Genomic DNA, 45222 nt, shown 5'->3' on the forward strand with positions numbered 1-45222 from the left:
CTCCGCCAGGAGCACATCGGCGTCGAAGCAGGTGGCCTCACCGGTGTGGCAGGCCGCACCCACCTGATCGACCACGAGCAGCACGGTGTCGCCGTCGCAGTCCAGGCGGACCTCATGCACATACTGGGTGTGGCCGGAGGTTTCCCCCTTGACCCAGCGCTGTGCGCGGCTGCGCGAGTAGTAGGTGGCCCGGCGGGTGGTCAGCGTCCGCTGCAGCGCTCCATCGTCCATCCACGCCATCATCAGCACCTCGCCGGTGCCGCGCTGCTGGGCGACGGCGGCGACGAGCCCGTCGGCGTTGCGCTTGAGCCGGGAGGCGATCGCCGGATCCAGCTCGGTGGTGGCTGTTTCCTCCTCGCTCACCGGACCGTGATCCCTTCCGCGCGCATCGCTTCCTTGACCTCGTCGACACGGAGTTGTCCGAAGTGGAACACGCTGGCGGCCAGGACCGCGTCGGCACCGGCATGCACCGCGGGTGCGAAGTGCTCGACCGCACCCGCGCCCCCGCTGGCGATCAACGGGACCTGTACCGCGGCACGTACGGCACGGAGCATCTCCAGATCGAAGCCTGCCTTCGTGCCGTCGGCGTCCATCGAGTTCAACAGGATCTCGCCGACGCCCAGCTCCTCGCCGCGCTGCGCCCACTCCACGGCACAGATACCCGTGCCCTGGCGACCACCGTGCGTGGTGACCTCGAATCCCGAGGGGGTGGGTGTTCCTCCCTCCGGTACCCGGCGGGCATCCACCGACAGCACGACGCACTGCGCACCGAACCGCTGCGAGGACTCGCGGAGCAGTTCGGGACGGGCGATCGCGGCGGTGTTCAGGCTCACCTTGTCCGCGCCCGCGCGCAGCAGCCGGTCGATGTCGTCGGGACTGCGGACACCGCCCCCGACGGTCAGCGGGATGAACACCTGCTCCGCCGTGCGGCGCACCACGTCGTAGGTGGTCTCACGGTCGGCCGAGGAGGCCGTGACGTCGAGGAACGTCAGTTCGTCGGCGCCCTCGGCGTTGTAGACCTCGGCCAGCTCGACGGGATCGCCGGCATCCACCAGGTTGGTGAAGTTGACGCCCTTGACAACTCTGCCCGCGTCCACGTCCAGGCAGGGGATCACACGCACCGCGACGGCCATACCGCCAGCATACGGAGCCGCTGGGAAGGCCCCTCAGCCGCCCGCCGCGACGAGCCCGCGAAGCCGACAGGAATCGGTGCAGAGGCATGGTCCCGAGTTCGACCGCGGAGGCCGACCCTGCGGATGGACACCGACTCCAGCCCGTCGCTGTCGGCGCTGACCGCCGCGGCCGCGAGGCGGTGAGGCGGTGAGGCGGTGAGGCCGTCAGCGAACGGCGGCCAAGGCCTCTTCGAGGGTGAAGTTGCCCGCGTAGAGGGCCTTGCCCACGATCGAACCCTCCACGCCGAGCGGCGCCAGCTTCGACAGCGCGACGAGGTCATCCACAGTGGAGACACCGCCGGAGGCGACGACGGCGGCATCGGTGCGCGAGCACACCTCGCTCAACAGGGCCGTGTTCGGCCCCTGCAGGGTGCCGTCCTTGCTGACGTCGGTGACCACGTAGCGGCGGCACCCGGCGCTGTCCAGTCGCTCCAGGACTTCCCAGAGGTCCCCGCCGTCACGGGTCCAGCCCCGGGCGGCCAGCCGATGCCCCTGCTCGGTGATCCGCACGTCCAGACCGACCGCGACCCGCTCGCCGTGTTCGCCGACGACCCGAGCGGTCCACTCCGGGTCCTCCAGCGCGGCCGTACCGAGATTGACCCGAGCACACCCCGTGTCCAGGGCGGCCTTCAACGAGGCGTCGTCACGGATCCCGCCGGAGAGTTCGACGTTCACATCGAGCTGCTTCACCACGTTCGCGAGCAGCTCCCGGTTGGAACCACGGCCGAAGGCCGCATCCAGATCCACGAGATGGATCCACTCCGCCCCCGCACGTTGCCACGCCAGCGCGGCTTCCGATGGGTCGCCGTACGAGGTTTCGGTTCCGGCCTCGCCTTGCACGAGCCGGACCGCCTGACCGTCGGCCACGTCCACAGCGGGGAGCAGAGTAAAAGTCACGCCCCAACTCTACGACGCGGCGTTTTCAGCGACGGTCCCGGCCGGTTCCGGAGTTCGAGCGCACGGCGGCGACCACGGGCATCCCCACCACGGCAAGCGCGAGCAGGAGCACGATCCACACGGGCACTCCCGCCGAGACCAGGTACGTGGACGAGAAGCCGACGACCATGCCCAGGCACAGCACGAGCGCGACCACCCGCGCGGCACCGCCCGGGCGCATGAGTCCGTACCGCCGGGTGCTCACAGGCCACCCAGCCAGTTCCGCAGCAACCGCGTGCCCGCCTCGCCCGATTTCTCCGGGTGGAACTGGGTCGCCGACAGGGCTCCGTGCTCCACGGCCGCCACGAACGGCTCACCGTGCTCGCCCCAGGTCACCAGTGGTGCACGAGATGTTTCCGAGGATGCTGTCTCCCACTTGCGCACCGCGAAGGAGTGCACGAAGTAGAAACGCGTGTCCGGATCCATATCCGCGAACAGGGTGGTGCCCTCCGGCGGCGAGACCTCGTTCCAGCCCATGTGCGGCAGCACCTCGGCGTGCAGGCGTTCGACGGTCCCGGGCCACTGCCCGACGCCTTCCGCATGAACGCCGTGCTCCACACCACGCTCGAACAGGATCTGCATGCCCACGCAAATCCCGAGTGTCGGGCGCTCGTCGGCCAGGCGCCGATCGACGATCCCGTCGCCACCGGCGGCGCGCAACCCGTCCATGCAGGCCGAGAACGCGCCGACGCCGGGAACGACGAGGCCGTCGGCCTCCAGCGCGGCGCGCCGGTCCGAGGTCACCTCGACATCGGCGCCCGCGCGTTCCAGCGCGCGCTCGGCGGAACGCAGGTTGCCGGATCCGTAGTCCAGTACGACGACTCGTGCCACGCCCTCCAGGCTACCGGTCCCGCACCGGCGGCTGCGTGCGATCGTCGAGCAAGCGGTGTCAGCCGCGTCCTTCCCGGGCACGCAGCCGGCACGCGGATTCCGCTATTCCAGGAACTGCCGCAGGCTCGCGGCGATACCGGTCGGTCCCAGCCCGTGCGCGGCCTCGTGCTGCTCGGCGGTGCCGTAGGCGCGCAGTTCCGCGTCACGGCGAACGCCCAGGGCGTGCACACGATGCGGAAGGTCGGACAGGACGTCGCTGACGACGTGCGTGGAGGTACCGCGCAGGTACGGCTCGACGAGCACGACGTCCGGGCTCGCCGCCGACACCGCGGCACGGAGCCCGGCGGAGTCGAACGGCCGTATCGTCGGCGCGTACAGCACCGTCACATCCAGCGTCGCGGTCGCGGCGAGCACGGGACGCAGCGTCGGCCCCACGGCGACGACGACACCGTGACGTCCGTGCCGCACGGGCCGAAACTTCGGTCCCTCGGCCAGCGGTTCGGCATTGCCGCGATCGGAGAGGCGAATGTAGACGGGCTCGTCGGTGGCCAGCGCCGAGTTCAGCATCGCCGGGACCTCCGCGGGATGGCCCGGTACGTGCACGGTCCAGCCCGGCAGTGTGTCCAGCAGTGCGACATCGCCCGGGGCCATGTGCGTCCGGCCGGCCGCCGGGTAGTCGTAGGAAGCGCCGGTGCTGACCAGGACGGCACCGGCACCCTGATGGGCGAGGTCGAGTTTGATCTGCTCGAAGGGCCGCTCGACCAGGAACGGCGTGATCGTGTGCACCACCGGGCGCATTCCCGCCAGGGCCAGACCTCCCGCCACGCCGATCATCGCCTGCTCACGGATGCCGACGTTGATCACTCGGTCGGGGTGGCGCCGCGCGGCCTCGGTGAACCGGTCGGCGGAGATCTCGGCCAGCACCACGGCCGCTCGCGGGTCGGCATCGAGGGCGGTGCTCATGGTGTCCGTGAAGACCTCGCGCATGCCGGCCGCGGGCATGGTGGTCGTTGCGAGTGCGGTCATGCGAGAACTCCCCTCTCCGTCACGTGTGCGACCACCGCGAGCGGCCGGTCGGTGCGGGTGTCGGTCAGCGCCTTGCGCAGGGCGTCGTGGTCGCGACCGTCGACGGTGCGCTGCCGCCAGCCCTCTCCGGCGAAGCGCTCGCCGATTCCTCCCGGCCAGCCGTGGGTGGAGGAGGAGTTGTCGACGACGACGGTGGTCAGCTGTCCCAGGCCCAGCCGCCCTGCCAGCGCGATGGCCTCGTGGTTGCTGCCTTCCTCCAGTTCGGCGTCGCCGACGAGCACGACGACGCGCGGGTGCGTGTGACCGCGTGCACGCAGGCCGAGGACGGTACCCAGCGCCAGCGGCAGGCCGTGCCCGAGCGATCCGCTGCCGATCTCCACCCCCGGCACCAGCGTCCGGTCGGGATGGAAGCCCAGCGGCGAGTCGAACTCGCCCCAGCCGTGCAGCAGGTCGGGGTCGAAGAACCCCTTGGCGGCGAGCACGGCGTAGTAGGCCATCGGACCGTGGCCTTTGGACAGCAGGAAGCGGTCCCGCTCGGGATCGGCCGTGTTGTGCGGGTTCACGGCCAGTACCCGGTCGTAGAGCACCCACAGCACGTCCAGGGTGGAATGCGCGGCCGGCGAGTGCTTCTCGTCGCCGGCCATGCGGTTCAACAACGCGGGCAGATCGGCGTAGTCCGGTTCCGCGCCGGGTTTCGTGGTCATCGTCATGGCGCTAGCATCGAACTTCGAGTTCGCTTGAAGTCAAGAGAACGGGTCGGAGCGTGTCGAAACTGCCGAAACTGCTCACCATCGGCGAGGTCGCCCACCGCAGTGGAGTGGCACAGACGGCGCTGCGGTTCTACGAGGACCGCGGTCTGATCTCGGCCACCCGGACCAGCGGCAACCAGCGCCGCTACGAACGCGGCGTCCTGCGCAGACTGGCCTTCATCCGCGCCGCCCAGCGCGTCGGGCTCAGCCTGGAGCAGGTCGCCGAGGCGCTGGCGACGCTGCCACAGGATCACGCCCCCACCAAGGCCGACTGGGAACGCCTGTCCCGGCGGTGGCGCGACGAACTCGACGCGCGCATCGACGGGCTGCAGCGACTACGCGATCGACTCACCGGCTGCATCGGATGCGGTTGCCTGTCCCTGCGCACCTGCGCGCTGCACAACACCGACGACCGGATGGCCGAGTTCGGACCGGGGGCTCCCCGCCTGCGCCCCGACGCCGACGGCGGTTTGTAAGGCGGATACACCCGATCACGTGATTTCGCGCCCGCCGAGGTGCGAGCGCCCTCACTACGGGAAATTCTCGCGGCATCGCCGTCACAGCCGCCGCACGGAGGTCGCCACGCGATGCCCACCTACCTCTACCGGTGCCGGGAGTGTGGACCCTTCGACACGAGCAGGCCGCTGGGTACCGCAGCGGCCACCGAACCGTGCCCGGTGTGTGCGGTTCCGGCCCCGCGGCTGTTCACCGCACCCCGGCTGAACCGCGCGGCGGGTCCGCTCACCCGGGCTCATGAGCAGAGCCTGCGCAGTGCCGACGAGCCCGATGTGGTGACAACACCACCTCCGGCGGCCCCGGCTCGCACCACGCACGATCCGCGCCACGCCCGCCTGCCCCGCCCCTGACCGCGCCGAAGGGAAGCATTCCCATGCCCGAGGTCCTGTTCAGCGTCGACCAGTCCCAGAGCTTCACCGAGCAGAACGTGCTCGGACACAACCGATGGCATCCCGATATTCCACCGGCTGCGACGGTGCGCCCGGATTCGGAGTTCCGTCTCGAGTGCCGGGAATGGTTCGACGGGACGATCCACAACGACGACTCCGCCAACGACGTGCGTGACGCCGATCTGTCCCTGGTGCACCAGCTGTCCGGGCCGATCGCCGTCGAGGGCGCCGAGCCCGGTGACCTGCTCGTCGTCGACGTCCTCGACCTCGGACCGGTGCCGCAGGAGAGCGGGCCGGTTGCGGGACAGAGCTGGGGGTATACCGGGATCTTCGCCCGCGACAACGGCGGCGGCTTCCTCACCGACCACTTCCCCAGCGCCTACAAGGCGGTGTGGGACTTCCACGGCCACACCGCGACCTCGCGCCACCTGCCGGGAGTGAGCTTCACCGGGCTCGCCCACCCGGGTTTGATGGGCACCGCGCCGTCGGCGGAGATGCTGAGCCGGTGGAACGACCGGGAAGGCGCGTTGCGCGACACCGACCCGACACGGGTGCCACCCCTGGCGTTGCCGCCGGAACCGAACAACGCCCGTCTGGGCGGGCTGAGCGGGGACGAGTACGACCGGGTCGCAGGCGAGGCCGCCCGCACCGCCCCACCACGGGAGAACGGCGGCAACCAGGACATCAAGAATCTCTCCCGCGGCTCCCGGGTGTTCTATCCGGTGTACGTGCCCGGGGCGAAATTCTCGGTGGGGGACCTGCACTTCAGTCAGGGAGACGGCGAGATCACCTTCTGCGGTGCGATCGAGATGGGCGGGTTCATCGACCTGCACGTCGACGTGATCAAGGGCGGGATGGAGACGTTCGGCGTCTCCGCGCCGGTGTTCATGCCCGGCAGGATCGAGCCGCGCTACACCGAATTCCTCACCTTCGCCGGCCTGTCGGTCACCGAGTCCGGCGAGCAGCGCTACCTCGACACGACCCTGGCCTACCGCCGTGCGTGCCTGCACGCGATCGAGTACCTGACGAAGTTCGGCTACACGCCCGAGCAGGCGTACCTGCTCCTCGGCGCCGCGCCGATCGAGGGCCGCCTGTCCGGTGTGGTCGACATCCCGAACGCCTGCGCCACGCTCTACCTGCCGACGGCGATCTTCGACGACGACATCCGCCCCACCTCGGGCATCCCGCAACGGGTGGACCGCGGCCAGTGCGCGGTGAGCAACTGACTCACCGTCGAATTCACGTCTCGGTGTTCCGGAGGTAGACCATCTCGGGGCGCCCGACTCCACCGTACTGGGGCCGGCGTACGGCCATGCCGGTGTCCACGAGGTACTCCAGGTAGCGCCGTGCGGTCACCCGCGACACACCACTGGCTCGGCCGATCGTCTCCGCCGAGGCCCCGTGCGGACGCTCGCGCATCGCCGAGACGACAGCGGTGAGAGTCTCCTCGCTCATGCCCTTGGGCAGCGAGGAGGGACTCACTGCCCGCAACGCCGAGAAGGCCCGGTCGATTTCGCCTTGACCACTGGCTTCGCGATCGTGACCGAGGTTGGAACGAAACTGTGCGTAGTGCTCCAGCTTGTCTCGCATCGCCGCGAACGTGAACGGTTTGAGCAGGTACTGCACCACTCCGCTCGCCACCGACTCCCGGACGATCCGGAGATCACGAGCCGAGGTCACCGCGATCACGTCCGTACCGCTGCCGACCTTCCGCAGGGCGCGGCTGACTCGGAGGCCGTCCATGTCCGGCAGCCGCAGATCCAACAACACCAGGTCGACCGGTGTCTGCTCCAGGAACCGCAGCGCGGCCTGACCGGTACGCACCCGCCCGGCGGTTTCGAACCCCGCGATGCGCTGCACGTACAGCTCGTGCGCCTCGGCCGCGACCGGGTCGTCCTCGACGATCAGTACCGAGATCACGCTCGCGCTCCCGTGAGGTGGCTTCCGCGGGGCGCGGTCTGCGGCAGGTGCACGGTGAACACGGCGCCGCCGTGTTCACCGACCTCGGCGCGGCCGCCGTAACGGCGGAAGCTCTGCCCCACCAGCGCCAGCCCGAGTCCGCGCCCGTCGTCCCGGGTCGAGAAACCGCGCTCGAAGACCTGCCCCGTGGAAGCGGGATCGAGCCCGGGACCGTTGTCGGCAACCCGGAGCACCAGTTCTCCGGTGTCGGGGTCGGTGCGGGCGGTGACCGTGATGGTCGGCCGCTGCTCGCGCGTGCCCTCCATGACCGCCTCGATCGCGTTGTCCATGAGATTGCCCAGGATGGTCACGAGATCACGGGAGGCGATGTGCTCGATCGCCTCCTCGTCGACCGCCGTGTCCTCGGTGAGCACCACTTCGATTCCGCGCTCGTGCGCCTCCGCGCTCTTGCCGAGCAGCACGGCGGCAAGCACGGGTTCGGTCACCGCCCCCACCACGCGGTCGGTGAGCTGCTGGGCGAGCGCGAGCTCTGCGGTGGCGAACTCCACGGCTTCCCCGGTACGCCCGAGCTCGATCAGCGACACCACCGTGTGCAGCCGTTTCGCGGACTCGTGCGCCTGCGAGCGCAGCGACTCCGAGAACCCGCGCATCGAGTCGAGTTCCCTGGTCAACGCCTGCAGCTCGGTGTGATCGCGCAGGGTGACCACACTCCCGAGGTTCCGCCCGCCGCTGCGGACGGTCGAGACGTTGACCAGCACCACCCTGTCGGCGGTCAGATGCACCTCGTCGCGGACGTCGCGGCCGACGCGGAGAGTGTCGACCAACGACTCCGGCAGTCCGGCCTCGGCGAGCGCCGTGCCCTCGACCTCGGTCGAGTCCACCGACAACAGCGCCGCCGCGCCGTCGTTGCACAGGGTGAGCACTTCCGACGGTGACACGAGCAGGAGTCCTTCCCGTACCGCGTGCAGGATCGCGTCGTGATACTCGTACATCCGGCTCAGCTCGGCGGGCCGGAGCCCGTGGGTGTGCCTGCGCAGCCGGTTGCTGACCCAGTAGGTGCCCACTCCTCCGAGCAGCAGGGCCAGCCCGGCCACGGCGATCAGCACGGTCAGCTGATCACGGAACTCGCGGGTGAGCACCTTGACCTTGATCCCGACGCTGACCAGGGCGCGCACCTCGCCCTCCTCGCCGAACACGGGTGCGACCGCACGCACGGAAGGGCCGAGCGTGCCGGTGTAGGTCTCCGTGAACGTCCTCCCCCGCACGGCCGGTCCGATGTGTCCCCAGAACCGCTCCCCGATCCGGCGCGGCTCGGGGTGGGTGTAGCGGATACCGCGCGGGTCCATGATGGTGATGAAGTCGACGCCGGTGTCGGTCTGCACCTCCTTCGACCAGGGCTGCAGGACCGTGCTCGGCTCGGACAGACGCAGAGCGCGGCGCAGCTGAGGTGTGGCCGCCAGTGTCTCGGCCACCGCGATCACCTCCTGCCGTGCGGCCTGCTGATTGCGCCGCTGCGCGTCGTACCAGGCCAAACCCGCCCCGGCCACGACGACGGTGACCACGATCACAACCTGCAGGGCGAACAACTGCCGCGCCAGGCTCCATCCGCCGGAGCTGCGGCGAAACCGGTTCCGTACCACGGCCCTCCTGTCGAACATGTCGAGTTACCGACCGGTGAACGTAGTGAACACAAACGTGACGGCGCCACCAACCGGCGTTCATAGTCCCCGCGATGCACGGCGTGATCCGAAGCACGGGCAGGTCCGGGGCGATCGGCGGCCCCGCCGCACCGGACCCGTTCACCCGCCGTGACTCGTGGACGACAACGACAAGGAGGTCCGGTTGAGTGACGTACTGATCCTGCTGCACACGGCCATCGCGCTCACTGCCACGGTGCTGCTGATCCTGGTCGCACGGATCGAGCCACTGATCGCTCTGCTGACCGGTTCGATCTATCTGGGTCTGGCCACCGGGCTGGGTTTCCAGGGCACCGTCGAGGCCATCACGAACGGCTTCGGCGACATCATGAGCAGTATCGGACTGTTGATCACGTTCGGTGTCCTGCTGGGTTCGCTGCTGTCGGCCACCGGGGCCTTGCGGAAGCTGACCGAGTCGCTGTTGCGCGTCTTCGGCGCCGAACGCGCTCCCTACGTCTTCAGCACCTCCATGAGCAGCGTGTTCCCGGCCATCTACACGGATGTGCTGCTCGTGTTGACGGCGCCGCTGGGCCGTTCCATCGCGCCTCGCATCCGGCGGGACGGAACCGCCGCGATGGGCGCGGCACTGATCTTGGGATCGGAACTGGGACTGGTACTGGTCATTCCCGGTGCGGGCGCCCTGGCCGTCGCGGGGCTGCTGAACGTACCGCTGGGTTCGATGCTGCTGTTCGGGCTCGTGGTGACCGTGCCGACCGCGCTGATCACGACTTTCCTGTACAAGCAGCTGCTCGAGCGGGGATTGTGGAACCGGAACTCCGACGAGCTGTCTCCACAGGACGCGCCCGCGGACGAACCGGTTGAGGCAGGTGCCGAGTCGGCCAAGCTCCCCTCTCTCGGCGTCTCCCTGCTTCCGCTGCTGGTCGCGATCGCACTCATCGCCGCCGGGGGAATCGCCAAGGTCGCTGGCGTCTCGTCGGGTCCGCTCGCGTTCTTCGGGGATCCGCTCGTCGCACTGTTCCTCGGCGTGGTCGGCGCGTACTTCCTGGCGTGGCGCAGCCTGTCGCGGCAACAGGCCGGAAACACGTTGAGCCGCGGGCTGCGCGAGTGCGGCAGCATCCTGGTCATCACCGGCGTCGGCGGGTCCCTGGGCGCCGTGATCAGCAAGACCGGACTGGAGGACATCCTCGCCGGGTACTTCTCCTCGAACGCGCTGTCGCCGCTGATCCTGGCGTGGATCATCGCAGCCGTGCTGCACGTGTGCATCGGCTCGACCTCGGTGGCCGCCATCACCGCCGCAGGCATCCTGGCGCCGGTACTCGGCAGCATCGACATCTCCCCGCTGCTGGTCGCGCTGGCCGCCGGATCCGGCGCACTGTTCGCCGTGCACGTCAACAGCAACTTCTTCTGGATGTTCCAGCGGCTGCTGAACCTGTCCACCCGGGGCACGCTCAAAACGTGCACCGTGGTGACCATGCTGGCTTCGGTCGTCTCGCTCGGGATGGTGTTGGCCCTGAGCGTGGTTCTGTAGCCACCTGCCACCCGAACCCGGTCAGCCTCGTCACCCGACCATCCGTCGCCGGCCGGCGTGGATCCGTCACAGCCACAGGATCCCGCCGGCCAGTGCCACCACGGCGGCGATCCCGAGCAGGGCGGCGAGGAGCTTGGCGGTCTTCCACGTCACGTAGACGCCGCCGATGAGAAAGCCCGCCAGGGCGAGCAGGAGGATCGGGAGGTAGTCCTGCACAGGATGGCTCCGTGGGATCGTGGGGCGTTACCGTTCGGAACCGGCATTCTCGCTCACGGTTCCTTCGCCTCCGCCTTCCGGAGTGGAATGGTCGCGCTACCGGTCCTGTTCGTCCGTTTCGGCTTGCTGCTGCTGCTCGACTTGCTGCACGCGGTGCACCAGCGGGGAGGTGTCGACCACGATGATCCCCGTCAGCAGCAACGCCAGGCCCCCCGCCGCTCCGGCAAGGTGCCAGACTCCGGTGTTGATCGACTCACCGAAGACGAGCACACCGATGGCGATGGAGATGACCGGGTTCGCGGTGTCCATGACCGGCATGCTCGCCGCGAGCGGACCCGCCTGGTAGGCACTTTGTACGAGCATGAGCCCGACGATGCTGGTCACCGCCATCGCGTAGGGCTGCCATGCGGTGAACGCGGTGACGATGCCCTGCTTGAACAGGGCGACGGTGGCGGCGAGCAGTGCGGACTGGGTCGCCAGCAGCGCGACGGCGGCCAGCGCGAACGTCGAGGCCCGTGCCGGTCCGGACAGTCGGCGCCCGATCAGCAGCGACACTGCCATCAGCACCACGATGGCGCCGAGCATCGCGGCCCACGACGACAGCGGCGGAAGCACATCGCCCCGACTGGGCGAGGCGGCGATGATGCCCAGTATCAGGCCGCCGCCCACGGCGACGATCCCGCTCCATTCCCGCGGCCCCAACCGCAACCGGTGCCTGCGCACCGAAACCGGGACGGCGAACAGCAGTTCGGACACGATCAGCGGCTGTACCAGCGTCAGGGGGCCGAAGGCCAGTGCGATCGCCTTGAACAGGAACGAGCCTGCGGTGGCGGCGATACCTCCGAGCCACACTTTGTCCCGAGCCAGGTCCAGCAGCAGCCGCGGCGACAAGGATTCGCCCTCGGGTGCGGTGCTGGCCTCCCGCTGCTGCAGCACCCCGCCGGCCGCGAAGCACGCACCGGCCGCCAGCGCGGCGATGATACTGATGATCAGCATAAGTCATCCCTTGACGAAGGCGGCCCCGGCGACCGGTACCGCCCCGGTGATTCCGCCTTGGAGCCGTCACCGTTGCGAAAGGGTGATCCGCAACTGCCTTTCCTGCCCGTTCCGGATGATCGTGGCCTGCACCGTGTCGCCGGGATCGTGCTTGCGGAGCACGGAGTAGACGGTGTTGATCGTGTCGATGCGCCGACCGGCGAGACGGACGATGACGTCACCGGAGCGGATGCCCGCTTCGGCGGCGCCGCTGCCCTCGACGACGCGCTGCACGAGCACGCCCCGGGCCTGCTGGAGTCCCAGTTGCTCGGCCAGAGCAGGGGTGACCTCGACCACGGCGACCCCCAGGACAGCGTGCTCCGCACTGCCCGTGCGCAGGATCTGTTCGACCACGTCGACCACCGTTGCCGAGGGGATGGCGAAGCCGATCGAGACCGCACCGGTCTGCCCGGGGGGCAGGTAGAGCTCGTTGATGCCCACGACCTTCGCGTTCTTGCCCACCAGGGCACCGCCCGAGCTGCCGGGCGAGATCGCCGCGTCGGTCTGGATGAGGTTGATCAGTGGCCGCTGGGTCTGCTCTGCCGGGAAGCTGCGGTTGAGCCCGGAGACGATGCCCGCGGTCGAGGACTCCCGGAAACCGAGGGGGCTGCCGATGGCCACGGCGAGCTCGCCGACCTCGGGTGTCTTCGTCTGGAATTCCGCCGCATTCAACCCCGTCCGGTCCACCCTGATCACGGCGAGATCGGTCGGGTAGTCGGCTCCGATCACCCGGCCCTGCGCCTGCTTGCCCGTGGCGAAGACGACGGTGACCCGGTCGAAGACGGGTGCCCGTTGCTGCTTGCTGCGGGCCACGACGTGCCGGTTGGTGACGATGACGCCGTTCGAGCGATAGACCACGCCGCTGCCGACTCCTTTCGAGGTCCGCACGGTGACGACCGAGGGCCGCACCCTGTCGATGATCTCGGGAATGCGGCCGAACACCGGACCACCGAGCGAGGAGCCGGGGGCGGTACTCGGCGTGCCGGGTGCCGATGTGCCGGAATCCGGCGGCGGTGGCGCGGAGTTCGTACAGCTCGCCAGTGCCAGTACGGCGATCAGCAGAAACGCGAGTACCGGGCGCGGCGGCGCCCGCCGCGACATCAGGACATGGTGGGCACGCATGCGCAGCAACTATTCCGTTGCTGTGGGAGTCGAGCAACTTGCGGAGCCGTGCCCGACCACGTCCGCAGTACCTCCGGGAAGCTTCAGGTGTAGTGCTCGGTGAGGTACTTCTCTCCCTCGTCACACAGGAAGGTCACCACGTCGGCCAGCTCCGGGCGGCGCTCGCGCAGGCGCTTGGCGGCAAGCAGGTGCGCTCCGGACGACGGGCCGACGAACAGGCCGTGCTCGGCGCTCAACCGGCGCATTTCGGCGAGCGCGTCCGCGCTGCTCACGGCGATCAGCTCGTCGACGATCCCGCGGTGTCGGGCGAAGATACCGGGGACGAAGCCGTCGGAGACCCCCTCGATGAGATGCTTGTCGATGTCGCCGCACTGCAGCGTGCAGGATTCGTCCGGTTCCATCGCCACGATGTGGCAGGCGGGATTGACCCGCCGGAACGCCTGGCCGACCCCGATGATCGTGCCGCCGGTCCCGACACCGGCGATCACGGCGTCGGGAACCACACCGGACGGGAGCTGCTCCAGCACTTCCGGACCGAGCCAGGTGCGGTTCTCCTCGGCGTTCCAGTCGTTGTCGAACTGCTGCGGGGCGAAGTAGCCGGGGCGCTCGCCGAGCTCGGCGGCCTTGGCCAGGGCCTCGTTGACGTGGAAATCACCGACCGTGAGCACCTCGGCTCCCAGGGCCCGGGAAATGGCCGCGCGTTCGGTGCTCATGTTCTCCGGCATCACCACCAGCATGCGGTAGCCCTTGGCCGCGGCGACCATGCTCATGGCATTGCCGGTGTTGCCGCTGCTGGCCTCGACGATGGTGTCTCCGCTGTGCAGCAGCCCTTCCCGCTCGGCACGCTCGATCATGTACTTCGCGATCCGCGCCTTGATCGACCCCGAGGGGTTGAGGTATTCGAGCTTGACCCAGATGCCCTCCAGCAACATCAGTGGAGTACCGCCGATCGCATCGAGAATCGACCCCTGATCGCGACGCTCGGTGGCTCCGATGCCGGTGGTGGCAGGCAGCGTCCTGACCATCGGCCCCGCTCCTTTCCGCCCGCAACGGGAGAGCTCTCCCGGGACTCCAGCATGCAACCCCATTGTTGCGCATGTCCCATCGTGTTGCTTAATGAGCGACACAATGGAGCCATGGCGGCAAGTCGATAGCGAGTGAACGGAACTTTCGTTACTTCTATGCGAGTGAAAGTTCCGTTCACTCCACAAGCTCGGCCGCGCCGCCCGGCTTTACAAAGCGCCCTTGGTGGAGGGGACGACCCCGGCGAAACGCGGGTCCGGCTCGGTGGCCGCACGCAGCGCTCGGGCGATCGCCTTGTACTGGGCCTCGGTGATGTGGTGCGGGTCGCGACCGTGCAGGACACGGACGTGCAGGTTGATCTGCGCGTGGAAGGCGAGTGACTCGAACACGTGACGGTTGAGCACGAACGGGTAGTTGTTGCCGATCGTGAACGTATTGTACTGCTCCGGCTCCCCGGTGAGCACGCAGTACGAACGTCCGGAGACGTCGACGGCCGCATGCGCGAGCGTCTCGTCCATCGGGATCCACGCATCGCCGAACCGGCGGATGCCCTTCTTGTCGCCGAGTGCCTGCCGGAGCGTCTGCCCGAGCACGATCGCGGTGTCCTCGACGGTGTGGTGGGCGTCGATGTGGACGTCCCCGCTCGCCCGCACCGTCAGGTCGAAGCCCGCGTGCGTGCCCAGGGAGTGCAGCATGTGGTCGTAGAACGGCACGGTCGTATCGACCTCGACCTGTCCCGTACCGTCGAGGTCGAGCTCGACCAGCACCGAGGACTCCTTGGTGGTCCGCTCGATCCGGCCGGTGCGGCTTCTCGCCGCGAAGGACCGGGACTCACCGGACAGGGACTCACCCGACAGGGGCTCGCTCACTGGGCCATCTCCTCACGTACCGTCTTGCTCGCCGCCAGGAAGGCGTCGTTCTCCTCCGGAGTACCGATGGTCACGCGCAGGTGTTCCGGGATTCCCACGTCGCGGATGAGCACATCGGAGTCCAGGTAGCGTTCCCATGCCCGGTGTGCGTCGGCGAACCGCCCGAACAGGATGAAATTGGCGTCGCTGGGCACCGGGGTCAGTCCCAGTTCCCGCAGGCCCCGAGTCACCCGTTCCCGCTCGTCGACCAGCGCCTTGACCGAGCCGAGGGTGCCCTCGGCATGGCGCAGCGCGGCACGCGCCGCAGCCTGGGTGAGAGCCGACAGGTGGTACGGCAGACGTACCAGCAACAACGCGTCGATGACAGCCGGTGCCGCGGCGAGGTAGCCGAGCCGCCCACCGGCGAAGGCGAACGCCTTGCTCATGGTGCGACTGACGATCAGCTTCGCCGGGTACTCCTCGATCAACGCCACCGCGCTCGTCCGCGCGGAGAACTCCACGTAGGCCTCGTCCACCACGACGATGCCGGGCGCGGCCTCGACAACCGCCCGCAGGTCCTCCACCGTGGCCGACTGGCCGGTCGGGTTGTTCGGGCTGACCAGCAGAACCACATCGGGACGCCGTTCTGCCACCACGCGAGCGGCCTCGGCACCGTCGAGGCCGAAATCGGCGCGGCGCGGCGCGGGATGCCACTCGGTGCGCGTACCCGCGGCCAGGATCGGATGCATCGAGTAGGACGGCTCGAACCCGAGTGCGGTGCGCCCCGGTCCCCCGAAGGCCTGCAGGAGCTGCTGCAGCACCTCGTTGGACCCGTTGGCGGCCCACACGTTCGCCGCCGACATCGTGACACCGGTGGCGGCGGCGAGGTAGGCGGCGAGGTCCTCGCGCAGCTGCACGGCGTCCCGATCCGGGTAGCGGTTCAGGGAGGCGGCGATCTCCTCGGCGGAGGCGGTCACGTCGGCGACCAGATCCTCCGGGGGAGGAAACGGGTTCTCGTTGGTGTTCAGGCGGACCGAGACGTCCAACTGGGGGGCACCGTAGGGACTGCGACCACGCAGATCCTCCCGCAGCGGCAGGTCACTCAGCGCCGTGCCGCCACCGATCACATCACTCATGGGCGTGCTACCTCGTCCTTCACCGCCGTGCGGTGTGGTTGCAAGTTGTTTCACGTACGGATTTTTCGCTTCGGTGCTCAACCCGGGCGCACATGCCGGTCCCGCCCGCGACCTATACCGGGAAGCGAGCGGTCAGTGCTTGCCCGTGCGCGGGCAGGTCCTCGGCATCGGCGAGAGCGATCACCTGGTCGGTCACCTCGCGCAGGGCCTGCTCGGTGTAGTCGACCACGTGAATGCCCCGGAGGAAGCTCTGCACGCTCAGTCCGGAGGAATGCCGCGCGCATCCTCCGGTGGGCAGCACGTGATTGGAGCCCGCGCAGTAGTCACCCAGCGACACCGGACTGAACGCCCCCACGAAGATCGCCCCCGCGTTACGGACGCGTGCGGCCACCTCCGAGGCCTGCTGTGTCTGGATCTCCAGGTGCTCGGCCGCGTAGGCATCGACCACCCGGATGCCGTCGTCGACGGTGGAGACCAGGACGCAACCGGATTGCGTGCCGGTCAACGCGGTCCTGATGCGTTCGATGTGCTTGGTCTGCGCGACCTGGCGCTCGAGCTCGGTGTCGACGGCATCGGCGAATTCCTCGGAGGTGGTGACCAGCACACTCGCCGCGAGCGTGTCGTGCTCGGCCTGGCTGATCAGGTCGGCGGCCACGTGCACCGGGTCGGCGCTCGTGTCGGCCAGGACCGCGATCTCGGTCGGGCCCGCCTCCGAGTCGATACCGATCACACTGCGCAGATGCCGCTTGGCGGCGGTCACATAGAGGTTGCCCGGTCCGGTGACCATGTCCACCGGCAGCAGCTCGCCATCATCGGTGTCGGTCCCGCCGTAGGCCAGCAGCGCCACTGCCTGCGCACCGCCGACGGCCCACACCTCGTCCACACCGAGCAGCTGCGCGGCCGCCAGGATGGTCGGGTGCGGGCGCCCGCCGAACTCCGCCTGCGGCGGGGAGCAGACCACGAGGGACCCGACTCCGGCAGCCTGAGCCGGTACGACGTTCATCACGACACTCGACGGGTAAACGGCCAGTCCCCCGGGCGCGTACAGCCCGACCCGGCTCACCGGTACCCATCGCTCGGTCACGGTCCCCCCGGGCGCGACCTCCGTCGTCACGTCGCTGCGGCGCTGGTCCGCGTGCACCCTGCGGGCCCGCGCGATGGACTCCTCCAGTGCGGTACGCACCGAGGGGTCGAGCTCGTCGAGTGCGCGCCGCAGCTCGTTCTCCGGGACCCGTACCTGCTCCGGCAACACCGAGTCGAACTGCTCGGTGTACTCCCGGGCCGCCGCCACGCCCCGGTCCCGTACGGCCTCGATCACCGGGCGCACCCGATGCAGCGCGTGCTCCACGTCGGTTCCGGCGCGCGGCAGCGTGGCACGCAGCTCGCCGGGCGAGGGGACACGACCGCGCAGGTCAGTACGGGTGAGCATGGGCGTCCTTCCGTGCCGGGTTTCCCCTCCAGGGTAGTCGCCGCCCCTGCGGGCCGGACGGGCAGATCCGACCGGCCGGACCGCGAGGGTGCGCGGATCGGCGTGCGTCGCGGTGCGGGTGGCGGAACCTCCGGCTGGGCCTGGCTGTGGGAGCCGGCGCCTCGAGCAGCCACGACGGACGGTACCGATCAGACGAAAGTGGGTTGCCGATCATGCCGGGCTCGGTGATCCTCTGCCGGTCACACCAGTGATCGATCGGAGGCGTGATGTTTCCCTCACGGCGCAGAATCGCGGTGATCACGGCCGCCGCGGCTCTCCTGCTGACACCGGCGGTCGAGGCCACCGTCGCGGCGGAGCCCCGGCCCACACCCGAACAGGAAACGGCTCGGGACACAGCGATCTACACGGTGCCGAACACCGACAGCCGGTCGCGCACCGCAATCATGCGCAACGGAGCCCTGGTCCTGTCCGTCCGGGACGGTACCGCCACCGTCGAAGCAACTCCGCAGCAGGCCGCACGGCTGCGCGAGGCCGGCTTCGAACTGCGCGGCAAGCGCGAGATCACCGACGCACTCCCGCCGGCGAGCGGCAACGGGCTCACCGCCGGGTTCCCCCCGCAGGACCGGGATTACCACACCTACACCGAAATGGTCGCCGAACTCGGCACGGCAGTCGCCGAGCATCCCGGTCTCGCCGTGCAGTCCAGCGCAGGCAGCTCCGCCATGGGCAGGGACATCCCGGTGCTCAAGATCAGTGACAACGTCACCGCGGACGAGAACGAGCCCGAGGTCCTGTTCACCTGCAACCAGCATGCCCGGGAGCACCTCACCACCGAGATGTGCCTGCACATCGTGCAGCGCTACACCGACGGGTACGCCAGTGATCCCGCCATCGCGGAGATGGTCGACACTCGCGAGATCTGGATCGTGCCCATGGTCAATCCGGACGGCTCCGTCCACGACGTCTCGGGCGTCACCTACCGGGGCTGGCGACGCAACCGCGAGTCCACGCCCACCGATCTCAACCGCAACTGGGGTCACAAGTGGGGTTGCTGCGGCGGTTCCAGTGGTGACCCGAACGCCTCGACCTACCGTGGCCCCGCGCCCTTCTCGGCCCCGGAGACCTCGGCGATCCGGGACTTCACCGACTCCCGCGTCATCGACGGTGAGCAGCAGATCACGGCACACATCGATTTCCACACCTTCTCGGAACTGGTGCTGTGGCCGTACGGATACACCGAGAACAACACCGCACCGGGCATGACACGGGAGGAGTACGACCGGTTCGCCCGCACCGGCCGGGCCATGGCCGCCACGAACGGTTACACCCCTCAGCAGTCCAGTGATCTCTACGTCACCGACGGCAGCGTCAACGACTGGATGTGGGCCGAGCACGACATTCTGTCGTTCACCTTCGAGATGTATCCGGCAAGCGGCGGGATCGAAGGCTTCTACCCTCCGGACGAGGTCATTCCCCGCGAAACGGCGCGCAATGACGCGGCCGTGTCCATCCTGCTCCGCGAAGCGGGCAGGGTCTGACCCCGCCCGGACCGAGTGAAGAGTGGGGCGGTTTCGAGCGAAACCGCCCCACTCGCTCACCCGAGCAGGAAGGCGATCACCCCGGCCAGGATGCCGACCATCACGACGATCGCGGCGACCACCAGCAGCCACCGCACATGCGGACGTTCTTCCCGGATCTCCGACCGAGCCCGCTCACGCCACTGCACGAAGGACGTGCTCTCGCTCATGGGTTTCTCCATTGCCGATCATGCGGGTCACACCTCGTCCGGGGTGGGACCGCCACGAAAGGGACGGCGATCACCTTCCCATACCGGTGCCGGACACAGTCGGACGACACGGTGCGCCCAGCGTTCGAGCAATCTCTCGTCGTGGCTGATCGCCAGAACTCCCGTGCCCGCATCGCGAACCTGCTCGTCGACGACCCGTACCAGTGCGGCGGTCGTGGAGGCATCCAGCATCGCGGTCATCTCGTCACAGACGAGATAGCGAGGCCGCACAGCCAGCGCTCTGGCCAGGCAGGCACGCTGGAGCTGACCGTCACTGACCTCGTGCGGCCGGCGTGACAGCAGCTCGTCGCTCACTCCGAGGTGTTCGGCCAGCTCCGCGACCCGGCCGGAGAGCTCCTCGGAGCGGCCGAGAGCGTGCAACGGCTCGGCGATGATCCGCCACAGCGTGAAGCGCGGATCGACCGCCTGGCGCGGCTGCTGGAACACGAGACCGATCGCCGTGCGCTGCTCACGCGGAGCAGCGTGCCGGAATCCGGTGACGACGGCACCGTCCACGCTCACTCGGCCTGCCCACGGCTGCTGCAGCAGGCTCAGCACCCGAGCCAGCGTCGATTTCCCACACCCGCTGGGGCCGGCCAGACCCACGACGCTGCCCGCCGGGATCTCGATGTCCATACCGTTCAGGACCGGGGTGCCCTTGCGATACCCGGCCACCAGGCCTGTGCCGCTCAGCATGGCGGGTGCGCGGCGACGCGGCGATCGCCGTGGTCGATCGGTTCGGGGTCGCCCGTGCACGGGGCGAAGCCGGGCATCTCCGGGCACCGTTGACAGAACACGCAACCCCACTTCCGTTCGAGGCCTTCCAGTTCGGTCAGGGAGGGCGGATGGCCGGGAATCGGTTCGAAACCGCCTTCCGGCAGAGCCCGAAGCAGGCCGGCGGTGTACGGATGCCAGGGTTCGCCGAAGACTTCCGCGGTCGGGCCGGCCTCCACGATGCGACTCGCGTACATCACCGCCACATCGGTGGCCACCCGGCGGGCCGCCGCCAGGTCATGGGTGATCAGCAGAACGGCTCTGCCCTGTCCGGCAATGTCACCGAGCTGGTCCACCGTCCGGTCGACCAGGGGCCGGTCCAGCCCGGTGGTGGGCTCGTCGGCGAGAACGACCGGAGGATCTCCGGCCAGTGCCAGCGCCATCGCCACCCGCTGCGCCATGCCTCCGGAGAGTTCGTGCGGATGGTGATCGAGCTGCTCGGGTCGCAATCCGGCCCAGTCGGCGAGTTCGTCGGCCGACGCCGGATCCGCCCGCGGTCGCAGTCGCCGGATCGTTTCCTCCAGCTGCGCACGTGCCGTGCGTACCGGCGTCAGATGCGTGCCCGCCGATTGCGGCACCAGGCCGACGAGTCGCCCGCGTACTCGCCGGGCAAGAACGGACTCGGGGGCCGTGAGCAGCTCCACCGAGCCCCCTGATTCCACGGTTCGGTCCCGATGCAGCAGTGCGCGCCCGCGCACCTGCGCATTGGCGGGCAGCAGGCCGAGCAGCGCCGAGGCCAGCACGGACTTACCGCATCCGGACTCGCCCACCAGAGCCAGAACCCGCCCGGGCCGCAAAGCCAGCGAGGCGTCGGTGACGGCACGCACCTCGCCCCCTCCTCGTCGACGCCCCAGCAGGAAACGCACCGAGAGACGATCCAACTCCAGCAACGGTTCCGTGCGCGGGGAGATCGCCGTCGACACGGTTGCGTTCACGGTCTCGCTCACAGCGCCAACTCCGATCGTCGTCGAGGTACGACTCCGTCCCGCCAGCTGGCGGCGATACCCGAGACAGCCAGCGTCGTGACCACCAGCAGTGCGGAGGGGAACAGGATGATCCACCATGCGCCGAGCAGCACGGCCTCACGTCCGTCACCGAGAATGTTGCCGATACTGGCCATGTGCGGCGGCAATCCCAGACCGAGGAAGCTCAGCGCTGTCTCGTGCCACACGGCATGCGGGATCAGCAGCACAGCCGACAGCGCCGCCTGCGGCACGATCGCGGGCAGCAGATGGCGATGCAGGACACGCCACCGAGTCGCACCGCCGGAAATCGCCGCGTCGATGTAGGGACGCTGCCGCAGCGAGAGCACTTCCGAGCGCACGATCCGCGCGACGGCGGTCCAGTGCGTCAGGGCGATCGACAGAACCACGGCCACCACACTGCCCCGGTAGAGGGCGACGATCACGATGCCCAGCAACAGGTGGGGAACAGCGTTGACGGTGTCGACCACCCGCATCAGCAGCCGATCGGTCCACCCGCCGAGCGCGCCGGCGATCGTGCCCACGGCAGCACCGAGCACAGTGGAGACCAGAGCGCTGACCGCGGCCACCAGCAGGGAAACCCGAAGCCCGGCCAGCGCGCGCACGAACACGTCCCGTCCGGCCGTGTCGGTGCCGAACGGATGTTCGGGGCTCGGGGGAAGCCGGATCGCTTCGTAGTGCACTCCGCCCTCGTTCCCGGCCAGGGCGGGGACGAGCAATGCCGCCAGCACCAGGGCCACCAGTGTTCCGAGTGAGCCCCACAGCCGTATCCGCGCACGCACTTCCCTGCCGCCACCACGCGGAGTGCCCGCCCGTTTCCGGGCCGCACTGCGCCACTGCCCGGAGCCCGACTCCCAGGCGGTCGATTCGGGAACACTCTCGCGGACGTCACCCATCAGCAGCCACCCGGGGATCCAGCAGAATCGCGGCCACATCGGCCAGCAGCGAGCCGAGGAGCACGGCGGCCGTGGCCACCAGCGCCAGGATCGCCAGCAGCGGGTAGTCCACCGCTGTCGCGGCGGTGACCACGGCCGCGGCCACTCCCGGCCAGGAGAAAACCTCTTCGACCAGCACTGCCCCGGTGACCAGTTCGGGGATGCGCGTTCCGATCAGGTTCACGAACGGCAGCAACGCCGTCGGCAGCGCGTGCCGCAGCACGACGATCCCTTCGCCGAGTCCTCGCGCCCTGGCGCCGACCACATGATCCTCGGACAGCGAACTCAGCAGCGACTGCCGGAGGTGCAGCACCAGCCACGGAGACTGCGAAACCCCCAGCACCAGCGCGGGCAGGGCCAGATGCTCGAGGACCTGACCGATGCTGATCGCGCTGCCCGCATCGGTGAGTCCCGCCACCGGCAGCCACCCCAGCCCCAGGGAGAACACCGCGATCGACAGCAGCGCCAGCACGAACGGCGGCACCCCTTCCAGGGCGTACCCGATCGCGGTGACGAACCGGTCGATCCAGCCACCCTGGCGCCAGGCCGCGGCGGTTCCCAGGACCACGGCGATCAGAACCGCCACGACCAGACCGGTGGTCGCCAGCAGGATCGTCCACGGCAATCGTTCGGCCACCACCTGTGCGACGGGTTGCCGCATCGACCGGGAGATCCCCAGGTCACCGGAGAGCACACCGGAAAACCAGTTCCAGAACTGCACCAGTACCGGATCGTCGAGTCCGAGCCGGGCCCGGACCGCTGCCACGTCCTGGGCGGAGGCGTCGAAGATCTGCACGCCGTAGTACTGGTGAATCGGGTCGAACGGCGAGGCCGCCGCGAGCAGGAACACGCCGAAGGCGACGATCACCAGTACCGGAACGGCGAAACCGAGCCTGCGCAGCACCAGACGGCCGGCCGCCGCGGCCCGCGAGGGGGATCCGGCGGCCGTCTTCGCTGCCGTGTTCATCGCTTCGGTGTCCAGTCCTCGACGTTCCACCACGGACCCCAGGTGGTGCCGTGAGTGTGCGGCTCCACGACCGGTTCGTAGCCGCTCCAGACGTCCGTGCGCATCACGTAGCTGTGGTCGGTGAAGGCCAGGTACACCAGTCCGGGATCGGCCACATAGGCCTGCTGGGCCCGCTTGTAGAACCGGGCACGCTCGGCCTCGTCGATGGCCTGTCTGCCGCCGTCGAGGGCCGCGTCCACCTCGGCGTTGCGGTATCGGGCGGGATTGTTGTACGTGCCGGTGCCGATCGCCGAGGAATGCAGGGTGGAATACATCTGCAGGTCCGGATCCAGGGGGTTGCCGTCACCCAGCACGATGGCGTCGGTGCCGATGCGCTCGGCCGCTGCCGTGCGGTCCACCCCGGCCAGGTGCACCTCGACACCGACGTTCGCCGCATCCGAGGCGAAGGCGCGGGCGAGCTGCTTGCGCAGGCTGTCGTCGGCGAAGTACATGAGCGTGAAACGAGCACGCCGGCCATCCCGGTGACGAATCCCGTCGGAAGCGGGCCGCCAGCCCGCCTCGTCCAGGATCCGCCGGGCCCGCTCCGGGTCGAAATCGAACCGTGCGGTGGGTTCGTGATAGTGCCCCATCGACTCCGGAATCGGCGTATGGGCGGGTTTGCCGTGGCCCCCCAGCAGGCCTCGGATCATGCCCTCGCGGTTGGCCGCGTGGTTCAACGCCGTCCGGATCGCGGGGTCTCCGGTGATCGGATGCCGGCTGGGCAGGGTGATGCTGCGGTGGTCGGCGGTGCGGTGGTGCACGGTGCGGTAGCCGTCCACGCCGAGCCGTTCGGACAGCAGCGGCGGCAGGACGGTGCCGTCGAACTCGCCTGCCTTGACCCGCTGGGCACGCGTGTTGTCGTCGGTGGCGAAAACCACCGTGATCGTGTCGATATCGGGCGCTCCGCCCCAGTGGTCCGGGTTGCCCTCCCAGATCATCTGCTCGCCCTGCCGCCATTCGACGAGCCGGTACGGGCCGGTGCCGACCGGCTGGGTGTTGAGCTCGGAGTCCGTCAGAGGAGCGGGGTCGGCCAGTTTCTCCCCAGGCACGATGCCCAGCACCATCTTGGCCGGCCACGGCGCGTAGGACATGTTCAGGTCGAAGCGCACGGTGTGCGCATCGATCGCCGTCACCCCGGCGAGCATCGCGTAGTCGGAGCTGATGGTGGAGGCATAGGCCGGATCGATCGCTGCCCGGTACGTGGCCACCACGTCGTCGGCGTCGAAGGGGGTGCCGTCGTGGAAGGTGACGTCGCGCCGCAGCCGGACCGTCCAGCTCTTCGCGTCCGGTGTGGACCGCGGCGGTTCGGCGGCCAGCGCGGGCAGCAGGGTTCCGTTGCCGTCGAAGGCCATCAGGCCGTCGTAGAACTTCGCGGCACCGGTGCGGGCATACCCCAGCAGGGGATTGAGACTGTCGGGTTCGTAGCCGTCGGCGAGCAGCATCGAACCGGGGTCCTCGCCCCCGGTCCGGCCCGGTGCCGAGCAGCCTGCCCCGAGCAGTGTCAGCGTGGCCAGCGACGTGGTCATCAGCGTACGGCGGTTGATCACGGGCCGAGCGTAGACACTGATGCAAGTTACTGGCAACAATTCCGGTGCCGGTGAGATCTTTCCGACTCTCCGATGCGTTCGACCGCACGAGCGCTCTCGGGCAGGATGGCGCAGTGGCCGGAAAAACCGACGGGCACTTCCGGCCGACATGCCAGGAACGGAGGACTCGCGTGCGGATCGCGCTGTGTCAGATCGTGTCGACCCCCGACCCGGAGACGAACCTGGAACTGGTCGCCGGTGGCATACGTCGGGCCGCCGAATCCGGTGCCGAGCTCGCGGTGTTCCCGGAAGCCACGATGGCCTGCTTCGGTGTGCCGCTCGGCCCGCTCGCCCAACCGCTGGACGGTCCCTGGGCCGGCGAGGTACGGAGGCTGGCCGCGGATGCCGGAGTCGCCGTCATCGCAGGCATGTTCACCCCCACCTCCGACGGGCGTGTCACGAACACGATGCTGGTCACCGGACCGGAGCTCGACGCGCACTACGACAAGATCCACCTCTACGACGCTTTCGGGTTCGCCGAATCGCGCACCGTCGCGCCGGGCGAGCAGCCACTGACCGCCGACGTGGGCGGCACCACCATCGGCATCACGACCTGCTACGACATCCGCTTTCCGGGGTTGTACACGACCCTGGCCGAACGGGGAGCCGCGATCATCGTCACCCCGGCCTCCTGGGGCGCGGGCGCGGGCAAGCGCGAGCAGTGGGAACTGCTGGTGCGTGCTCGCGCGCTGGACTCGACGTCCTGGATCGTGGCCTGCGGGCAGGCCGACCCGCGCAGCATCGGCCGGGAGCCGAGCGGGAAGGCACCGACCGGGATCGGTTACAGCACCGTGGCCACTCCGCTCGGCCTGATCCACGACCAGCTGGCCGACTCGCCCGATGTCCTCGTCGTCGATCTCGATCCGGAAGACGCCGAGCAGGCTCGCCGCACCCTGCCCGTACTGACCAATCGGCGATTCTGACCGAAGGCCGCTACATGTCCAGGCCCAGATCGAGGCCGGGCGCGGAATGGGTCAGCCCGCCGACGGCGAGATAGTGCACACCGGTCTCGGCGTAGGCGCGTGCCACGTCGAGGGACAGGCCTCCGGATGCCTCCAGCTCGGTCCGCGGGGCGATTTCCCCGGCACGCCGAACGGCCTCGGCGCACCCGTGTGGCGTGAAGTTGTCCAGCAGCACCAGCTCCGCATCCTCGGCGAGCACCTCCTCCAGCTCGTCCAAGGTGGACACCTCGACCTCGAGCGACAGGTTCGGAGCATGTTCCCGGCAGGCGCGCAGTGCCGCCGCGACCGAGCCCGCCGCGACCACGTGGTTGTCCTTGATGAGCATCGCGTCACCGAGGCCCATCCGGTGGTTGAGGCCACCGCCGCAGCGCACGGCGTATTTCTGCAGCAGACGCAATCCCGGCAGGGTTTTGCGGCTGTCCCGGATCCGGCATCCGGTCCCGTCCACGGCCGATACCCACTCCGCGGTCGCCGTGGCGATTCCGGACAGGTGGCACAGCAGGTTCAACGCCGTCCGCTCGACGGTGAGCAATCCCCGCACGGGCGCCCGCAGCCGCAGTGCACACGCACCGGGTTGCACCCCGTCGCCGTCGGAACGCGCGAAGACGACCTCGTAGCCGTCGGTGCCGAGCACTTCGTCGAGGGCGAGCAGCACCACCGGTAATCCGGCGAGCACGCCGCCGTGGCGGGCATTGAACGCGGCATCGGCGACGACCCCGGCGGGCACGGTCGCCTCCGTCGTCGCATCCGGGCCGTATCGCAGGTCCTCGGCCAGGGCAGCACGCACCAGTGCCTGTGTCTCGGCGGGATCCAGGCCCGCTGTGGTCAGGTTGTCCACCGTCGTATCGGACAGCGTCACGCCGCTCTCCCCCATTCCTCGGCGCCGGTGCGGATCAACCACCCGGACACGTCCAGGCGCAGCACGATACTGCGCTGCCAGCGTGCGTCATCGGGTTCCGGGAAGTCGGGACGGCGGTGGCACCCGCGTGATTCGGTACGGTCGCTCGCGGCAGCCAGCAGCGCCTGTGCCGTCAATGTCAGCGCCGAATCCTCCACTGCCCGGCGCGTGGCGAGGGGGCGGACAACACCCGCTCGGTCCAGTTCCGCCGACGCGGTTGCCATCCCCTCGGCCGTCCGTCCGATACCGGCATACCGGCTCATCACCCGCTGCAGCAGATCGCGGTCGACGACCGCGGCAGCGGGCACGGCCCGGGCATCGGAACCGACCGGCGAACGCGTGACCGCGCCGCAGCGCAGATCCCGTGCCGCGGCCTCCGCGGCCCGGGCTCCGACGACCAGCCCCTCCAGCAGGCTGTTCGACGCCAGCCGGTTCGCACCGTGCAAACCGGTACAGGCGACCTCCCCGGCCGCATAGAGACCGGCGACCGAGGTCCTTCCGTCGACACCGGACACCACGCCGCCGCAGGAGTAGTGCGCTGCGCTCGTCACCGGGATCGGCTCGCGAACGGGGTCCACCCCGGCGTCCCGGCACGCCGCGTACACCGTCGGGAACCGCTCCGCGAAGCCGGCACCGAGGCCGGTGGCATCCAGGTGGACGCAGTCGCTTCCGGTGTCGGCGATCCGCCGGTTGATGGCCGCCGAGACGACGTCGCGCGGGGCGAGATCGCCCAACGGGTGCTGTCCGGCCATCACCCGCCGTCCGTCGGCGTCGACCAGCACCGCTCCTTCGCCACGGATCGCCTCGGTGATCAGCGGGCGCCTTCCCCGCTCGCCCCCCGGTGTGTACAGCACGGTCGGGTGGAACTGGACGAATTCCAGATCGGCGACCGAGGCCCCCGCCCGCAACGCCAGTGCGATGCCGTCGGCCGTGGCCACGTCGGGATTGGTGGTCGCGCCGTAGAGCTGTCCGAGCCCACCGGTGGCCAGCAACACCGCCGGCGCGCGCACCACGCCCGACCGCCCCTCGGCATCGAGCACCAGCGCGCCGGCCAGAGCACCGCTGTCCCCGTGCAGCAACTCCACCACGCAATGCCGCTCCAGTATCGGCACATCGCCGTCGGTGGCAGCAGTCACGAGTGTGCGCTGGACTTCGGCGCCGGTCGCATCCCCGCCGGCGTGGAGCACCCGGAAAGCACTGTGGCCGCCTTCCCGGGTACGCGCGAGGGCACCGTCGCAGCCGCCGTCGAAGCGTGCTCCGGCCGAGCGCAGGCGACCGACGGCGGCTGCGCCATCGGTGAGGATCTCGCGCACGGCTTCGCGCGAGCACAGGCCCGCGCCCGCGTCGAGCGTGTCCCGCACGTGCCGGTGGACACTGTCGCCTTCGTCGTGCTCGTCGGGCCGAACCACGGCGATGCCGCCCTGTGCCCAACCGGTGTTGCCGGCCGGAGCCGCGTCCTTGGTGATGACCAGCACTCGTAATCCCAGTTCACGAGCACGAAGCGCGGCCGTGAGCCCGGCGACTCCGGTACCGACGACCACCAGGTCGGCTGCGGCCTCCCAGCTCATTCACCGCCTCCCGGACGGCCGATGGCCACCATCCGCTCGACCGCTCCGCGACCTCGCTCGGCGATCTCGGCGGGCACCTCGACCTCGTCGGCGCCCTCGCGCAGGCACCGCAGCAGCGCCGCCGGGGTGATCATCTTCATGTAGCGGCAGGAGGCCCGGTCGTTGACCGCCCGGAAGTCGATCTCCGGGGCGGCGCTGCGCAGTTGGTGCAACATCCCGACCTCGGTGGCCACCAGGACGGAATGAGGTCCCGTCTGCTGTGCCGCACTTTCCCGAGCCGCATCGAGCATTCCCCCGGTGGAAAGGATCTTGACCCGCTCTTGTGGCAGGGTTCCGTCTCCGGCCAGATACAGCGCCGAGGTCGCGCACCCGCATTCCGGATGGATGAACAGGTCCGCCTCCGGGTTCGCCGCGGCCCGGTCGGCCAGCTCGGGACCGTTGATTCCGGCGTGCACGTGGCACTCCCCGGCCCAGATGTGCAGGTTCTCGCGGCCGGTTTCGCGCTTGACATGTGCGCCGAGGAACTGGTCGGGGCAGAACAGCACGTCCTGGTCGGCGGGAATCGAGCGCACCACGTCCACCGCGTTGGAGGAAGTACAGCAGATGTCGGTCTCCGCCTTGACCTCGGCGGTCGTGTTCACATAGGACACGACAGTGGGCGCGGTCCCGCCCGCGTCGGTGAACGTGGCCTTCCAGTCGCGCAACTGCTCGGCGGTGATGGAGTCGGCCAGCGAGCATCCGGCCCGTTCATCGGGGATGAGCACCGTCTTGTCCGGGCTGAGGATCTTGGCGGTTTCGGCCATGAAGTGCACGCCGCAGAACACGATCGTGCTCGCCCGGCTCTCGGCGGCGATCCGGCTCAACGCCAGCGAGTCCCCGGTGTGGTCGGCGACGTCCTGGATCTCGGGAAGCTGGTAGTTGTGCGCGAGCAGTACGGCGTCGCGCTCCTCGGCCAGGCGCCGGATTTCCCTGGCCCACTCGGCGTCCGCCCGGACGCCGACGTAGCCCGCTTCGGTCCGCTCCACGGTGCCCGCCCGGGTGGCCGGGTCGTCGGTGGTGGCGGCAGCTCTGGCGGCCATCTTGTCCTCCTTCACCGGACCTCGCCAACCGGGTGCCGGCACGGTCCGATTCACCCGGCTCGCCCCGAGCGGGGCGCATTCCCGGGAGGTTTTCCTGTTGGTTTTCGTTCGGCTGGTTTTCGCCTTAGAATCGAAAACGTGGGTCATCCTAACACGGGCCCCGGCACCGACCACTGCGATGCCGGTCACGAAGTCCTCGCGAGCGTGCTGCAGATCCGCAACGACCAGCTTCAGGTGTTGCTGTGGCAGCGGGCCCAGCAGCCACACCTGCACCGCTGGGCACTTCCCGGTGGCAGGCTCGCCGCCACCGAGGACGTCGAGGCCTCGATCCGGCGTCAGCTCGCCGAGAAGGTCGACGTCCGGGAACTGACCCACGTCGAGCAGCTCTCCGTGTTCAGTGCTCCCGACCGCGTTCCCGGGCGACGGATCGTGGCCACCGCATTCCTCGGCCTCGTTCCCTCCAACTCCGACCCGGAACTTCCACCGGACGCTCGATGGCACCCGATCCGGCGATTGCCTGCGACGGCTTTCGATCACGAGTCGATCGTGTTCGTCGCACGGGACCGCCTGCGCGCCAAGCTGTCCTACACCAACATCGGGTTCGCTCTGGCCCCCGACGAATTCACCGTCTCCGAGCTGCGCAGCATCTACTCCGCGGCCCTGGACTACCGGGTGGCGGCCACCAACCTGCAGCGAGTGCTCTCCCGGCGCGGCGTTCTCGAAGCCACCGGCCGCACGATGTCCGCCGGCCCCAGCGGGGGCCGACCACCCGCACTGTTCCGGTTCACCTCCCGGGACCTGCAGATCACCGACCCGTTCGCGGTATTGCGGCCACCACCACGCCGATCTCCCGGTGGCCAGGACGCGGTGCCCCCACGTAGCGTGGACGCGTGATTGCCACGATCCCACTGTTTCCGCTGGGTACGGTTCTGTTGCCCGGTAGTGAGCTGTCGCTGCACATTTTCGAGCCACGATATCGCCGGCTCGTTGTCGACCTCGCCAAAGAGGTGGTCCCCGACCGCCGGTTCGGCGTGGTCGGTATCAAACAGGGCTGGGAAGTCGGTCCGGACAATGTCGAGTCCCTGTACGAGGTCGGGTGCTCGGTCCTGCTGGGCGAGATGCAGCAGCTCCCCGAAGGGCGCTACGACATCACCGGCACGGGTGAGCACCGTTTCCGGTTGCTGGAGATCGACACCGAGGCCGCGCCGTATCTGATGGCCCGGGTCGAGTGGCTCCCCGACACCGAACCCGAGCAGAACTCCGAGCGCCTCCGCGACCGGCTCGCCGCCTCCGCCCGCGCGGCGCACGAGCGCTATCACAGCACCGGCCTGCACGGCGAGAAGCGCGAGGAACTGCCCGAAGCCGGTATCGACGAGCTGGCCCACGTCCTGGCCGAGGACTGCGTGCTCAGCAACGACGATCGGCAGAGCCTGCTCGCCGAAACCGATCCCCTGGCGCGGCTGCGGATGGTACGCACGTTCCTCCTGCGGGAAGCCGAGTTCCTGCGGGAACTGCGGGCGATTCCCGCCCCGCTGGCCGAGTTCGCCCAGCACGCGGGTACCAACTGACGGCCCGAGCAGGACCCGCGCGACCGGGTCCGTGATCGCACCGTCACTGGTTACGATCATGGCCATGTCGTCACCTGGAGGCCCCGGCTGGGATGGGTACCGTCACGGACCCGGCCAGTACGTCGACCCGGTCACCGGGCAGCCGCCCGAGCGGAACGCATCGAGCGGCCACGGTCCCGGCCCCGCCGATCAGGGCCACCCCCGGGGACCTTCTCCCTGGGGATCGCCCGGTACGCAACAGGACTTCGGGGGGTACGAGCGGGCCCGGCCGCAGCAGCCGTCCCCCGGCATCGTCACCGGCTACCCGCCGCCCGAACCGCCACGCAGGAACCGGACACCGTGGACGGCGGGAATTGCCGCCGCGGCGACCGCGGTCCTCGCCATCGTCACGACCGTGGTCCTGACCGGCGGTAGCGATTCCGGGAACAGCGCCCCCGCGAACCTGGCGGCTCCGGCGCCTTCGGAGGCCGAGAACCCCGCCGGTCGACCGTCGAGTTCGGCACCGACCACGACGGACCACACCACGCCTGCGCCCACCACCGAGGACATGCGCCATCCGGTCATCCCCGTGGTGGCCGGATGGCAGGGCATGGCCCTGCCCGAATTCGACATCGCCTATGACATCCCGCCTGGCTGGGAACCCGAGACCGGATCGATCAGCGGTTTCGAGACCGACTCCGGACGACGGGTGACCATGAGCGGCTACTCCTCCTACAAGCGGGACTTCTGCACCGAAGCGGACCTGTCGTTCCGGGCCCGGGTGGGGCTGACCGGCACGGATGAGAAGAACCCGGTCGTGGCCGCCGAAAAGAGCTTCCGCGAGTGGGCACGGCTGGGTTGGGGAACCAATACGGGCGCCCTTCCCCCGGTCTCGATGAACCCGGTGAAGTCGGTGAAGATCCACCGGGACCGGATCGACGCGAAGCTCGTCTCGGGCACCATCACCCCGGCCGATCCGGGTCCGTGCAGCCCGCCCAGCGTGTTCGTCAGCATCCTGGCGATCGCGGGAAACGGCGACCACAGCGCCGCATTGATGATCGGTATCGCCGACCAGGACGTGCCCGGTGCCGTCCCGCCCGCCGATATCAACCGCAGCCTCACGTCCGTGCGCTGGCTTCCGAACTGAGCGACCGCACGGAATCCGATGGTACTCGCCGGAACACCGCTGCTGTCCGTGGCGTTTCGCGCGAGGTCACGGGCGGCCGGGCTCAGTGCGGGCGGCGGCCGAGGTCGTCGAGACCGTTCCAGGAGGTGGCAAGCCCGTAGACCAGTGCTGCCGCCAGCGGCTGGCACACCACCGCGACGAGATCGTTCAGTCTCGGTGCCACCACAACGACATCGCCGACCTGCGGCGCCCGCGGCGCCGGGTAGGCACCGGCCGCGAAAGCAGTGCCCAGCCGCATGCCCAGCCACGCAGCCACCAGGGAACCGAGCACCGCCCCGAGCAGCATCACCGGCCCTCGATACCTGCGCACCATCCACAGCGCAGCCCCGGTGAGCACCCCGGTGGCCGAACTCAACAGCAGAAAGATCGCCAAGGCATCGAAGCGGTGATAGCTCTCCACCAGCACCGGTACCCACTCGCCACTGCTGGTGACCAGCCTGTCCTGGGGTGGAGCCAGGCGAGACCACAGCCAGCCCAGTGGCACACCGAGCAGGGACACCAGCGCAGGCACCGCGAGTCCGGGCAACAGATTCTCCTTGGCCATCACCCGAGAAGTCTGGATCCGCGGCGACGAGACCGCATCGGGATGGTTTCGCCCCTCCGCGGACGGCACTCGCATCGGGACCGCACTCGTACCGTGCGCTTCGACCGGTCCTCGCGGCACCCGTGACCTCCTGCGTGCTCGGACGGCTTTTCCGCCGAGCACCCTAGCTGCCCGCGCCCGGAGAAGGTGGGCGCGGCGGGCTTTCGGTTACCGCTCCTCGGCGGGTGCGAGCGATCTCCCGTACCACTGCAGCAGCGGTGGCCGTATCACCTCGGCGTGTGAGGCCCGAGTCGCCGTCGACTATTCTGCGCGAGCCGGAATTGTCACCCACCGTCGAAGGACAGGCCAAGTGGCAGGGATCTTGCCGCGCCCCCAACTGACCGGGCCGAGCCCGACCGATGAGCCGCACCACGACTCGCCGGCCCGGCTGTCACTGCGCAGTACGGTGCTCGAACTGCTGCTGGGTTCCGCCGTCGCAGCGGTACTCAGCCTGGCGCTGCAATTCGTGATCGCGCGCATCGGCATCGGCGAGCCCAGCTACGCCCCCGAAGCCCTCGCCGCGGTCGGCAGCGCGGTCGTCCTCGCTCTGCTGTTCGTGTCGCTGGCTTTCGGCCACAGCAGATCACCACGGATACTGCGCCTGGTGGGTGCCTGGATGGCTCTGGCGGCGTTCAACACCCTGGCCATGGCGTTACCGCTGCAGTCCACCCGCTTCTACTTCGGCGGGTCCAGCACCGACAACGCCTTCCGGATGCAGTACCTGAGCCGGATGGCCTCCTCACCCGCACTGGCGGACATGAACTATGCCGACATCGCGCCGTACTACCCCGGTGGCTGGTTCTGGCTCGGTGGGCGTTTCGCCGACCTGATCGGCTGGGAGGGCTGGGCCGCCTACAAGCCCTATGCGCTTGCCTGGATAGCGGTGACCAGCGTGGTGGCCTTCACGCTGTGGAGCGTGCTGGTGCGGCGCAGGCTCGCACTCCTGGCGGCACTGGCCACCAGCTTGGCAGGCATGCTGCACGGCGTCATGGAGCCCTACGCGTGGCCTTCGGCGGCATGGCTACCGCCGGTGGCCGTACTCACCTGGCGTGCGTTGCGCCGTGAACAGGCCGCGCCCCGGACGCTGTTCGGCATCGGCTGCTTCGTCGGGTTCGCTGCGATCACCTACACACTGCACTTCGCTTTCAGCGTGCTGCTGATCGTCACCATGGCGGTGATCATCGGGATCTCCCGCGTCCACGAGGGCGACTCCGCCGGGGCCACCGCCAAACGGCTGTTCTTGCGGCTGCTGCCGATCGGCGTGCTCAGCGGTGCGATCTCGTTGATCGTCTGGGCCCCGTTCCTGCTCTCGGGCGGCCTGCTCCACAGCAGTGCCGCCCAGAACTACCTGCCCGAGAGCAGCGCGTTCCTGCCCGTGCCGATGACCGAGCCCAACCCGTTCGGTGTGCTGTGCCTGGCGGGGCTCGTCTGGCTGCTACTGCGGTGCCGCCACAACCACATCGCCGCCGCACTGCTCACGGTCGTGCTGTCCGTGTACTGCTGGTTCGCCCTGTCCACGCTCGCTCTCATCGTCGAGACGACTCTGCTGGCCTTCCGGCTCAACGTGATCCTCAGTACGACCCTGGCCGCCGCGGGAGCGCTCGGACTGCTGGAACTCATCGGATACCTGCGGACGGTGCTCGACACCCGCCACGCCTTCCGGATCACCGCGGTGGCGTGCACGTTCGGGCTTCTCGGTGCGATCACCATCACCCAGGCAGCGATCGGAACCGCGCTGGCTTCGCCGATCGAGGACGCCTACGAGGACTACTACCCCACCGGCACCAACGCGAAGGGGCAGCAGGACCCGGACGAACCGGGCGCCTGGCTGGACGAACTCACCACCGCGGTCGGGGACCTGACCGGGCGCAGGCCGCAGGAGAACATCCTGCTCACCACCAACTACAGCATTCTGTCCTTCGAGCCGTACTGGGGTTTCCAGCAGGAGACGCCGCACTACGCCAATCCGCTGGCCCACTACCCGGCGCGCGCGGCGGAAATCCGGGAGTGGGCCGGGGCCGACAGCACCCGCGAGTTGCTGCGGATGCTGGACCGCAGCGAGTTCAAGCCGCCGAACGTGTTCATCCTGCGGCACGAGCCGAAGCAGGACGACCAGGACACCGCGGCAGACGGCGACGGCTCGAACAGGCCCCTCGGTGAGGGCAAGCTCGCGCTGACGCTGAAGGCCGACGCGTTCCCGCAGCAGCCGAACGTGCGCAACTACACCGTGCACTTCGACGCGGCGGTGTTCGACTCCCCCGCCTTCGCGCAACGCGAGGTCGGCCCCTACACCGTCATCGCCCTGCGGTGACGGTGTGGGGAGTGCTTCCACCATGGCCTGGCGCAGTGGTCGGTGAACCGCCTTCTCAGATGGCGCCTTGCGGCTTTGGAGGCCACATCGGGGAGGGCAGCGCCCGGCCGGATCAGTTCAATCGCACCGGCAGGGTCTCCAGTCCGCGCATCAGAGTGCTGAAGCGCCACCGGACGTCGTCGTGAGGAGCGGCCGGCGACAGGTTCGGGAACCGCTCGATCAGCCGCCGCACGGCGACCTGCCCCTCCAGCCTGGCCAGCGGTGCGCCGACGCAGAAGTGGATACCGTGCCCGAAAGCCAGATGTCCCGAGGTGGAGCGGTCCAGGTCGAACTCCTGCGCCCCGGCGTACTTGTCCTCGTCGCGATTGGCCGAACTCAGCGACACGAGGACGAGTTCCCCCTCGGGGATCTCCACGTCTCCCATCGTCACGGCTTCGGCGGTGAAGCGCAGTGTGGCCAGGTTGACCGGCCCGTCGTAGCGCAGGGTCTCCTCCACGACATCGGAAACCCGAGCCGGGTCGGCCCGCACCGCCGCGAGCTGATCGGGATTGCGCAGCAGTGCGAGCACACCGTTGCCGATCAGGTTCACCGTCGTCTCGTGCCCGGCGACCAGCAGCAGGAACACCATGCCGACCAGTTCCTGCTCGCCGAGCCGGTCGGAGTCCTCACTGGCCTCGATCAATGCGGTGAGCAGATCATCGGCCGGTTCCCGACGCTTCCGTGCGATCAGCTCGACGAGGTAGGTGGACATCGCCCCCGCTGCCTGCCGGGCCGATTCGGGGTCACCTCCCACCAGCGAGTTCGACCACGTACGGAACTCGTCCCTGCGTTCCTCGGGAACCCCCAGCAGCTCACAGATCACCCGGATCGGCAGCGGAAACGCGAACTCGTCGAGCAGGTCCACATCGGACATGTCCGACGCCTTCGCCGCCATCGCCTCCAGCAGCTCCGCGGTGATCTCCTCGATCCGAGGGCGCAGTGCCTCCACCCGGCGAGCGGTGAACGCCTTCATCACCAGCTTGCGCAGGCGTGTGTGGTCCGGCGGATCCATGTTGAGCATGTGCGCCTGGATCGAGTCGGCGAACTCCGGCCGCGGCTTCCCCTGTTGGGCGTGGCCGTCCATCACGGCCCCCATCCGCCGAAAGTCCTTGCTGAACCGGGAATCGGCCAGCGCCGCCCGCGCCTCGGCGTAACGGGTGATCACCCACACCGGCATCCCGGTCACCGTGAGCACACGCTGCGCGGGCGCGTCGGCGCGCATGTGTGCATACCGCACGTGCGGGTCCTGCACGAACTCGTCGTCGAGCACGGGAGTCTCGGCGTGCGGGCATCGCCGGGTGGTGGACATGTGAGCCTCTCCGGATCGGCAGCGCCCTACACCACTCAGTCAACCCTGTTCAGCCACAGCTGTCACGCGGACGGAACGCGATACCGGTCGAAGCATCACGGTCGGCGGACACACCGCGTCGGATCACACCGAGTCGAAGCATCCGGCACCGAGCAGGCCCTTCAGCTCACCCTGCAGACCGTTGTCGGTGGACACGAAGTAGTCGCTGGACAACGCAAGACGGGTGACACCGCGGGGGCCCTGCACCTTGACGTGCACGGGCACGGTTCCCGAATGCGCCTGCAGGGTGCGCTTGAGCTCCGTCACCAACGGCCGGTCCACCTTGCCCGCGGGTACCTTGATGACGAACGCCGGATCCGCCCCCGGGTCGGTCTCCGCGGAGGAGATGTCCACCGGCACGGCGTCGGAGGCGAACACGCTGATCGCGCCCTCGCGCTCGTTGATCCTGCCCTTGACGGCGATCGCCGTGTCCTCGACCAGGCAATCGGAGAACATCTCGTAGGACTTCGGGAAGAACAACACCTCCACGCTGGCGTCGAGGTCCTCCAGGGACACGATCGCCCAGGGATGCCCGTTCTTGTTGATCCGCCGCTGGATGCCGGAGATCATGCCCGCGATCCTGACCTGCGGATCCTTGCCTTCCTTGGTGCCGCTCTCGGATCGGTCCCCGCCGACCAGTTCGGCGATACCGGTGTCCTGGTAGGGAGCCAGCAGCCGCTCGGCACCGTCGAGCGGGTGCGCCGAGACGTACAGCCCGAGCATCTCGCGTTCATAGGACAGCAGCTGCTTGCGCGGCCATTCCTGCGAGGTGAACGTCAAATGCGCCAGCGGCGAAGCGTCCGCACCGTCCTGGGCGGAGGGGTCCGAGCCGAACAGGTCGAACTGGCCGAGTGCTTCCTGGCGCTTGAGACCGATGACGGCGTCGACCGCCGCCTCGTGCTGCTGCGTCAACGCCATGCGGGTGTGGCCGAGCGAGTCGAAGGCACCGGCCTTGATCAACGACTCGATGACCCGTTTGTTGCAGGCGACGGTCTCGGACTTGTCCAGGAAGTCGGTGAAGGACTGGTAGCGGCCCTTCTCCTCGCGCACCTTGCAGATCGACGACACCACGTTCGTCCCGACGTTGCGTACGGCACTCAAACCGAAACGCACATCGGAACCGACCGGAGTGAAGGTGTCCCGCGAGTCGTTGACATCCGGAGACAGCACCCGAATGCCCATCCGGCGGCACTCGCTGAGATAGACCGCCATCTTGTCCTTGTTGTCGCCGTTGGCGGTCAGCAGTGCGGCCATGTACTCGGCCGGATAGTTCGCCTTGAGGTAGGCGGTCCAGTACGCCACCAGCGCGTACCCGGCAGCGTGGGACTTGTTGAACGCGTACCCGGCGAAGGGCAGCACCGTGGTCCACAGCGCGTTGATGGCCTCCTCGGTGTAGCCGTTGCCGACCATCCCCCGGTGGAACCTCTCGAACTCCTCGTCGAGAACTTCCTTCTTCTTCTTGCCCATGGCACGGCGCAGCATGTCGGCCTGTCCCATGGTGTAGCCGGCCACCTTCTGCGCGATGGCCATGATCTGCTCCTGATAGACGATCAGGCCGTAGGTCTCGGCGAGGATGTCGCGCAGTGGCTCTTCCAGCTCCGGGTGGATCGGCTCGACGGGCTTGCGGCCGTTCTTGCGGTCGGCGTAGTCCAGGTGCGCGTTGACCTCCATCGGGCCGGGCCGGTAGAGGGCGTTGGCGGCCACGATGTCGGTGAACTCGGTCGGTCGCAGGCGCTTGAGCAGCTCGCGCATGCCGCCGCCCTCGAGCTGGAACACGCCCAGGCTCTCCCCGCGCGCCAGCAGTGAGTAGGTGTTGGGGTCGTCGAGCTCCAGCGTGGACAGGTCGATCTCGAGGTCGTGGTTGGTGCGGACCGATTCCAGGGCGTCACCGAGGATCGTCAGGTTCGACAATCCCAGGAAGTCCATCTTGAGCAACCCGATGGCCTCACAGCTCGGATAGTCCCAGCCGGTGATCACCGAGCCGTCGTCGCGCATCCACAGCGGCACCGTGCCCATCAGCGGCTGGGAGGACAGGATGACCGCGCACGCATGCACGCCCGCGTTGCGGATCAGGCCTTCCAATCCCCGGGCGGTGTCGAAGATCTGCGATACGGACTGGTCGGATTCGATGAGGCCACGCACCTCGGCGGCCTCGGCGTAACGTTCGTGCTCGGGGTCGGTGATGCCGGACAGCGGAATGTCCTTGGCCGCCACCGGTGCGGGCAGTGCCTTGGAGATCTTGTCGGCGATGGCGAAGCCGGGCTGGCCGTGGTGCACCCGAGCGGCGTCCTTGATCGCGGCCTTGGTCTTGATCTTGCCGAAGGTGATGACCTGGGCGACCTTGTCCTTGCCGTACTTGTCGATGGCGTACTGCAGCACCTCGTCGCGGCGGCGGTCGTCGAAGTCGAGGTCGATGTCCGGCGGCGAGTCGCGCTCGGGATTGAGGAAGCGCTCGAAGATCAGCCCGTGCGCGATCGGGTCGAGGTTGGTGATGTGCAGAATGTAGGCCAGCAGCGAGCCCGCCGCCGAGCCGCGGCCGGGACCGACGTGGATCCCCTCCGATTTCGCCCACCGGGTGACGTCGCCGACGACGAGGAAGTACGCGCAGTAGCCCTTGGTGTCGAGCACGTCGATCTCGAGCTTGATGCGCTCGCGGTATTCCTCGGTGACGCCGTCCGGGAAGCGGCTGGGCAGGTAGTGCTCGACTTCCTCTTCCAGTGCGTCGCGCTCGGTCTTGCCCGCCTCGACGGTCACGCGCGGCATCCGATCCCGAAACGACCACACGTCCTCGTAGGACTCGACCATGTCGGCCACCAGCAGCGTGTTGTCGGCCGCACCGGGTACCTGGGCGTCCCAGTAGTCGCGCATCTCCTGGGCGGACTTGAGGTAGTAGCCGCTGCCGTTGAGCTGGAAGCGGTCCTCGTCGTTGAGGGTCTTGCCGGACTGCACGCACAGCAGCGCGTCGTGCGACTCGGCCTGATCGGCGGTGACGTAGTGGCTGTCATTGGTGGCCAACGGCTTGAGGCCGAGTTCGGATCCGATCTTGAGCAGGTCCTCGCGGACGAACTGCTCGATCTCCAGACCGTGGTCCATCAGCTCCAGGAAGAAGTTCTCCTGACCGAAGATGTCGCGGAAGTCCGAGGCGGCCTGCAGCGCCTCGCGGTACTGCCTCAGCCGCAGCCGGGTCTGTACCTCGCCGGACGGACATCCGGTGGTGGCGATGATCCCCTCGGCGTGCTCGGCGATCAACTCCCTGTCCAGACGAGGCTTCCTGTACTGCCCCTCGAAGCTGGCACGGCTGGACAGGGTGAACAGGTTGCGCAGGCCGGTGGCATTGCGGGCCAGCATCGTCATGTGCGTGTAGGCACCCGCGCCCGAGACGTCACCGCCCTCGCCGTACTCGTCGGTGGTGCGCTGCTTCGCCTCCCCCCAGAACACCGGCTTCTTGTGGTAGCGGCTGTACGGCGCGACGTACGCCTCGATGCCGACGATCGGCTTGATGCCCGCCTTCTTCGCCTGCTGGTAGAACTCGTCCGCGCCGAACATGTTGCCGTGGTCGGTCATGGCCACGGCCGGCATCTCGAGCCGCTGCGCCTCGGCGAACAGGGCACCGACCTTCGCCGCACCGTCCAACATCGAGTACTCGGTGTGCACGTGCAGGTGAACGAAGGGGTCAACGGCCACGATGAGTTCTCCCTTCCGAGAGCGGGTAGCGCTCGCATTCACGATGTGACGGCCGGCGCGGATCGACACCTGCTCTCCGTGGTGGATACCGGGCAGCGTGGATTCCGGCGCCGTTCCGGCCAGACTAACCCCGACGGCCGACGGGCACGGAGACCTCCCCGGGCGCGTCGTGCCGGGGAGATCAGGTAGTGCTCGACGGGTGACGACGTTCACCACACACCACCGTAAGTGTCTCTGGTATTGGTGGCGGAGGACGGTACGACGGTCCCGGCGACGAGCAATGCACCCCCACCTGGGGCAACACCGGTCCACGGGGGCCGACGATCGGGGAATGTTCCGGGCGATCCCCGACGCGGCGTCCGCCGGAGACCACCCAAGGTGGTACCGCAGCGCCGAAACCAGCAGTGAGCGCGGTCGAGCGAAGCGGCCGGGACCGGGGGATGTGATCGTGAGCAGCATCATCAATCTCGCCCACAGCGTGATGGGCTCGCCGTGGATCTACCTGGCGGTCTTCGTGTTCGTGGCGATCGATGCGTTCTTTCCGACCATCCCCGGTGAGACCCTGGTGGTCACCTCGGGGGTGTTCGCGGCGACCGGTCACCCCGACCTCTTCGCGGTCGCGGCGGTCGCGGCAGCCGCGGGCTTCGCGGGCGATCACGTGTCCTACCACATCGGGCGCTCCGCAGGCGGCCGCCTGCTCGATCGGACCCGGCCGGGAAGCCGGCGGCGCAAACCGTTCGACTGGGCACAGCGGGCGCTGCACACGCGCGGCGGCTCGGTACTGATCGTCTGCCGGTTCATTCCCGGCTGTCGGACGGCGGCCACCCTGACGACGGGATCGGTCCGCTTCCCACGCGCTTCGTTCGCCCTGTTCACCAGCATCGGAGTCGTGTGCTGGGCGACCTACTTCACCCTGGTCGGCTACGTGGGAGGGCTGGCGTTTCAGCGCAACCCGCTCCTGGGCGTCCTGCTCGGCATCGGGCTCGCCGTCCTCGTCGCCGGTGTCATCGAGGGTGTCCGTCATCTGCGCGGCAGACGGGTGCCCACCGGCACGCCGTGACCGAGTCCTTGCGGCCATCGCCGGGCCGGATCCTGTGCACGCGTTCAGTGATCCTGTTCGCGCAGCAGCTCCAGCGCCTGCTGCAGGTCTTCCGGGTAGTCGCTGTCGAAGGTGACCCGGCGGCCATCGGCGGGATGTTCGAATCCCAACGAGTACGCGTGCAGCCACTGCCTGGTGATCCCGAGCCTGCGGGCCAGCACCGGGTCGCCACCGTAGGTGAGGTCGCCGACGCAGGGGTGCTTCACGGCCGAGAAGTGCACCCGGATCTGATGGGTTCGTCCCGTTTCCAGCTTGACGTCCACCAGCGAGGCCGCGCGGAAGGCTTCCACCGTCTCGTAGTGGGTGATGCTGGGTTTGCCACCGGTGACGACCGCGAACTTGTAGTCGTGGCGCGGGTGCCGGTCGATCGGCGCATCGATCGTCCCCCTGATCGGATCCGGATGCCCCTGGACCAGCGCGTGGTAGTGCTTGTCCACCGTCCGTTCCTTGAAGGCACTTTTGAGCGCCGAGTAGGCGTACTCGCTCTTGGCCAGGACCATGACACCCGTCGTGCCCGCGTCGAGACGATGCACCACGCCCTGGCGCTCGGCAGGTCCCGAGGTCGCCAGCCGCACACCGGCCGCCGCCAGACCGCCGAGCACGGTCGGCCCCTCCCATCCCGGGCTGGGATGCACGGCCACACCGATCGGCTTGTTCACCACGACGATGTCGTCGTCCTCGTGCACGATCGTCATGCCCTCGACCGGGGCGGCGGACACCTCGACCGGCTTCTCGGCCGCGGGCAGGTCCACCTCCAACCAGGCGCCGGCCAGCAGCCGGTCCGACTTCCCGGCCGGTGCGCCGTCGAGGTGCACGTCACCGGATTCGGTCAGCGAGACCACCGCGCTGCGGGACAGCCCGAGCAGCTTGGCCAGTCCCGCGTCGACACGCATCCCGTCCAACCCGTCGGGGACGGGGAGGGTACGCAGATCACTCACGACTCGTCCTCATTCGGGCGCGGGGAACCGCCTTCCTGCTCCGCTCGGTCCTGCTTGCTCCGGCGGCGGGACACCGTGCCGTCGTAGTCATATCCCAGCAGGGACAGCAGCACGACCAGGATGCCTCCGCACACGATTCCCGAATCCGCGAGGTTGAACACGGGCCACACGCTGCCGTCCGGGGCGAACACCGACAGGAAGTCGATGACGTGGCCCTGCAATGGCGCGGGCTCCCGGAAGATCCGGTCGACCAGGTTACCGCACGCTCCCCCGAGCACCAGGCCGATCCCGACCGCCCAGCCCGTCGAGCGCAGCTTCGGGGCCAGCCAGATGATGACACCGACGACCACGATCGCCAGCAGGGCCAGCAGCCAGGTCAAGCCGGTGGCCAGGCTGAACGCGGCACCGGGGTTGCGGAACAACACCAGGTAAAGGGCACCGCCGAGCAGCTTGACCGGCGGCTCGCCCGCCAGATACGCCACCGCCAGGCTCTTGGTGACGACGTCGAGGGCCAGCACGATCGCGGCGATGCCGAACAGCAGCCCCAGCAGGCGCCTGCGGTTGTGGGGCGGTCGGCTTGCTTCCCCGGCTGCGGGGTGACGCTCGGACACGGTGCTCTCGGGCTGTTCGGAAGGGGACGACTCGGTGCTCACGGCGGCCATTGTCCCCGAGCGGGCACGTGCCGTTCACAGCGGCCACGCTGGGTGGCAGCCGAACTGTCGGATGTCGGTCCGACAGCGGCACGACCCTGAACCGGTCGCGGCCGCGGCTGCGCACATGCCACCACTCCTTCGGGTGGTCTCGGCGGTGGATGAGAGCAGGCGCGACATGCCGCCGCGCCGATAGCCTGGCCGGGTACCCGTTCGCCGAGAAACAAGGGACCGTGCCATGACCGAGAAGGCGCACATCGGCGTCACCGGCCTTGCCGTGATGGGGCGCAATCTCGCCCGGAACTTCGCCCGGCACGGGCACCGGGTCGCGGTGCACAACCGCAGGCGGGAGCGCACCGACGACCTCATCGAGCAGTTCGGCGGCGAGGGTTCCTTCGTGCCCGCCTACTCGCTGTCCGAACTCGTCGACGCGCTCGAACGCCCGCGCCGCCTGGTCGTCATGGTCAAGGCGGGCCGGCCCACCGACGACGTCCTCGACGAACTCGCCCCGCTGCTCGAGGAGGGTGACATCCTGGTCGACGCGGGCAACGCCAACTTCACCGACACCCGCCGCCGCGAGGCGGCGCTGGCCGAGCGTGGCCTGCACTTCGTCGGTTCGGGTGTCTCCGGCGGCGAGGAGGGCGCGCTGCACGGACCCAGCATCATGCCCGGAGGTTCGGAGGCCGCCTACCGTGAACTGGCGCCGCTGCTCGGCGACATCGCCGCGAACGTCGACGGCACCCCGTGTGTGACTCACGTCGGTTCGGACGGCGCGGGGCACTTCGTCAAGATGGTGCACAACGGCATCGAGTACTCGGACATGCAGTTGATCGCCGAGGCCTACGACCTGCTCCGGCACGGCCTCGGACGCACACCGGCCGCCATCGCCGAGACCTTCCTGGACTGGAACGCCGGGCGGCTGGACTCGTACCTCATCGAGATCACCGCGGAGGTCCTGGGACACACCGACTCCCGCACCGGCAAGCCGTTCGTCGATGTCGTGCTCGACCAGGCGGAGCAGAAAGGTACCGGCAGGTGGACGGTGCAGTCCGCCCTGGAACTGGGCACTCCCGTCAGCGGGATCGCCGAGGCGGTGTTCGCGCGGTCCCTGTCCGGCCACGCCGAACTGCGCGAGGCCGCCCAGGGGCTGCCGGGCCCCGGGGGATCAGGGGTCTCCTCCGGCGAGGCCGAACGGTTCACCGCCGACGTCGAGCAGGCCCTGTACGCGTCGAAGATCGTCGCCTACGCGCAGGGTTTCAATCAGATCCAGGCGGGCAGCGCCGAGTACGGCTGGAACATCGATCTCGGTGCGGTCGCGGCCATCTGGCGCGGCGGGTGCATCATCCGTGCCGAGTTCCTGGACCGCATCCGTGCGGCCTACGCGGCGAATCCAACCCTGCCGACCCTGCTCACCGATTCCGGGTTCCAGCAGGCCCTGGGCGAGGCACAGGAGTCGTGGCGCCGGGTGGTGTCCACCGCCACGAGTCTGGGCATCCCGGTTCCCGGCTTCTCGACGGCACTGGCCTACTACGACGCGCTGCGTGCCGCCCGACTGCCTGCCGCGCTGGTGCAGGGTCAGCGGGACTTCTTCGGCGCGCACACTTACCGGCGCACCGACACCGACGGGGTGTTCCACACCGAGTGGGCCGCCGACCGCACCGAGCATGAGGCGTGAGAGCGGAGTGAACGGAACTTTCACTCGCATAGAAGTAACGAAAGTTCCGTTCACTCACATCGCGTTCGGCTCAGACCTTCGCGACCGAGACCGCGATCTCGGTGCCGTCGCCGACACTGCCCGCGAAGCCGGCCGCCGGCCGCGAGGTAGCGGAGTCTCGTCGGGAGAAGGTCCTCTCCAAGGTCGTCCGCCGCTGCTTGCAGCTGCGATATCAGTGTTGATAGCATCACTGTATGTCGAATGTGCTGATCCGAGATGTCCCGCCGGACGACCTTGAGCGGATTCGATCTGCGGCAGCCGATCAGGGCACTTCGTTGCAGAACTACCTGCGGGAGACCGTGCACGCGCAGGCAGCCCACCTGCGGCGGCAGGATGCGCTCGCTGCGACGGCCGAGCGGCTCCGCGGACGCCCCGAGGTTCCCGCCGAGGAACGGAACGTGGTCCTCGATGCGATCGAGGACGCGCACAATGAGCGGGCCGACCAGCTCGGTAACCGGTCGACACCGTGATCGTCGACGCATCGCTGGTGATCGATGCCATTGGTGATCCCGGGGCGCGAGGGGTGGCGGCCCGCAGCGCATTGGCAGCCCAGCCGGCCACCGAACCCTTGACTGCACCGGGGCATTTCGCGTTCGAGGTCATGTCCGGACTTCGGGCGGCCGCGAACAGGCCGAACCACCCGATGCGCGATGCAGACCTGACACAGGCGTTGCGCGACGCCGAGGCTCTCGAGATTCGGATCGAGGCAACATCGTGGTCCGATGTGCAGCGGGCCTGGGCGCTCGCGCAAGCATCCCTGCGCTATGCCGACGCAATCTACGTAGCGACCGCCGAGCGGTACCGCACGGCACTGTTGACTGCCGACGCCCGCATCAAGCGCTCCGGCGCACCGATCACGTGCGAAATCATTACCATCGCCCCCACCGGGCACGAGGCGTGAGAGCGGAGTGAACGGAACTTTCACTCGCATAGAAGTAACGAAAGTTCCGTTCACTCACATCGCGTTCGGCTCAGACCTTCGCGACCGAGACCGCGATCTCGGTGCCGTCAC

44 protein-coding genes (1 of these 44 running past the window's edge) are annotated in these 45222 nt (G+C 68.8%); 14 read left to right on the plus strand and 30 right to left on the minus strand.

The window, feature by feature from the left end; translation table 11 throughout:
• From hisI to DFQ14_RS12530, 7 genes are all read right to left on the minus strand, one after another.
• Positions 1–333, minus strand: the 5' portion of a protein-coding gene (gene hisI / locus DFQ14_RS12500; RefSeq protein WP_420810163.1) for a phosphoribosyl-AMP cyclohydrolase. It extends 21 nt beyond the left edge of the window; 333 of the gene's 354 nt are visible here — the first part of the coding sequence; the start codon lies at positions 331–333; the stop codon falls past the left edge of the window.
• Between the two features lie 26 nt (positions 334–359).
• Entirely contained in the window at positions 360–1133 is a 774-nt protein-coding gene (gene hisF / locus DFQ14_RS12505) for an imidazole glycerol phosphate synthase subunit HisF (protein WP_114453426.1), read from the minus strand.
• A 204-nt stretch (positions 1134–1337) separates the two neighbouring features.
• On the minus strand, positions 1338–2069 hold the full coding sequence (gene priA / locus DFQ14_RS12510) for a bifunctional 1-(5-phosphoribosyl)-5-((5-phosphoribosylamino)methylideneamino)imidazole-4-carboxamide isomerase/phosphoribosylanthranilate isomerase PriA (protein ID WP_114453427.1): 732 nt from the start codon (positions 2067–2069) through the stop codon (positions 1338–1340).
• A gap of 25 nt (positions 2070–2094) precedes the next feature.
• Positions 2095–2313: a hypothetical protein gene (locus tag DFQ14_RS12515; RefSeq protein WP_246195477.1), complete on the minus strand. Its 219-nt coding sequence runs from the start codon at positions 2311–2313 to the stop codon at positions 2095–2097.
• Positions 2310–2939: an imidazole glycerol phosphate synthase subunit HisH gene (gene hisH / locus DFQ14_RS12520; protein WP_114453428.1), complete on the minus strand. Its 630-nt coding sequence runs from the start codon at positions 2937–2939 to the stop codon at positions 2310–2312. The genes DFQ14_RS12515 and hisH overlap by 4 nt, the downstream gene beginning before the upstream one ends.
• Before the next feature lie 102 nt (positions 2940–3041).
• Positions 3042–3965 (minus strand): transketolase family protein, encoded by a 924-nt coding sequence (locus tag DFQ14_RS12525; RefSeq protein ID WP_114453429.1) that lies wholly within the window; start codon positions 3963–3965, stop codon positions 3042–3044.
• The gene (locus DFQ14_RS12530) at positions 3962–4675 is read right to left on the minus strand and encodes a thiamine pyrophosphate-dependent enzyme (RefSeq protein WP_114453430.1); all 714 of its coding nucleotides are present in this window, start codon (positions 4673–4675) and stop codon (positions 3962–3964) included. The genes DFQ14_RS12525 and DFQ14_RS12530 overlap by 4 nt, the downstream gene beginning before the upstream one ends.
• Positions 4676–4737: 62 nt before the next feature.
• Between DFQ14_RS12530 and soxR the strand changes: the two genes are divergently transcribed.
• The 3 genes from soxR (at position 4738) to fmdA (ending at position 6845) form a co-directional block, all read left to right on the plus strand.
• The gene (gene soxR, locus DFQ14_RS12535; protein ID WP_114453545.1) at positions 4738–5190 is read left to right on the plus strand and encodes a redox-sensitive transcriptional activator SoxR; all 453 of its coding nucleotides are present in this window, start codon (positions 4738–4740) and stop codon (positions 5188–5190) included.
• Positions 5191–5301: 111 nt separating this feature from the next.
• A complete protein-coding gene (locus DFQ14_RS12540; protein WP_114453431.1) occupies positions 5302–5580 on the plus strand; it encodes an FmdB family zinc ribbon protein in 279 nt (92 codons plus the stop codon).
• 23 nt (positions 5581–5603) lie between these two features.
• Complete coding sequence (gene fmdA, locus DFQ14_RS12545) at positions 5604–6845, plus strand: formamidase (RefSeq protein WP_114453432.1); 1242 nt, start codon at positions 5604–5606, stop codon at positions 6843–6845.
• A 13-nt stretch (positions 6846–6858) separates the two neighbouring features.
• Here fmdA and DFQ14_RS12550 read toward each other — a convergent pair whose 3' ends face one another.
• Both DFQ14_RS12550 and DFQ14_RS12555 read right to left on the minus strand, forming a co-directional pair.
• Positions 6859–7539, minus strand: coding sequence for a response regulator (locus DFQ14_RS12550; RefSeq protein ID WP_114453433.1), 681 nt, complete (start codon positions 7537–7539; stop codon positions 6859–6861).
• A complete protein-coding gene (locus DFQ14_RS12555) occupies positions 7536–9179 on the minus strand; it encodes a sensor histidine kinase (RefSeq protein WP_246195478.1) in 1644 nt (547 codons plus the stop codon). The genes DFQ14_RS12550 and DFQ14_RS12555 overlap by 4 nt, the downstream gene beginning before the upstream one ends.
• Positions 9180–9381: 202 nt before the next feature.
• Here DFQ14_RS12555 and DFQ14_RS12560 point away from each other — a divergent pair, with 202 nt between their 5' ends.
• On the plus strand, positions 9382–10725 hold the full coding sequence (locus DFQ14_RS12560; RefSeq protein WP_114453546.1) for a GntP family permease: 1344 nt from the start codon (positions 9382–9384) through the stop codon (positions 10723–10725).
• Positions 10726–10791: 66 nt separating this feature from the next.
• Here the strand turns inward: DFQ14_RS12560 and DFQ14_RS22035 are convergent, their stop codons facing one another.
• The 7 genes from DFQ14_RS22035 to hisD all read right to left on the minus strand — a co-directional run bounded on the left by DFQ14_RS22035 (position 10792) and on the right by hisD (position 17534).
• A complete protein-coding gene (locus DFQ14_RS22035) occupies positions 10792–10941 on the minus strand; it encodes a hypothetical protein (protein WP_170206315.1) in 150 nt (49 codons plus the stop codon).
• A 96-nt stretch (positions 10942–11037) separates the two neighbouring features.
• Positions 11038–11937 carry a DMT family transporter gene (locus DFQ14_RS12565; protein ID WP_114453435.1) on the minus strand — a complete coding sequence of 300 codons (900 nt, stop codon included), beginning with the start codon at positions 11935–11937 and terminating at the stop codon, positions 11038–11040.
• Between the two features lie 66 nt (positions 11938–12003).
• Positions 12004–13077 (minus strand): S1C family serine protease, encoded by a 1074-nt coding sequence (locus tag DFQ14_RS12570; RefSeq protein ID WP_218956402.1) that lies wholly within the window; start codon positions 13075–13077, stop codon positions 12004–12006.
• A gap of 104 nt (positions 13078–13181) precedes the next feature.
• Positions 13182–14123: a PLP-dependent cysteine synthase family protein gene (locus DFQ14_RS12575; protein ID WP_114453437.1), complete on the minus strand. Its 942-nt coding sequence runs from the start codon at positions 14121–14123 to the stop codon at positions 13182–13184.
• 207 nt (positions 14124–14330) lie between these two features.
• Positions 14331–14963 carry an imidazoleglycerol-phosphate dehydratase HisB gene (hisB, locus tag DFQ14_RS12580; protein WP_114453547.1) on the minus strand — a complete coding sequence of 211 codons (633 nt, stop codon included), beginning with the start codon at positions 14961–14963 and terminating at the stop codon, positions 14331–14333.
• A gap of 23 nt (positions 14964–14986) precedes the next feature.
• On the minus strand, positions 14987–16105 hold the full coding sequence (locus tag DFQ14_RS12585) for a histidinol-phosphate transaminase (protein WP_114453438.1): 1119 nt from the start codon (positions 16103–16105) through the stop codon (positions 14987–14989).
• Between the two features lie 112 nt (positions 16106–16217).
• The gene (gene hisD / locus DFQ14_RS12590; protein WP_114453439.1) at positions 16218–17534 is read right to left on the minus strand and encodes a histidinol dehydrogenase; all 1317 of its coding nucleotides are present in this window, start codon (positions 17532–17534) and stop codon (positions 16218–16220) included.
• 266 nt (positions 17535–17800) lie between these two features.
• Here hisD and DFQ14_RS12595 point away from each other — a divergent pair, with 266 nt between their 5' ends.
• Positions 17801–19072, plus strand: a complete 1272-nt coding sequence (locus DFQ14_RS12595; RefSeq protein WP_114453548.1) for a M14 family metallopeptidase — start codon at positions 17801–17803, stop codon at positions 19070–19072.
• 56 nt (positions 19073–19128) lie between these two features.
• Here the strand turns inward: DFQ14_RS12595 and DFQ14_RS22040 are convergent, their stop codons facing one another.
• Genes DFQ14_RS22040 through DFQ14_RS12620 form a run of 6 tightly spaced genes read right to left on the minus strand, consistent with a single transcriptional unit; the run spans position 19129 to position 24565 of the window.
• The gene (locus DFQ14_RS22040) at positions 19129–19281 is read right to left on the minus strand and encodes a hypothetical protein (RefSeq protein WP_170206316.1); all 153 of its coding nucleotides are present in this window, start codon (positions 19279–19281) and stop codon (positions 19129–19131) included.
• 27 nt (positions 19282–19308) lie between these two features.
• On the minus strand, positions 19309–20016 hold the full coding sequence (locus DFQ14_RS12600) for an ABC transporter ATP-binding protein (protein WP_114453440.1): 708 nt from the start codon (positions 20014–20016) through the stop codon (positions 19309–19311).
• Positions 20010–21041 carry an ABC transporter ATP-binding protein gene (locus tag DFQ14_RS12605; RefSeq protein WP_179951561.1) on the minus strand — a complete coding sequence of 344 codons (1032 nt, stop codon included), beginning with the start codon at positions 21039–21041 and terminating at the stop codon, positions 20010–20012. The genes DFQ14_RS12600 and DFQ14_RS12605 overlap by 7 nt, the downstream gene beginning before the upstream one ends.
• Positions 21038–21973: an ABC transporter permease gene (locus DFQ14_RS12610; protein ID WP_114453441.1), complete on the minus strand. Its 936-nt coding sequence runs from the start codon at positions 21971–21973 to the stop codon at positions 21038–21040. The genes DFQ14_RS12605 and DFQ14_RS12610 overlap by 4 nt, the downstream gene beginning before the upstream one ends.
• Positions 21966–22979 carry an ABC transporter permease gene (locus DFQ14_RS12615; protein WP_114453550.1) on the minus strand — a complete coding sequence of 338 codons (1014 nt, stop codon included), beginning with the start codon at positions 22977–22979 and terminating at the stop codon, positions 21966–21968. Before DFQ14_RS12615 ends, DFQ14_RS12610 begins: the two co-directional genes overlap by 8 nt.
• Entirely contained in the window at positions 22976–24565 is a 1590-nt protein-coding gene (locus DFQ14_RS12620) for an ABC transporter substrate-binding protein (protein ID WP_338072609.1), read from the minus strand. The genes DFQ14_RS12615 and DFQ14_RS12620 overlap by 4 nt, the downstream gene beginning before the upstream one ends.
• A 170-nt stretch (positions 24566–24735) precedes the next feature.
• On the opposite strand from DFQ14_RS12620, the gene DFQ14_RS12625 reads away from it, so the two are divergent.
• Positions 24736–25527 carry a carbon-nitrogen hydrolase family protein gene (locus DFQ14_RS12625; protein ID WP_114453443.1) on the plus strand — a complete coding sequence of 264 codons (792 nt, stop codon included), beginning with the start codon at positions 24736–24738 and terminating at the stop codon, positions 25525–25527.
• 10 nt (positions 25528–25537) lie between these two features.
• On the opposite strand, the gene nadC is transcribed toward DFQ14_RS12625, so the two are convergent.
• Genes nadC through nadA form a run of 3 tightly spaced genes read right to left on the minus strand, consistent with a single transcriptional unit; the run spans position 25538 to position 29111 of the window.
• Positions 25538–26440, minus strand: coding sequence for a carboxylating nicotinate-nucleotide diphosphorylase (nadC, locus tag DFQ14_RS12630; RefSeq protein ID WP_114453444.1), 903 nt, complete (start codon positions 26438–26440; stop codon positions 25538–25540).
• Positions 26422–28032 carry an L-aspartate oxidase gene (locus DFQ14_RS12635; protein WP_114453445.1) on the minus strand — a complete coding sequence of 537 codons (1611 nt, stop codon included), beginning with the start codon at positions 28030–28032 and terminating at the stop codon, positions 26422–26424. The genes nadC and DFQ14_RS12635 overlap by 19 nt, the downstream gene beginning before the upstream one ends.
• Positions 28029–29111 (minus strand): quinolinate synthase NadA, encoded by a 1083-nt coding sequence (nadA, locus tag DFQ14_RS12640; protein ID WP_114453446.1) that lies wholly within the window; start codon positions 29109–29111, stop codon positions 28029–28031. The genes DFQ14_RS12635 and nadA overlap by 4 nt, the downstream gene beginning before the upstream one ends.
• A 138-nt stretch (positions 29112–29249) precedes the next feature.
• Between nadA and DFQ14_RS12645 the strand changes: the two genes are divergently transcribed.
• From DFQ14_RS12645 to DFQ14_RS21660, 3 genes are all read left to right on the plus strand, one after another.
• Entirely contained in the window at positions 29250–30005 is a 756-nt protein-coding gene (locus DFQ14_RS12645; RefSeq protein ID WP_276513327.1) for an NUDIX hydrolase, read from the plus strand.
• The gene (locus DFQ14_RS12650; RefSeq protein ID WP_246195480.1) at positions 30002–30679 is read left to right on the plus strand and encodes an LON peptidase substrate-binding domain-containing protein; all 678 of its coding nucleotides are present in this window, start codon (positions 30002–30004) and stop codon (positions 30677–30679) included. The genes DFQ14_RS12645 and DFQ14_RS12650 overlap by 4 nt, the downstream gene beginning before the upstream one ends.
• A 64-nt stretch (positions 30680–30743) precedes the next feature.
• Positions 30744–31805 carry a DUF8017 domain-containing protein gene (locus tag DFQ14_RS21660; protein WP_141921315.1) on the plus strand — a complete coding sequence of 354 codons (1062 nt, stop codon included), beginning with the start codon at positions 30744–30746 and terminating at the stop codon, positions 31803–31805.
• 82 nt (positions 31806–31887) lie between these two features.
• Here DFQ14_RS21660 and DFQ14_RS12665 read toward each other — a convergent pair whose 3' ends face one another.
• On the minus strand, positions 31888–32388 hold the full coding sequence (locus DFQ14_RS12665) for a DUF2567 domain-containing protein (protein WP_246195481.1): 501 nt from the start codon (positions 32386–32388) through the stop codon (positions 31888–31890).
• A gap of 349 nt (positions 32389–32737) precedes the next feature.
• Here DFQ14_RS12665 and DFQ14_RS12670 point away from each other — a divergent pair, with 349 nt between their 5' ends.
• Positions 32738–34738 (plus strand): arabinofuranosyltransferase, encoded by a 2001-nt coding sequence (locus DFQ14_RS12670; protein ID WP_114453451.1) that lies wholly within the window; start codon positions 32738–32740, stop codon positions 34736–34738.
• A gap of 112 nt (positions 34739–34850) precedes the next feature.
• Here the strand turns inward: DFQ14_RS12670 and DFQ14_RS12675 are convergent, their stop codons facing one another.
• A complete protein-coding gene (locus DFQ14_RS12675) occupies positions 34851–36086 on the minus strand; it encodes a cytochrome P450 family protein (protein ID WP_114453452.1) in 1236 nt (411 codons plus the stop codon).
• A 123-nt stretch (positions 36087–36209) separates the two neighbouring features.
• Positions 36210–39809, minus strand: a complete 3600-nt coding sequence (gene dnaE, locus DFQ14_RS12680) for a DNA polymerase III subunit alpha (protein WP_114453552.1) — start codon at positions 39807–39809, stop codon at positions 36210–36212.
• A gap of 448 nt (positions 39810–40257) precedes the next feature.
• Between dnaE and DFQ14_RS12685 the strand changes: the two genes are divergently transcribed.
• Entirely contained in the window at positions 40258–40869 is a 612-nt protein-coding gene (locus DFQ14_RS12685) for a DedA family protein (protein ID WP_338072610.1), read from the plus strand.
• A 44-nt stretch (positions 40870–40913) separates the two neighbouring features.
• Here DFQ14_RS12685 and DFQ14_RS12690 read toward each other — a convergent pair whose 3' ends face one another.
• Entirely contained in the window at positions 40914–41846 is a 933-nt protein-coding gene (locus DFQ14_RS12690) for an RluA family pseudouridine synthase (RefSeq protein ID WP_179951568.1), read from the minus strand.
• The gene (gene lspA / locus DFQ14_RS12695; protein ID WP_420810164.1) at positions 41843–42457 is read right to left on the minus strand and encodes a signal peptidase II; all 615 of its coding nucleotides are present in this window, start codon (positions 42455–42457) and stop codon (positions 41843–41845) included. Before lspA ends, DFQ14_RS12690 begins: the two co-directional genes overlap by 4 nt.
• A 277-nt stretch (positions 42458–42734) precedes the next feature.
• On the opposite strand from lspA, the gene gndA reads away from it, so the two are divergent.
• The 3 genes from gndA to DFQ14_RS12710 all read left to right on the plus strand — a co-directional run bounded on the left by gndA (position 42735) and on the right by DFQ14_RS12710 (position 45111).
• Positions 42735–44171: an NADP-dependent phosphogluconate dehydrogenase gene (gene gndA / locus DFQ14_RS12700; protein WP_114453454.1), complete on the plus strand. Its 1437-nt coding sequence runs from the start codon at positions 42735–42737 to the stop codon at positions 44169–44171.
• Positions 44172–44404: 233 nt separating this feature from the next.
• Positions 44405–44680, plus strand: coding sequence for a hypothetical protein (locus DFQ14_RS12705; RefSeq protein ID WP_114453455.1), 276 nt, complete (start codon positions 44405–44407; stop codon positions 44678–44680).
• Positions 44677–45111: a type II toxin-antitoxin system VapC family toxin gene (locus tag DFQ14_RS12710; protein ID WP_114453456.1), complete on the plus strand. Its 435-nt coding sequence runs from the start codon at positions 44677–44679 to the stop codon at positions 45109–45111. The genes DFQ14_RS12705 and DFQ14_RS12710 overlap by 4 nt, the downstream gene beginning before the upstream one ends.
• Positions 45112–45222 lie beyond the last annotated feature (111 nt).

Source organism: Halopolyspora algeriensis, from assembly GCF_003337235.1.
GTDB lineage: Bacteria > Actinomycetota > Actinomycetes > Mycobacteriales > Pseudonocardiaceae > Haloactinomyces > Haloactinomyces algeriensis.

Bases quoted from the DNA above. Each gene is read 5' to 3' on its own strand.
- DFQ14_RS12530 (WP_114453430.1), bottom strand. From the start codon at position 4,675: ATGACGATGACCACGAAACCCGGCGCGGAACCGGACTACGCCGATCTG.
- nadA (WP_114453446.1), bottom strand. From the start codon at position 29,111: ATGGCCGCCAGAGCTGCCGCCACCACCGACGACCCGGCCACCCGGGCG.
- DFQ14_RS12585 (WP_114453438.1), bottom strand. From the start codon at position 16,105: ATGAGTGATGTGATCGGTGGCGGCACGGCGCTGAGTGACCTGCCGCTG.
- DFQ14_RS21660 (WP_141921315.1), top strand. From the start codon at position 30,744: ATGTCGTCACCTGGAGGCCCCGGCTGGGATGGGTACCGTCACGGACCC.
- hisF (WP_114453426.1), bottom strand. From the start codon at position 1,133: ATGGCCGTCGCGGTGCGTGTGATCCCCTGCCTGGACGTGGACGCGGGC.
- DFQ14_RS12525 (WP_114453429.1), bottom strand. From the start codon at position 3,965: ATGACCGCACTCGCAACGACCACCATGCCCGCGGCCGGCATGCGCGAG.
- DFQ14_RS12600 (WP_114453440.1), bottom strand. From the start codon at position 20,016: ATGCTGAGCGGCACAGGCCTGGTGGCCGGGTATCGCAAGGGCACCCCG.
- DFQ14_RS12565 (WP_114453435.1), bottom strand. From the start codon at position 11,937: ATGCTGATCATCAGTATCATCGCCGCGCTGGCGGCCGGTGCGTGCTTC.
- DFQ14_RS22040 (WP_170206316.1), bottom strand. From the start codon at position 19,281: ATGAGCGAGAGCACGTCCTTCGTGCAGTGGCGTGAGCGGGCTCGGTCG.
- DFQ14_RS12635 (WP_114453445.1), bottom strand. From the start codon at position 28,032: ATGAGCTGGGAGGCCGCAGCCGACCTGGTGGTCGTCGGTACCGGAGTC.
- DFQ14_RS12595 (WP_114453548.1), top strand. From the start codon at position 17,801: ATGTTTCCCTCACGGCGCAGAATCGCGGTGATCACGGCCGCCGCGGCT.
- DFQ14_RS12610 (WP_114453441.1), bottom strand. From the start codon at position 21,973: ATGGGTGACGTCCGCGAGAGTGTTCCCGAATCGACCGCCTGGGAGTCG.
- nadC (WP_114453444.1), bottom strand. From the start codon at position 26,440: ATGGGGGAGAGCGGCGTGACGCTGTCCGATACGACGGTGGACAACCTG.
- DFQ14_RS12575 (WP_114453437.1), bottom strand. From the start codon at position 14,123: ATGGTCAGGACGCTGCCTGCCACCACCGGCATCGGAGCCACCGAGCGT.
- DFQ14_RS12570 (WP_218956402.1), bottom strand. From the start codon at position 13,077: ATGTCGCGGCGGGCGCCGCCGCGCCCGGTACTCGCGTTTCTGCTGATC.
- DFQ14_RS12675 (WP_114453452.1), bottom strand. From the start codon at position 36,086: ATGTCCACCACCCGGCGATGCCCGCACGCCGAGACTCCCGTGCTCGAC.
- fmdA (WP_114453432.1), top strand. From the start codon at position 5,604: ATGCCCGAGGTCCTGTTCAGCGTCGACCAGTCCCAGAGCTTCACCGAG.
- DFQ14_RS12615 (WP_114453550.1), bottom strand. From the start codon at position 22,979: ATGAACACGGCAGCGAAGACGGCCGCCGGATCCCCCTCGCGGGCCGCG.
- DFQ14_RS12665 (WP_246195481.1), bottom strand. From the start codon at position 32,388: ATGGCCAAGGAGAATCTGTTGCCCGGACTCGCGGTGCCTGCGCTGGTG.
- gndA (WP_114453454.1), top strand. From the start codon at position 42,735: ATGACCGAGAAGGCGCACATCGGCGTCACCGGCCTTGCCGTGATGGGG.
- DFQ14_RS12705 (WP_114453455.1), top strand. From the start codon at position 44,405: ATGTCGAATGTGCTGATCCGAGATGTCCCGCCGGACGACCTTGAGCGG.
- hisD (WP_114453439.1), bottom strand. From the start codon at position 17,534: ATGCTCACCCGTACTGACCTGCGCGGTCGTGTCCCCTCGCCCGGCGAG.
- DFQ14_RS12540 (WP_114453431.1), top strand. From the start codon at position 5,302: ATGCCCACCTACCTCTACCGGTGCCGGGAGTGTGGACCCTTCGACACG.